We start from the raw sequence: 57,671 nt of genomic DNA, 5'->3' as shown, positions 1-57,671 counted from the left end.
CGGATGCAGTTCAAAATCGTTGCGTTTTTCATCTGGTTTTATCCAGTCGAGCGAAAAGTAACAACTCCCAAAACGGATATAGGTAGTCGAGTCGCGGCTTACCACGTTTACTTCGTTGGAAGCTACTTTCAATGATGGCGCCGGCGGGGCTACCAGCTGCATCGTATCAATCTGCACCGGTCGCACATGTTTAGGCTTGGGGGATTGTTGGCAGGCAGTCAGCAACACCAGGGTGACTGCAAGAAAAAAAAGTGTTTTCATGGTATACGGGATACTGTAACGAACATTGGCGTCAGAAGGTTTTCCCCGTAAATCCGGAAACAGTTACTCTGCGTCTACGGTAGGCGTATCTATCTTCCTGTTAAGGGCTTCCCACAAGATATCCTTTAATTCACTGAGCCCCTGGTTTGTAACAGATGAAATAAATACATGTGGTACATCTTCCGGTAGCTCCGCAGATATGGCGGCTTTCAGCTCATCATCCAACATGTCGCTTTTGCTGATTGCCAGCAGAAACTGTTTGTCCAGTAATTCGGGATTATATTGTTCCAGCTCATTTACCAGTACCTCAAAGTCTTTGCGGTGGTCTGAGCTATCTGCTGGAATAAGGAATAATAATACGGCGTTTCTTTCAATATGTCGTAAAAATCGGTGTCCTAATCCTTTTCCTTCGTGTGCGCCTTCAATAATGCCGGGTAAATCGGCAATACAGAATGATTTGTTGTCGCGGTATTCCACCATGCCCAGCTGGGGAGTGAGGGTAGTGAAGGCGTAGTCGGCCACTTTGGGTTTGGCTGCGGTAATAGTAGACAACAGGGTAGATTTTCCGGCATTGGGGAAGCCTACCAGGCCCACATCTGCCAAAACCTTTAATTCTACTACTTTCCAGCCTTCCGAACCTGGCATACCAGGTTGTGCATATTCCGGTGTTTGGTTGGTGGCAGATTTAAAAAAGGCATTACCTTTTCCTCCTTGTCCGCCCGGAATCCAGATCAGCTCTTGTCCGTCGTGCAGAATTTCTGCTTCCACGCGACCGGTTTCTTCGTCTTTTGCCTGGGTGCCGAGTGGTACTTCAATGATAATATCCTTACCAAAACGACCGGTACAGTTATCGCCGCTGCCGTTTTCGCCGTCTTCTGCGAGCAGGTTTTTGTGCCAGCGAAGGTGCAAAAGGGTCCACAGTTGTGAGTTTCCCCTTAAAATAACATGCCCTCCTCTGCCACCGTCGCCACCATCGGGGCCGGCTTGCGCATTAAATTTGGTACGCATAAAATGCATACTACCTGCACCACCTTTCCCTGATTTACAAAATACACGGATATAATCTACGAAGTTCGCTTTTTCCACAATGCTCTGATTTTAAAGCTGTTGCTTCCATTACAACAGAAAAACAAAACGCAAAGATCGTGAAGTTTAAGCTAATTAGCACCATCAGGTGCTATGAGCCGTCTACTTACAATCTTTGCGTTGTATAATAAGAAGCTGAAATTCTTTTTGGTAGCGGTTTCCCGCTTTAATTATACTCTTTCTCCTACCAGTTCATCCAGTTCTTTGGATAACAGTTCGAAGACTTCCTCTTCGGTGCCATCACCTTTCACTTTCTTGAACTTGCCAAATTTGGCATAGTGATCAGCCACAGGAGCGGTTTTGTTATGATATTCCACAATACGCGCTTTTACCACATCCTCAGATGCATCGTCGCTGCGGCCGGAGGTTAAACCACGGTTCAGCAAACGCTTGATCAGCGCATCTTCCGGTACTTCCAGGGACAGTACCACTGAAATAGATGTTTTCTTCAATGCCAGCAGCTTATCCAGCGCCTCTGCCTGCGCAGTGGTGCGGGGAAAACCGTCGAAAATGAAACCACGTGCTTCGGGATTAGCGTCCAGTTTGGAACTGATCATCCCAATCACTACTTCATCCGGAACCAAATGGCCCTGATCCATGAACTTCTTAGCTTCAAGACCCAGTGGGGTTTTATCACCAATTTCACTGCGAAGTAAATCGCCGGTAGACAGATGAATAAGTCCGTACTTCTGGATAATATTAGCACTTTGTGTACCCTTGCCGCTACCGGGAGGGCCAAATAAAATGAGATTGACCATGTTTTATTTAAATCTACTTTACTCGCAAGGCTGCAAATATATGAAACAGATGAATGTATTGGTAATTAAAATTACGATTGATTAAACTAAATGTAAATATTCTGACAAAATAGTAAACATATTTTAATTTTTTACCAGAATTCCTAAATTATCTTCAACAGGCTATCCTAATTTACCAAAATACTTTCTATCTAACAAAATCATATGATCATTATTAGTAATTATTTGATATTCAGTGTGCCCGCTCTGGATTTACGCCTGAATATTTGTAAGTTTATGAAATGAGGAAACAATTATTGGTTGCAGGACTAACTGGTCTGATGATGACGGGGAGCGCCATTTCTGCGCCCCTGATGTTTAAGGACAAAAAGAAACAAAAGAAAACCACCACAAGGCAAGCAACGCCACAACAGGATAACGCCTCACAGTGGGCAGACAGCGTGTTTCAGTCGCTCACCCAGGAAGAACGAATTGCACAGCTGATCATGATAAGAGCTCATTCCAACCTGGGACAGGATCATATCAACGCCGTTATTAAAGATATACAGGACAACAAAGTAGGAGGAGTGATATTTTTTCAGGGAGGCCCGGTTCGACAAGCAGGGTTAACCAATTACTATCAGTCTATATCCAAGGTACCGCTGCTGGTTGCCATAGACGGCGAGTGGGGGCTGGGTATGCGTCTTGACAGTGTAATATCGCTGCCCCGCAATATGATGATAGGTGCTGTACAAGATACCACCCTGGCTTATGACGCGGGGAAACTCATGGGGGAGCAATGCCGCCGCCTTGGTATTCATATCGATTTCGCGCCGGATATGGACGTAAACAACAACCCTTCCAACCCGGTTATCAACGACCGCTCTTTTGGTGAAAACAAGTACCAGGTAGCCCGCATGGGCGTTGCCACCATCCGGGGAATGCAGGATGTCGGCGTTATGGCCTGCGCCAAACACTTTCCCGGCCACGGCGATACCAATGTGGATTCCCACCTCGATTTGCCCACTATCAACAAAACAAGGGAACAACTGGATTCGCTGGAGCTATATCCCTTCCGGGAAGCCATTGCAGCCGGTGTGGGATCTGTTATGATCGCTCATCTTTATATTCCATCTATCGATAAAAAACCCAATACACCCACCTCCATTTCTTACAATGCAGTTACAAAACTGCTGAAAAATGAGCTGGGTTATAAAGGGCTGATCGTAACCGATGCCCTTGAAATGAAAGGCATCGCAAAATTCTATACGAAAGGACAGGAATCCTTACAGTCGCTGCTCGCAGGGAATGACCTGATGATATTACCTTCTACCTCCGCAGGCAGCGTTGAGGCTATTAAGAAGGCCATCAAAGCTGGCAAGATAAGCCAGGACGAGGTAGATGAACGGGTGAAGAAAGTATTGCGGGCCAAATACAACCTGGGGTTATCGAAGCCGCAGCATGTTGATACTGACAACCTGGCCGCCGACCTTAATGCAAAAACAGATACGCTGCGTAAACGGATTGCTGAAAGCGCCATTACGCTGGTACGTAACGATAAAAAACTGGTGCCGTTTTCTCCCGCTATGGTCCAGCAAAAGCTGGCTGTAATAGCCATCGGAGCCGATGCCGGCAACACCTTTCTGCAAACCGTAAAGGAGTATAAACCTGGTACGGATGCGTTTATTTTTACTTCCCGCCAGTCGGTAGACCAGATCGCGCCTATTGTATCCCGCATTCAGCGAGACTATAAAGCCGTTATCATCAGTTTGCACGACTATAGCCGGCGGCCAGCCAACAACTTTGGCCTTACCATGGCGGAACGCCTGATCATCCGGCAGCTGCAAACGGAAATGCCGTCTGTTACCGTGGCATTTGGTAATCCATATGCCATCCAGTATTTCTGTGATGCCCCGGCCATCATTGCGGCGTATGAAGATGATAGTACCACCCAGAAAGTGGCGGCAGACCTGTTGTTTGGTAAACTGGGCCCTTCGGGGAAGTTACCGGTAACGGTTTGCCCAGCGTTGCCTTCCGGTACAGGCATCACCTACAAAGTGAACCAGTTCACTATTTTGCCCACCGCCACTGCAAAGGAAGCCGGTGTTGATGAACAAACCCTGGCAAAAATAGATGGTTTTGCCAATGATATGATTACCCACAGCGCCGCACCAGGCGCACAGGTACTGGCGATGAAAAATGGAAAGGTGATCTATAACCGCTGCTTTGGTCATTATGAGTATAATAAGCAGGAACCGGTTTCTCCAACATCTATCTACGATCTGGCCTCGGTAACAAAAATTTGCGCTACCACATTAGCCGTAATGCGCCTTTACGACGAAGGGAAACTCAACCTGGATGCCACTCTTGGCGTATATCTTCCCCTGGTGCTGGGTACCGACAAGGCCGGGTTGCGTATCCGGGATGTATTACTGCACCAGGCCGGGCTGGTGGCTTTTATTCCTTTTTATAAAGAGACACTGTATCCGAATGGTCATCCGGACACCGTATTGTATCATAAGGTACCCGATCCTTCCCATACCGTTCGCGTGGCGGAACAGATGTACATGGAAAACAGTTATGTAGATACCATGTGGCGGAGGATCCTGGATAGTAAACTATCGCCGCATCAGGGTTATGTATATAGTGACTGTGACTATATTTTTCTCGGAAAAATTGTAGAGCAGCTCACGGGGAAACGGCTTAACGACTATGTCCGGGAAACATTTTATGTTCCGATGGGATTAGCTACCACGGGCTTTTTGCCGAGGGAGCGATTTGCTTTACCGGAAATTGTACCTACGGAAAGGGAGTACTCTTTCAGAATGCAGCAGCTGCGCGGCGATGTGCATGATCCCGGCGCAGCCATGTTTGGCGGCGTTTCCGGCCATGCCGGATTGTTTTCCACAGCAAATGACCTGGGAGTGATTATGCAGATGCTGTTGAACAAAGGCTCATTCAATGGAGTGCAATATATAAAGCCGGAAACAGTGCAGCTGTTTACCGCCTATAATAGTAACATCAGCCGCCGCGGTTTAGGATTCGACAAACCCGAGAAAGACAATGCTACACGAAGGGAACCTTACCCGGCTAAAAGCGCTTCTGCGGCTACTTTTGGACATACTGGGTACACAGGTACCTGTGTATGGGCAGATCCTTCCTCCGGCCTCGTGTTTATTTTCCTGAGCAACAGGGTATATCCTAACGGTGGCGCCAATACGAAAATATCTGCATTGCGTACCCGGGAAAAAATGTTTGAAGCAGTGTATGAAGCGATAGCAGCAGTTAGCCATTAGCTTTTAGCTGTTAGCAAGCGGAAAGAATATGGCGGAGGTAAAAATTATAAAGCGAATGACCAAAGCAGCGGTTAGCCATTAGCTTTTAGCTATTAGCAAGCGGAAAGAATATGGCGGAGGTAGAAAATATAAAGCGAATGACCGAAGCAGCGGTTAGCCATTAGCTTTTAGCTATTAGCAAGCGGAAAGAATATGGCGGAGGATAAAAATTATAAAGCGAATGACCAAAGTGGATGTAAATTTTCTACATACTTTGGTCATTCGCTTTATATTTTTTGCCTTGGGCCTTTTGCCTACGCCTTATGTCCTTTTCCTTTCGCTATATTCTTTCCGCTTGCTAACAGCTAACAGCTAATAGCTAATAGCTAATAGCTACTTCGTTACCGAAACGCTTCTGTTAACCAGGGTCTGGGTTTTGATAGCAATTGCTTTTTCCGCCAGTTTAGTTTTTCCGCTTCTGATTTCGAAAATGTAGTCGCCGTCTTCCAGGGAGGCGAGGTTATAGCGTGCTTCGAAACGCAGGGTGGCTGGCAAAGTTTCGCGGTGCAGGGTGTTATTGAAGTTGTCTTTTATGTAAAGCGTCAGCCTTTCATTGCCTGGATTATCAACAGACAGTTGAAATAAGAGTTGATCTTTTTGCAGTTGTGTGATATGAACATCAAAAGATTCAACTGGTGCTGGTGTTCCCGGTTTTTCGTGCGCCAGTCTGGATGCGTTATACGCAAATGTTTGAGACTGTGCTGCCGCGTGTAAAATTGGGAACAGGATAGTAACAAATAATAACAATGCTGCTTTGGGTGCTAAGAAAACAAAACGTAAATGTTTCATGACTTTATTTTTTTAATATGTTGTCTTTGTTAATGAGGGCGGTATTAGCTAATACAATGGTGCCGTTTAATTTTTCGATGCAAAGCTCCGACCTGTGGATTAACAGAACATTACGCCTTTGTTAAAATAATGTGAGTATTTAGCACCCTTGTTCGCCATTCATTCCCTATTTTTGCACCGTTTATGGAAGCAGTAACAATAAAAGATAGTCGCCCGGTTGCCATATGGTTATATATAGGCGTGGGCATGTTGATAGTACAGGTTTTGCTGGGCGGAATTACGCGCTTAACCGGTTCCGGCTTATCTATTACTGAGTGGCAGCCACTGCTGGGTGCGTTTCCTCCTATGACCGAAGAGGCATGGCAGCGTGCTTTTGAGGGCTATAAAAAAATAGCCCAGTATCAGTACATCAATAGTCACTTCACCTTGTCTGACTTTAAGTTTATTTACTTCTGGGAGTGGTTGCACCGCGACTGGGCCCGGTTGATGGGGTTGGTGTTTATTGTGCCGTTCATTTATTTTGTTATTAAGAAGAAGATTAATAAAAGTATGATCAATCCCATGGTCATATTATTTGTGCTGGGTGGTTTGCAGGGACTGATCGGGTGGATCATGGTAAAAAGCGGTCTGAACGAAGAGAACCTGTATGTAAACCATATCCGTTTGGCGATTCATTTTATTTCTGCGCTAGTGCTGTTGTGTTATGTATTTTGGTTTGCGCTCAAGCTGAGCGTGCGTTCTACGGAGATATTAGCGGTGCCGGGTTTAAAGAAACTAAATATCTGGTTACTGGTATTGCTGCTGGTGCAGCTGATATATGGCGCTTTTATGGCAGGATTGCATACCGCGCTGGTAGCCAATACATGGCCCGATATCAATGGTACCTGGGTGCCTGGTGGAATGTTTACACAGGGAGGATTTACGGCCGATATAGCACATAATCCCATTACTATCCAGTTTATACATCGCGGGCTCGCTTACCTGATCACCATCCTGATTGCAGTTTGGTGGTGGAAGGCGGCACAAACACCCACTAACAGCCTTTTGCACGCTATCCGCTATCTGCCGTTACTACTGGTATTATTACAGGTGTTACTGGGCGTACTTACCTTGTTAAACAGCCAGGTGAAAATACCCGTTAGCTATGGTATTTTGCACCAGGGCGTTGGAATGCTATTGTTGTTATCGCTGATCTGGACACTTTTTCTTAGCCGGGGCAAGTAAATAAAGCCTTCTGCTTTTCGCTTTAAAATCAATAATTCCGTAAATTTTCCGTAGGTTTATTTGTAATAATCGTCTGATGAAGGTGAAGTTATTACTGATAAAAACTTACTATTCTTTCCCTATACAGTTACTGCTCCTGCATTTCAGGAAGTACCAGGTGTTACTTATTTTTTGGGTGATCCTGTTTAGCACCATTAACGGCGGTTTTGCCAAGGTGTTTGGCGGAGATGCCCTTTACCTGGCGCCAGAGTATCTGGGCAAAGTTAATTTCTACAGCACGACTATTCTGGGATTAGCAACAGGTATGTTTATCATGAGCTGGCAAATTACCACGTTCATCCTGCATACCGGCCGCTTCAAATTCCTGGCTACTACTTCACAGCCTTTTTTCCGTTACTGCCTGAATAATGCTATTATTCCCATGGTGTTTATTCTCAGCATACTTTACCGGGGCTGGGAATATCAGCGGTACGAGCAGTTGAGTACCATACCCGATATTATGTTGCTTGGCGAAGGATATATTTGCGGCGTGCTGTTTATCTTCTTCTTCTGTTTCTTTTATTTTTTTAATGCAGATAAAAATATTGGCCGCCGGCTGGAAAAGCGTTTTGGAAATCCCCGGAACTTCCTGCGTATGATCATGAAGCCCACGCAGGAGCCGGATGAAAATGCGTTACCTGTTCATAACTATTTTTCCACGCCCTGGCGTATCAGAAGGGCCCGGAACGTGGACCACTATAATAAGCATTATCTCGACAGTATTCTTAAGCAACATCACTTTGCGGCCATGATCACCGTTGGGTGCTCCCTGATTTTCCTGGTGATATTGGCATATTTGATGGACTATGATTTTTTCCGGATTCCTGCCGGCGCCAGTGTATTGATATTTTTCGCTTTCCTCATTGGAGTGGCGGGAGCTTATTCGTATATGCTGCAAACCTGGTCTATACCCATTTTACTGGTGATGCTGTTTGGATTAAACTGGATGGTAGAACATAACTGGGTGGATAACCGTAATAAAGCCTATGGGCTTAACTACCGGCAAAAAAAGGAACGGCCGGAATATAGTGTGGCTGCTTTACAGCAGTTTTTTACCAGGGAAAGATATGAGGCAGACAAAAAACAAACCATCGCGGTTTTAGATAACTGGAGAAAGAAATTCCCGGCAGATAGGAAGCCGCCATTGATTGTGATGAATTTTAGCGGTGGCGGCAGCCGGTCGGCTACCTGGAGCGTCAACGTTTTGCAGCGGCTGGATAGCCTGTTACAGGGCCGTTTAATGAAACACACCGTGCTGATGACCGGGGCTTCCGGCGGGATGCTCGGGGCCACTTATTTCCGGGAGCTCTATTACGAGCAACAACAGGGGAAACCGATCAGACTTTCCAATTACGTATATGCGGAAAGGGTATCGCGGGATCTGTTAAATTCTGTATTTACATCTATGGCTGTCAATGATTTTATTACGCCGTGGAGAAGTTTCAGCATGGGGAAAAATCAGTATGCAAAGGATAGGGGCTATGCGTTTGAAATGCAGCTGAATGAGCACACCGACAGCATACTGGATAAATCATTGAAAGACTATCAGCAACCGGAAGCGAATGCGGAAATTCCTATGTTGATCTGGAATGCCACCATCAATGCAGATGGGCGCCGGTTAATGATTTCGCCACAGCCCGTCAGTTACCTGTGTAGTCCACAGTATCTTTACCCAACCCGGCAAGTGCGGGATATAGACGGAGTGGATTTTGCGCAGTATTTCGCCGCCCAGGATGCCATGAATCTGCGGGTAACCAGCGCGATCCGCATGTGTGCCACCTTTCCGTATGTTTTGCCGAATGCGTTTTTGCCGAGCAATCCCATTGTAGACGTGATGGATGCCGGCATTCGGGATAACTTCGGTCAGCAAACAACGCTGCGTTACCTGTATACCTTTAATAAGTGGATCAACGAAAATACAAGCGGAGTGGTGTATATTCAGATCCGTGACACGCGGAAGAACGATATTTCTCCTATCAAGAAAACAAAGGATCTCAGCGATCTGTTGTTTGAGCCATTGTTTACCATGCAGCAGCATTGGAGCGCCATGCAGGATTTTGACCAGGATGATCTGCTGAATTATATGGAAGGATATTTTCCTGATAAATTTCACCGGGTTATTTTCCAGTATGTGCCACAAAAGCAGGACAAGGCAGCAGCTTTATCCTGGCATCTTACTTCCCGCGAAAAACTGGATATAGCCCATGCGCTGGATAACCCCGCCAACCAGAGCGCGTTGGAATATGTGGTGAAGCTGCTGGAGCAAAAGTAGGGGGTTGGTTTCGCTGCTTTGCAGATAAAACTACAAATGTTACTGCTCTTAAAGTTCGTTTTCTACTCCTGCAAAAACTTCAGCAGTGGTGTAATGAATTTCGTATATGCTTCAATGTGGGGAAGATGTCCTACACCTTCAATCGGCACCAACCTAGCATGTGGGATTTTTTGCGCGGCATTTTTCCCCAATTCAGGATAGTTTCCCATGGTTTTACGAATATCTTCCGGTACGCTGGCTTTGCCGAGTGCGGTACGGTCGCGCTGCCCGATAATCAGAAGGGTAGGGGTTTGGATGTTTTCAAGTTCGTATAACACCGGTTGTGTAAAAATCATATCGTAGGTAAGGGCGGAGTTCCATGCTACCTGCGAGTAGTCGGGGCTGCTGATCCAGCTGGCCTGCAGCTGTGCCCATTTATCGTAGGCAGGTGACCATTTGCCGGCATAGTAGCTGTCCATCATATACTGTTTGATCTTGTCATAGCTTTGCTGCAGTTCTGCTTTGTACCATTTATCTACAGATTGATACGGCACTTTTACTTTCCAGTCTTCCAGCCCTATGGGGTTTTCAAGAATCAGTTTTTCGGTGACTTCTGGATACATGAGGGCAAAGCGGGTGGCCAGCATGCCTCCCATAGAATGGCCCAATATGGCGGTTTTGGTTATTTGCAAGCTATCGAGCAGGGTTTTGGTGTTTTGAGCCAGTTGCTGAAACGAGTATTGAAAGTGAGCGGGTTTGGCTGATTTACCAAAACCAACCTGGTCTGGTATAACCACCCGGTATCCATTATTACTTAAATCGGCTGCAGTGCTGTCCCAATAAGCGCCGCAGAAATTTTTGCCATGCAGGAGTACAATGGTTTTGCCATTTGGCTTAGAGGGTTGTATATCCATATAAGTCATTTGCAGTTGCTGTCCTTGTATCTGTAGCTTTAAGAAGTGAACGGGAAAGGGATATTTGTATTTAGAAAGGGTAATATCCTGTGCTGGTATTTGCTGAGCTTGTAAGGGGCAATAAATAGCTATAAAGCAAGCGATTAGGAGCAAGTAACATATCTTCTTCATTGCAATAATTTGAGCCGTGTAAAAAGGGTTGGACGGAACAAAATTGACGCCACAAAACTATTTGATTGCCATATTTGCTTATAATTAATTGTAAATCAATGGTTGTCAGTGTGTTGCAGCATAGATCTGCCACATGACTAAATGATTACATTTATTTAAAACGTGTTTCCTTCATTCTCGCTAGGTTTTCGTACCTTTGCGCCTTCTTTTTGTAGCTATTAGCGTAAATTTTGTTAATGGCTGATGGCTAAAGATTTAAGTATATGAACATTCGTAATATCGCAATTATTGCACACGTAGACCATGGTAAAACTACCTTGGTTGACAAAATCCTTCATCAGGCTAATGTATTCCGGGCTAACCAGGAATCAGGAGAGCTGATCATGGATAGTAACGATCTTGAGAGAGAACGTGGTATCACTATCTTCAGTAAGAACGCTTCTGTTGAGTACAAGGGAACCAAAATCAATGTGATTGATACTCCAGGCCACGCCGACTTTGGTGGTGAAGTGGAAAGGGTATTGAAAATGGCTGATGGTGTTATCTTGCTGGTAGATGCTTTTGAAGGACCTATGCCTCAAACACGTTTTGTGTTGCAGAAAGCCTTACAGCTGAATCTGAAGCCAATTGTTGTTATCAACAAGGTAGATAAAGCTAACTGTCGTCCTGATGAAGTACATGACGCAGTATTTGAATTGTTCTTTAACCTGGACGCTACAGAAGAGCAATTAAACTTCCCGACATTTTATGGCTCTGGTAAAAATGGCTGGTTCAACAGTTCATTAGAACAGTGCGAAGATATTTCTCCGTTGATGGATGGCATCCTGGAATATGTTCCACAGCCAAAAACTCCGGAAGGTAATCTGCAGATGCAGATCACTTCACTGGATTACTCTTCCTTCCTTGGCCGTATCGCTGTAGGAAAGGTTGCCCGTGCTTCCATTGAAGAAGGCCAGTGGGTTACTTTAATGCAAACAGATGGTACCAGCAAAAAGCAGAAAGTGCGTGAGCTGTATATCTTTGAAGCATTGGGTAAGAGGAAAGTAACCCAGGTATTTGCCGGTGATATTTGCGCGGTAGTAGGTATTGAAGGTTTCAACATTGGTGATACTATTGCTGATGCAGAAGAACCGGAAGCATTGCCGATCATCAGTGTGGATGAACCTACCATGAACATGTTGTTTGGTATCAACAACTCTCCGTTCTTTGGTAAGGATGGTAAGTTTGTTACTTCCCGTCACCTGCGTGATCGTTTGATGAAAGAAACTGAAAAGAACCTTGCACTCCGTGTAATGGATTCTGACAGTGCTGATAGCTTCATGGTATATGGTCGTGGTATCCTGCACTTAGGTGTATTGATTGAAACGATGCGTCGTGAAGGTTACGAATTAACTGTTGGTCAGCCACAGGTAATCGTGAAACATGTAGATGGTAAAAAATGCGAACCGTACGAAACCCTGGTGGTAGACGTTCCGCAGGATTTTGCCAGCAAGGTAATTGACCTGGTAACCCGCCGTAAAGGTGAGATGCTGATCATGGAAACCAAGGGTGAAATGCAACACCTGGAATTTGAAATTCCTTCCCGTGGTTTGATTGGTTTGCGTACACAGATGCTGACTGCAACTGCAGGCGAAGCGGTAATGGCGCACAGGTTTAATGACTACAAACCATGGAAAGGTGCTATCCCTGGCCGTAACAACGGTGTGCTGATTGCGAAGGAAGCTGGTACTACTACCGGTTACTCGCTGGATAAGCTGCAGGATAGAGGATCTTTCTTCGTTGATCCGGGAGAAGAAGTGTACAAGGGTATGATCATTGGTGAAACCAATAAACCGGGTGACCTGGTGGTGAATCCAAACGAAGGAAAGAAACTGACCAACATGCGTGCGAGCGGAACCGATGGTGCTGCTAACATTGCGCCTAAAATACTGATGACACTGGAAGAATGTATGGAGTACATCCAGCATGATGAGTGTATTGAGGTAACGCCTAACTTTATCCGTATGCGTAAAACCATCCTGGATGAAGAGGAACGTAAGAGATCAGCAAAGAGCATGAAAGCAGAAGCTTAATTGCTTTTATTAGTAAGATAACTTAGTGAAAAAATAAAAACCCGCTCCGGTAAACGGAGCGGGTTTTTATTTTTCGGGGTTAAGGGTCAAAAAAATCCCCGCCCAGGATAAGGCAGGGATGTGCATACTAACCCAATGCTTACTAAAACTAAAACTAACTTGTATGTATATCTTTAATAGTAAGATCTGATTCAATTTCCGGCAAATTAAAAGTAGCGGCTTTTATTCTTTTCCGGCCGGGCGTTACTTATTCAGCATCCTGTTTTTCCTGAATCTTCACTTTTATTTTTGCTTCGATTTCTGCTGCCAGTTCAGGATTGTCGATCAGCAGTTGTTTTACTGCATCACGGCCCTGACCTAACTTATTGGTGTCATAGCTGAACCAGCTACCGCTTTTCTGTACAACACCGTATTCAACACCCATGTCAATGACCTCACCCATTTTGGACACGCCCTGACCATAAATAATGTCAAACTCGGCCTGGCGGAATGGAGGCGCCACTTTATTTTTCACTACTTTCACTTTCACACGGTTACCAACCGCTTCGTCACCATCTTTAATCTGGCTCATACGGCGTATATCCAGCCTTACCGATGCATAGAATTTCAACGCATTACCACCGGTGGTCGTTTCAGGATTACCAAACATAACACCTATCTTTTCACGTAACTGGTTAATAAATATGCAGCAGCAATTTGTTTTGGCAATGGTAGCCGTTAACTTACGCAGCGCCTGTGACATCAAACGGGCCTGTAATCCCATTTTACTTTCACCCATTTCACCTTCCAGCTCACTTTTTGGTACCAGGGCTGCAACGGAATCTATTACCACTACATCCACTGCTCCGGAAAGGATCAGGCGATCTGCTATTTCCAGCGCCTGCTCACCATGATCCGGTTGTGATATTAACAGGGAATCAACGTCAACTCCCAGCCTTCTTGCATAGCTGCTGTCAAAAGCATGCTCCGCATCTATAATGGCGCAAATGCCGCCTTTTTTCTGTGCTTCCGCAATAGTGTGAATTGCAATGGTTGTTTTACCGGAAGACTCAGGTCCATATATCTCAATGATTCTTCCTTTAGGCAAACCACCAATTCCAAGTGCGATATCAAGACCCAGAGAACCCGTAGAAATTACTTCCATCGGTGCTTCTGCTTTTTCACCCATCATCATCACAGATCCCTTACCGAAATCTTTCTCAATCTTGTCCATTGTGAGGCGCAGGGCCTTCAGTTTTTCTGCATTGGCTGTAGACATATCATTAATGTTTTTACAAATTTAAAAGATAGCTGATCACAATTAGAAAGCATGTAATTGGATTGCTAAGTTATGATCTAATTTTTTATTTTCCTAAATTTTTTAGCATTTTCTTTTCAATGCTAAATAAAGTAGTATTTCTCTGTTTCCTCCGGATTCCTTTCAAACCCGGAGGCTTTTATCTTTAAGGGGTTAACCCGCAATGGCACAACAAAGATGCGAACCCATTACGCATTGAATATGCGTAACAACAAAAGACTAAAAATAATTTTGCGCCGACCTATATGAGAATTCTACTGCATTTTTAAAAAGCGTAGTTATACGCTTGAGTATCAGCGGAGAATGTTTGACTTTTGTACTGTCAAGTTTAGTTGTTGAAGTTAATCCCCCTACTGTTTGTTAAAGTTGTTTGTTAGCCTGCCTTGCGGCCTTGCATCCAATGTGCGTAAGTGATACGGTGAGCGGTCGAGGTTAAACCCCAAAAATTTTTCTTATTCGCCATTCTTTATTCTAATCTCCCTGTTCCCTGCGCGGTGTATCCGACGGGGAAGAGGGAATAGAATGGTGGGTATTGGCTATTTTACCAGTATCCAGCAGGCTGCCAGCTGGGAAATAATGCCGATAAAAAAACCGATATAGATTTCACGGGGGGTATGCGCTTCCAGCACCATGCGTGCAGTAGCTACAATAGCCGCAATAAAAATGGTAATTACCAGGGGAGTGGTTACATTCATATGCATTCCCCACATCAACGAGAACAGGAATCCGATTACGCCTCCCCAGCCCACGGTATGCATGCTGGTTTTAATGAAATTATTCGATACAAATGAAATGGAGATACTCAGGAAAATACCCAGGAAAAAAGCGGTATAGAACTTCGGCGCCGCGCCTTCCTGTTGAAAAGTATAAAACGCCCAGAAGTAATAGGTAATCATGGCCACATAGGGAATGATCCTGTCACGCTGGGTTTTCATATATATAGAAGAAACAAACTTCAGCGTTTTCGCCAGCAGCAGCGTCAGTACCGGGAAACCGATACTGATAATAGCCACCCTGAAATAAAGCATGTCAAAGGCAAAACGTTTGCTCTGCACCTTAAATGCTACCATATATTCAGGAATAGACTCCAGTACCAGGAATGTTACCAGCAGCGGGATGAACAGCGGATGAGTGAGGTAGGAAATAGCCTGGGCCAGTGATCGCATTGCGGGTGAAAATTCCGGCCTGTCGTGAAAGTTTCCGTTCCGGTCTAAAACAGCTTGTTCTTGCATGGTATAGTTTCTTATAATTCTTTACGTAAACGGGCTACCGGAATATTCAGCTGCTCCCTGTATTTGGCCACCGTACGGCGGGCAATATTGTATCCTTTGTCCTGCAGCATCTTCGTCAGATTTTCATCGCTCAGCGGCTTACGCTTGTTCTCCGCTTCAATAAGATCCGATAAAATCTTTTTTACCTCCCTGGTGGATACTTCCTCGCCACTGTCGGTCGACAACGACTCAGAGAAGAAAAATTTCAACTTAAAGGTACCAAACTCCGTTTGCACATATTTACTGTTGGCTACACGGCTTACGGTGGAAATATCCAGTTGCGTACGATCCGCGATATCTTTCAGGATCATCGGCTTCATCGTAGTTTCATCTCCCGTAAGGAAAAATTCACGTTGGTAATCCATGATAGATTCCATGGTGGACAGCAACGTGTGTTGCCGTTGTTTAATGGCATCTATAAACCATTTGGCGGCATCAATCTTTTGCTTAATAAATAAAACAGCCTCTTTCTGGCGTTTATCTTTTTTATCGCCACGGTCATATTCCTTCAGCATTTCGCGGTAACCACCTGAAATACGGAGGTCTGGCGCATTGCGTGAATTGAGGGTCAGCTCCAGTTTGCCGGCATTGTTTAATATGAAGAAGTCGGGCAGTACATAGCTTTCCGCTTTATTCAGCGTAGCAAAATTGCCGCCCGGTTTGGGGGTGAGCTTGATAATTTGCGTGATAGCCTCTTTCAGTCCTTCGTCTGTCAGCCCCAGGGCTTTCTGTATCTTCTCGTAATGCTTCTTGGTAAACTCGTCGAAATAGTTTTCGAGGATCTGGTAGGCATTATGTACGCCGGAATCGTCCTGCGGCTTACGCCTTAACTGTAACAACAAACATTCTTTCAGATCTGTAGCACATACGCCCGCCGGATCGAAGTCCTGGATCTTTTTAATAAGGGAATTGATTTCTTCCTCTGTGGTATCAATATTCTGTGAAAAGGAAAGATCATCCACCATAGAGCTGATTTCCCGCCGCAGATAGCCATCATCGTCGATGCTGCCAATAATATGTTCGGCAATGGCGTTTTGGTGATCGTCCAGCTCCAGCATGCCCAGCTGGCTCAGTAAATGTTCATGGAAAGAAGTTTCTACCCGGATAGGGATGGTCTTATTACTTTCGTCAGGATCGGGATAGTTATCGTCGCGCAGTTTGTAGTCCGCTACCTCGTCATCTCCCTCATTTACATATTCTGAAATATCAATATTGTCGTACTCATTTTCACTACCGTCCGGCTCAAATTCATCTTCTTCTGAAGGCGTTTCAAATTCTTCCTGTTCTTTAAACTCGTCCTCTCCGGCTTCTTCTCCATACTCCAACGCCGGATTTTCTTCCAGTTCCTCTTTGATTCGTTCCTCCAGGTTAACAGTAGGCACCTGCAGCAATTTCATTAACTGAATTTGCTGAGGCGAAAGCTTCTGTAATAATTTTTGCTGTTGTGTCTGCTTTAGCATAATTGTTCCCTATAAGGGCAAAATTAATAAGGATAAGATGAACCAGCTTTTAGCGGTTAGTAAATGCAGCGATGATTTCGATACACTTAGCAAAAGCTAATGGTTACATGTTTTAAAAATCCAACTCCAGTTGCTCCGGCAACAGGCGGAATGTTTTACGGTGGTAAGGCGTATCGCCAAATTCCCGGATTGCATCACGGTGTTGTTTCGTTGGATATCCTTTATTCACATTCCATCCGAAATGAGGATACGCAGTATGTAACTGCTGCATATATTCATCGCGGTAGGTCTTGGCCAGAATGGAAGCCGCTGCAATGGAGGCATATATACCATCGCCCTGTATAATACAGGCGTGTGGAGTATTGCCGTATGCATAAAAACGGTTGCCATCTACCAATATGAACTCGGGCTGCTGATGAAGCTTTTCCAAAGCCAGGTGCATGGCCTTAAAAGAAGCTTTCAATATATTTATCTTGTCTATTTCCACATTATCCACACTCGCCACTGCATAGCAGATCGCTTTTTTCTCAATCACGGTCCTTAACTTGTCCCGGTCTGTCGGCTTCATTTGCTTTGAGTCATTCAACAAAGGGTGTCTGAATTTTTTAGGCAGTATTACTGCCGCCGCAAACACCGGACCCGCCAGGCATCCCCTTCCGGCTTCGTCGCAGCCGGCTTCTGTTAATAAATCCTGATGATAAGAAAGTAGCAAATTTAAATCTGTTAAGCCGGGTAAAATTACAAGATTAATGTTCAAGGAACAAGGATTGCGGAATTTTGAAGTGATACCGCAGTCTGTTTAATCTTTCTTAAACAGATCTTTAAAATCCTGCTTGAAATCTGTCCACTCTTTATCAGATTTTTTCATCAGCTGGTCGGCCGCTGCCCGGGTACTGTCCCAGGTATCGGCACTGCTGCTCTTCACATCTTCCAGTTTCTTATTCATCTGGGCTTTCAGCGCTTCCAGTTTTTTGCGGGCCGTCTCACTTTTTTCGTCCCCGTCTTTCTTTAATTCCTTGGTGGTCTGGTCTATTTCGCTGATGCGTTCCCGGATGGCATCTTCTGCCTGCTTCTTTTGCTCGGATAAATAATCACCGGTACTGCTGGCAGCAGATTTAATATCCTCGGCTGCCTTTTGCAGATCTTCCTTTGCCTGCTCTTTTTTCTCCTCCTGAGTACTACTCTCATTGCAGGCAAAAAAAGCGGCAACGCCTATTATCAAAAATATTTTTTTCATGCTCCTTCAGTTTTTCTCAAGTTATATAAAATATTGGCACGCCTTCCGGCTGTACCCCCTTATCAAAACATATTCCAGTTTTTCTATTTACACGATGTTAATATATAAATAATTATCACATAACAGCGCCACTGGTACCTATACCTGCGCCTGGTAACAAAAAAATAGCTAGGTTTGAGGTCCTTAAAAACAAAACCTGACTTAATATGAGAAAAAAATTACTGGTTTTGCTCTTATTGCTTAGCGTAAGTATCAAGTGGGCTAAAGCAGATGAGGGCATGTGGTTGCCTTATTTATTGGGGCAGCAAACATACAACGACATGGTGAAGAAAGGATTGAAGCTGACCAAGGAACAGTTGTATAGTATTAACAAGGCGTCCCTGAAAGACGCTATCGTTATTTTTGGCGGTGGTTGTACGGGAGAAATTGTAAGCAGCGAAGGCCTCATTTTCACCAACCATCACTGCGGCTATGGCGCCATTGCAGCTGCCAGCTCCGTAGAACACAACTACCTGAAAAACGGATTCTACGCAAAAAATAAGCAACAGGAAATCACCTCCTCCCAATTGTCTGTACAGTTCCTCATTAAAGTGGAAGATGTAACCAAAGAAGTGGAAGAAGCCCTGAAAGGTTTGGACGGCGCCGACAGGGCTAAGAAAGAACAACAGGTATACGGTGATATCATTACCAAAGCTACCGCCAACACCGGCTACGAAGCGAAAGTAGTACCCATGTTCAAAGGCAACCAGTACCTGATGTTTGTATATGAACGCTATAAAGATATCCGCCTGGTAGGAACACCTCCTGAAAGCGTGGGTAAATTTGGCGGAGATACCGATAACTGGGAATGGCCCCGTCATACCGGCGATTTTTCCATTTTCCGCGTATACACCGGTAAAGATGGTAAACCCGCTCCCTATGCTGCAGATAACGTGCCCCTGAAGCCAAAGCATTTCCTGCCGGTATCAATCAAAGGCGTAAAGGAAAACGACTATGCCATGATATTTGGCTACCCCGGCGGTACCAACCGTTATGAAACGTCTTATGGCATCCAGCTGAAAACGGCTATCGAAAACCCTTTCCTGGTTAACCTGAGAGATGTAAGACTGAAAGCGATGTTTGAACAAATGAAGAAAGACCCTGCGGTAAAATTGCAGCTGGCTTCTTCTTATGCGGGTATCGCCAACTACTGGAAATTTTTTGACGGCGAAACAAAACAGCTGGAAAAGCACGGTGTTTTAGCCGATAAACAAAAACAGGAAGCCGCATTTGCCAAATGGGCACAGGGTAAACCTGAATTTGAAAACATCCTGCGTGACTACGAAGCTTCCTATAAAGCATGGACGCCATACGCCAAGCAACGCGTTTACGTGAACGAAGGCATCCTTGGCTCCCCGGTAGCATCATTTGCCGCTTCTTTGATGGGAGTAGAAAGGGCACTGGTTACTCCCGGCGCACCAAAAGATGCTGCTAAACAAGCCGTGGAAGCGGCCGACAAGGCACGCACCGCTTTCCTGGAAGGTGAAAATAAACCCAGCGATCAGAAAATCCTCGCCGCTACCTGTCATATGTTCTATACAGACATCGTGAAAGATCAGCAACCAATAGGTTTTTATGAGGGCCTGAAAGAAAAATTTGGTCCGCTCGATGAAGATAAAACCTACAACATCTGGGCAGCTGCTTTAATGAACAACACCTTTATTTTTGATGACGCTAAATGGAAAGCTTTTGTTGCCAATCCCGACGCAATAACCCTGCAGAATGACCCGGCGTTTGCTTACGCCAGCGCATTTATTAAAAATTACGTAGGTAAATATCTCTCTTTATACAACCAGTTTGTTGCTAAAAATAATGATCTCGGCCGTATTTACCTGAAAGGTGTAATGCAGATGAATCCCAACGCCAACAGGTATCCCGACGCTAACTTCACTATGCGTTTATCTTATGGTCAGGTAAAACCATATGCGCCACGCGATGCGGTGCATTACGATTACGTAACGACCATGAAAGGTGTGATAGAGAAATATGTACCGGGCGATTACGAATTTGATCTGCCTGCCAACTACCTGGATCTCTACAACAAGAAGGATTTCGGTCAGTATAAAGACGCTAAGCACAACGATATCGTAGTAGGTTTTATTACCACCAACGATATCACCGGGGGGAACTCCGGCTCTCCCGTGATCAATGCAAACGGAGAACTGATCGGGCTTGCCTTTGATGGTAATTACGAGGCGCTCAGCCATAAAATCCAGTTCGATTCCCAATACAACCGTACCATCTGCGTAGATGTACGTTACGTATTATGGTGCATCGAAAAACTCGGTGGCGCAAAAAATATTATCGATGAACTGAAACTGGTGAAATAGATAGCCGAAGGCAGAAAGTAAAAAGCCATTGTGCACGAGACAAGCGCGTAATTCGCTTATATCTCGTGCACAATGGCTTTTTGCTTTCTGCCTTCGGCTACTATGAACATTTCTGTAAGCCGTGATGTTATCCGGATAGGCCATCTATCTAAAAATCCTATAACAACCGTGCATGCATAAACGAACTTTACGCTTTGTTATCTTATTAATGCTTTGCAGCATCACCATTAAAACATACGCCTGGCGGCCCGTGGCGGCCGGGAAAGACAGTACTGTAAAAGATTCTTCTTTACATCCTGTTATTGGATTTATAAAGAAGATATCCTTTGGTGGCGTTTTCCAGGCCCGGTATACCGCTTCGCTGATGAAAGAAGTGGATGTAAATGGTACGCATCAAGCCAATGCGGATGAAGTGGTAAGAAACAGCTTCAGCATCAAAAGAGCCCGTTTGCAGGCCAAAGCACAGGTAAGTGACCGCTTTACAGCTGCTGTATTGATTAACCTGGCGGAGTTTTCCGGAGATACCAAAGGCAAAGTGCTTGAAAATGCCTACATCTCTTACCGTTGGAACGATGCGGTTAATTTTACCGTAGGACAATTCCGGCCCTCTTTTGGTTTGGAAGACCTCTACCCGGTAGATATCATCCAGTCCATGGATTTTTCCAACCAGTACTATGCCTTTGGCAGCAATGGCTGGCAAAGCTTCCAGATAGGAGTATCTATGTTTGGCGCATTTAATAAAGACAGTAAAGTGCCTGTGAAATATGCGTTGTCAGTGGTGAACGGGAATAACCGCAACCAGCCATCAGACAATGACAACGGCAAGCTTGGAACAGCAAGACTGGAGTTCGGCGATATGAATAAATTATCTTTCGGTCTCAACGGGGGCTTCGGCGCTGTAAAAAAGCAAAGCGTATATGCGTTAGGGGTAGATGTGAGCGGTGTAATTCCACTAGCGCCCAAATGGGATCTGCAGCTGCAATCGGAGTATAAAAGAGGGAATAACCATCAGCTGTATTACGGTATGGCAGACAGTTTACGGAAAGATCCCATTGGCAAATATATCATGGGCGGGGTATACGTGCTTCCTAATTTCCGCTATAAGATCAACTATCACAAGTTAACATCCATAGAGTTTTCTATGCGGTACGAATATTTTAATGAAGATCAGCGTCATAACGGTAATGTGCGACAGTCGTACATTCCAATGATAAGCCTCGCGTTTCTGAAAGATTATGGCGGTCGTATTCAGTTAGGAATGCAGATCGATCAGTACAATAAAGATATTCCGGGTACCAAAACACATAACAGCAACCTGTTGATTGTACAGGTACAATGCAGATTTTAATAAAGGCCATTAATATGAAAGAAATCAAGTATCCGCAACTGTTAATTACCGTGGCTATTGGGCTGCTGATCTGGTTTATACCGGCGCCGGCGGGCGTAAAACCGGAGGCCTGGCACCTGTTGGCTATTTTCCTGGCCACCATTGTGGGCATCATTATGAAAGCCGCCAGTATGGGCACTATGTCTATGATGGCGATTACACTGGTAGCCGTGTCGGGGGTATTGGCCCCGGGCGACCCGGCAAAATCGATTACGCTGGCCCTTAGCAGCTTTGGCGACAAGGTAATATGGCTGATCGGCATTTCCTTTTTTATTGCCAGGGGATTTATTAAAACCGGGCTGGGGAAGCGGATAGCCTATCTTTTTATCCGGGTATTCGGGCGCAGCTCCCTGGGCCTGGCCTATGGACTTGGCCTGGCAGACCTGGTACTGGCGCCGGCAGTACCCAGCAATACGGCGAGGGGTGGAGGAATCATTTACCCCATCATGAAATCTATGGCAATGAATTTTGGTTCTATGCCTGATGAGCCGGCCACCCATCGTAAACTGGGTGGATACCTTACCCTGAACAGTTACAATATGAACCTGATCACTTCTTCCATGTTTTTAACTGGTACAGCCAGTAATCCCATGTGTCAGAAGTTTGCGAAAAACCTGGGTATAGAAATATCATGGATGTCGTGGTTTACAGCGGCCATACTGCCGGCACTGGTGTCTGTTATCGCCGTGCCCTGGATACTGTATAAGATATATCCGCCGGAGCTGAAGTCTACCGGCGATGCGCCTGCCATGGCTTCGGAAAAGCTGAAGGAAATGGGGCCTGTACACCGGAATGAATGGCTGATGCTACTGGCATTCTTTATCCTGTTGCTGCTGTGGATTACCGGCGATCTCTTTGGGATAGACGCGACCTCTACTGCATTGATAGGCCTGGTATTCCTGCTCATTTCACAGGTATTGACCTGGGAAGACGTGAAATCGGAAAAGGGAGCCTGGGATACGATCGTATGGTTTTCAGCACTGGTAATGATGGCAAGTTTCCTGAATACACTGGGCTTTATTCCCTGGTTCAGCGACCTGATCAAACAACAGGTTGGCGGTATGAAATGGACGGTGGCTTTCCCTATCATTGTACTGGTGTATTTCTACAGTCATTACATTTTTGCCAGCGCCACTGCGCATGTGGCGGCCATGTATTCGGCTTTCCTGGGAGTCGGTATTTCGGTAGGTATACCGGGTACATTACTGGCATTGGTGCTGGGCTTCTGCGGTGGCATTTTTGGCACACTTACACATTACGGGCATGGCCCTGCGCCGGTATTTTTCGGAAGCACTTATGTGGATCTGAAAGATTGGTGGAAATGCGGGTTTATATTGAGTATCGCATTGATCATTATCTGGATGGGTATAGGAGGCGGCTGGTGGAAAGTGCTGGGGATCTGGTAAACTGAAAAAATGGTCCCGCAACTTCATATATCCGTTTACGTAATTCTACGCATTTTAAAAATAAAGTTAGGATACTTGTCTTTTTTTTGAAAGATACGTCGTAAATTTGCGTCCGTTTGAATACCGAATATATACTGTTGCTGATAAGAGTTGCAATTGCAATAGTGTTAACCCCGGTGAATTATTTGTAACAGGGTTTGTGACCCCCCAAAAAGAATGAAATAAGATGACACATTGTAAAATGTTTGTGGTAGCCCTTATGCTGTCGATAGCAGCTATGGTGGCTTGTTCCCCTAACCAGAACGAAAGTAAAGAAGTAGTGGTGACCGTAGCAGGAAATGCCGGTAATTTTCTCATCATTAAAGGCCATGGTTTTAGCGAAGATAAAAGCCTGAATAAGGTTGTTTTCGGAACCGTGCAGGCACAGGTTTTACGGGCAGATAGTAACTATTTGCTGGTACAGGTACCCGTGCAAAAAGCAGCCACCGTTCCGGTGGTAGTAGCAGTAGGAAATAGTACTTCCAATGCTATGTTATTTGAATATCATCCCAACCTGGTAGCAGCCATTTTTCAGGTATCTGCCAGTATCTAAAAGAGTGTGAGTTAAATGTAATGGGTAGAGGTCTTTTAAGATCATCTACCCATTGTATTTTATGTCATATTTTTTGCCTACACTTGTTGTATGTACCGGGAGATAAACCCGCATCCCTTATTGGCTGCTTATGTAGATGCCTACTGGGTTGCTGCGGTTACACAACACAGCCGGCAACGCATTTTGCCGGACACCTGCGCCGATATTATATTTAATATCAGCAGAGATGTTATTGCTGTTGCCGATGGTGAACAGATAGCACCGCATACTGCTTTTGTGGTAGGCACCATGACCGCCTTCCAGGATTCGGAGATGCCCGCTAATACCGCTATGCTCGGCATCCGGTTTCGTGCCGGCGGGTTGAATGCCTTCACCGGGTTGCCATTACAGCTGATTACAGATGGACATTTATCTCTGAAGGAAACGGCCGCCGACTGGCATACAACGCTGGAGCCTTTGCTGGCAAAAGAGATTTCGGTGCGCGGAAAAATTCATTGCATCGAGAATTTTTTGTTACAACGCTTACCCGCAGCGCATAATAATTTCAGGAAAATACAACACAGTATATCGTTAATTCAGCAGGCACAGGGAAAGATACCTGTTGCTGCGCTTGCCGCCGGCGCCTATATGAGCACCCGTAATTTTGAAAGACATTTCCTGCAATCCGTGGGAGTATCTCCTAAAACGTTCACACGCATTGTTCGTTTCCTGGAAATCAGGCGACAGCTGAAAACGGAATCTCATACTCATTTGTTATCATTGGCGCTGGACAATGGATTTTATGATCACGCGCATCTGACCCGTGAATTTAAAGCGTTTTCAGGCGAGAGTCCCAGCGGATACCAGCAACGATGATGGTCGTTTTTTTACAAACGACGATTATTTTCCTGTACTAATTTTGTGTTTATAACAAAAGGAAACGTATGGAACAACGGCTTACATTGATCACACTGGGTGTGCATGATCTTTCACGTTCACTGAAATTTTATGAACAGGGACTGGGTTGGAAACGGTCTGCCGCCAGCCAGGAAGGCATTGCTTTTTTTTCTTTGGGAGGTATCGTTTTATCACTTTATCCCAGGGAAAGTTTAGCAGAAGATGCCCAGGTACCGGCTGCCGGCAGTGGTTTTAGCGGGATTACCCTCGCCTATAATGCCCGGGACCGGGCGGAAGTAGATGCTGTTTTGCAACTCGCAGAAAACGCCGGCGCCGATATTATAAAACAGGCACAGGACGTATTCTGGGGTGGCTATAGTGGCTATTTCCGCGATCCTGACGGACATTTGTTTGAAGTAGCGCATAATCCTTTCTGGGAATTGAATGAAAGGGGAGAAGTAGTGTTGGAATAGTTGTTCTTTTACTTCTCCTGCATCCCGAACATCACTACAATTTTTCCGTCTTTATAGAGGTTCAATGTTTGATCCGCTACATCATAACGATAAGTGTTATCGCTGATTAACTTCAGAAACGCTGCTTCGCGGTGCATCACATCTGCATCAGGGCAGGCCATGCGCGTGCTTATCGCTTGTGTAAATGTGATCTTATCGCCGCTGGTAGTGTAGCCGCCGGAAATGCTGTTGCAGCCGCCTTTTCCATGGAAGCGTTTTTTTGCCGCATCAAATTCCAGCCATATGCCTGAGTTGCTGACAGTGCCTTCGTTGATTTGGGTTAATGCCCATTTTTTTCCGGCAACGGTTTCCTTGCTGCCGGCGGTGTTTTTACCGCCATCTTTATTTTCCAAACGGAATTGTAGTATTGTTTTGCCATCCTTTACGAGGTTCACTAAGGGACCTGCCACTTCATATTTAAAAGTTTGATCGCCTAAGTGTTGTATAAAAGCGCCTTCTCTGCGCATCACATCATTATCCGGACAGGCCATCAGCGTGCCGGCAACTTTGGAAAAAGTAATATTGCTGCCACTGCTGGAATAGCCGCCCATCATGTTATTGCAGCCACTTTTACCATAGATCCGTTTTTTACCTGCGTCGAATTCCATCCATATTTTGCCATCGGTAACATCGGCATCATCCATTTTAACGAGCACCCATTTTTTGCCGGTAACAGCTGCCAGCTGGTTGCTGCTGCTGATTCTTTTTTTCTCCAGCACTTTGGTTAAAGTATATTTAAGAGAAGAGCCATCTGCCGGCGGGTTTTTGATCTGGGTAATTCGCACCCTTAGTTTATAACGATAGCCGGGAGTATATTTAAAGCCATTGATGTTGGTGTATAAGTTAGACCAGTCCGCATCGTTTACGCCTTTTATCTGCAGGCATTCCATGGGTGCTACTCCTGTGCAGGGTTCCTTTGACTCTTTTACATAAATGATCTGTGTTTTTGCGGGTTGTTGCTTGTTCTGTACCGGGGCCATAAAGGTGGTGGCGAAGGTGATTGCTAGTTCCAATAACATAAAATATAGATTTTAATAATTAACAACAAAAAGCGCCATCAGGTTGTGCCTTTTGTTGGAATGGCCCATATTTTGCAAAAACGCTGCCAGTCTCGCTTTTATGGAATCATTACCTGCTTTCGCAGCCATGGAAGCTGGATTGAGGCGTTTTACCCAAGCCTTTTACAATAGATTCATAATAGGCCAGCTTGTCTTTTCCCGGTAAAGCAATAATAGTCACATCGTTAGCTGTGAGCAGATCCAGTTTATATTTAGATGCTGCCACATATTCTTCCGGGATATAGTAATATATTTTGTTGTGCACCGGCACATTTTTGTGATGGAATTTCTGACGGGCCCTGTAGGTCAACAGCCACCACAGGTCTGTTTCCACAAAGTCGAGTGACAGGCCAAAGATGTGTATATCGTCGGTAAAGAAGAGGTCAATCCAGGAATGAAAATATACTTCTTTGGCGTGTATACGTCTTAACAGGGAGGGTTTGGGTACTTCTTTGGATGTATATACCGTACCACTTACCACGTAGTTACGCATCAACTGCAGCTGACCGCCGTAATGCTCAAAGCCGAGATTGATGCTCATCGGGTTCAGACAGTCGCCATGAATATGCCAGTAGTTGGTATCTCCCACTCTATATCGTCTGAATATGCTGTAAAACTTTTCGTTGATCAGGCTGGTATTTTCGAGTGGTGTGCTGCCTTCCAGCGTAAATTCATAATTAGTGGTAAGGATATGCGCCGGTCTCAGGGCCCGGATGGCGCTGTGTATGCTGTTGCCCTGGATTTCAGCAGCTTTGATGGCGATAAATGACTTCAGGTCTCTTTCGCGGATTTTATGGTTTTTGCTGGCAGTTAAAAATATTTCTTCATACAGTAAGGGGAAGGGTTTTTTATCGTCCAGTTGTACACAGTCGCCCGCGTGACAAAAAGTGATAACATCCTGCAGCAAATCCTTCCAGCTTTGTCCGCGGGAAATGTTGTTGATGTCATTTCCGATTAATAAAACGAGGTTTTTCATAAGATATCTTCTTTTTAAGGGTTGATGAATCGGAAGGTGAGGTTAATTCTTCCGGTGGATACTTTTGTTGTTTTCGGCACCTGGTGCTCCCAATATTGCTGTAGTGTGCCTTTCATAATCAACAGGGAGCCATGCTGTAGTGCCAGTTCATACTTCCGGCTGCGATCATCTTTGTAACGCAGCAGGAAGCGACGCGTGGCGCCAAAATTAACCGAGGCAATTACAGGGCGGGCACCCAGCTCCGGTTCATTGTCGGCATGCCAGCCCATGGAGTCGTTGCCGTTACGGTATAGGTTCAGTAATACACTGTTGAATGACTGGCCGCATAGCGGTGTAATACGGTCCCGGATCTGCGCCAGGAGAGGTGTCCAGGGCTGTGGAGTAAACACATTCCCGGAAAATGCATAGGAACTGCCAGCATCGCCGTACCAGGCCATTAAACGGGGAAATAAAACTTCCCGTCCATACATCTTCATCGATTCCTGTTTCCAGGCAATGGTGTCGGTTAACATCCGCATGCAATTATCGCTCTCCGCAGTATCAAAAAACTGCGGATAATAGACCAGCTCTCCATTCAGTAATGAAATCTCAGTAGCTGCATCCCGATCATTGAAGAAACTTCCCTGCGCATTCATATCACAAATGTAGGTAAGCGCTACGCATTGTATATGTGTGTTATTTATCCGGTGTGTTATCTTTCCAGGACCATAAGTAACGACAGGCATGGGTGCGGTAAGGCGCCCATTTATCCGATATTTTGCGGAGCTGATCGCGGAAGGCCTTTTTATCTTCCCGGTCCAGTTTGTATAACTTGATCATGGCCTGCTGTAAGCCCCAGTCATCCATTGCAAATACATCATCCCGGCAAAGGTGAAACATCAGCAGCATTTCCACTGTCCATCTGCCTACACCTTTGATTTGCGTGAGATAAGCAATCACTTCATCATTGCCCATTTTTTTCAGCTTGCTGTCCGTCAGTTTTTCCGCAATCACAAACGCTGCCACGTTATGTACATAGGTCACCTTGGCGTTGGATAAGCCAATGCCCCGCAGCGTAATAGCGGGCGTGTCAAGGATCTGCCTGGCGGTGGGTTCCCGGCGGCCGTAAAGGTCCAGGAAACGGGAATAGATCACATCTGCCACCTTGGTGGATAACTGCTGACTCATAATGGAACCAATGAGCTTCAGGCAGATGTTTTTTCGTATAGTCAGTTCCGTTAAAGGACCATCAATGATCTTCTGCAGCTTTTTATCCCTGCTGAGATGCACCTGGTAATGTACCGGCGTGGCTTCCGGAGTACCTGCTGATCTGGGCATAAACTGTTTTTTAGTTAATACATCACATCATCCTTCACCCCGGAATACCCATTCGCTACTAGTAATTGAACGGTTGCGTATAGATCACCTGCAGCAGCGTTTGACCAACTGCCCGCAGCGTTTTCTTGTCTATCACGTCCATATTGTCGTTCTGTGTATGCCAGTGCGGCGCAAAGTCATTATTCGCCTGTAATGCAATGATATCAAATGTTGGAATATTCGCGATGGTATTTACCGGAATATGATCGTCGGTAATATAAGCGCCGTTGTTTTCATACCGGAACATATCCGAATAGCCCAGTTTATTGGCAACATCCCAGAACATTTTCATCTGCGCAGCAGCATATTGCTTGGAAGATCCCTCCATATAAAACTGTGTGCCACGGCCGCCTACCATATCCAGCAGGATTCCATAGTTTGCTTTATAACCCGGCACATGCGGATTTTTTGCCCAGTACTGGGTACCCAGACAAAAAGAATTTTCATCACTTTTGGAACCGTAATCTTCCACATCTACCAGCAAAATATCTACACCTGCTTCAGGTTTCTGGAGTTTGAACTGCCGGGCTACTTCCATTAGTACGGCTACGCCACTGGCGCCATCATCCGCACCATCCAGCTTCTTCTTTTTGTCAAAGGCATCTTCATCCGCCCAGGGACGCGTATCCCAGTGCGCCAGCAGTAAAATGCGTTGTTTGGCAGCCGGGTTAAAGCTGGCAATGATGTTTATGCAGGGGAGTTTCAGATTGCCGGGCGCGGTAACGGTAGTGCGTTGTACATACACGGTGTCGGCCCATGAGCGCAGACTGCCAATCAGCCAGTCAGCGCATTTTTCCTGTGCCGGTGTATTTGGAATCCTTGGACCGAAACTCACCTGTTTGGCGGTATAGGCATACGCTGAATCTGCCTGGAAAGCAGGTACAGGTACCTCCAGTTTGGCTACCTTGCCTTCACCGGTGCTGTCGTTGTTATTATCTGTTGTCTGGCCATTCTGCTGACAGGCGCCGGTCAGTATGGCCAGCGCTGTCAGCGTAATAAGAGCTTTACGCATTATCTTCCCGAATATTTAGTTTATTGAAGACTGTATGAAACAGAACCATCTTTTTCATCTTTCAGTTGTACGCCAATTGACAATAATTCATTACGGATTTTGTCTGAAGTGGCATAGTCCTTACGGCTTTTGGCTTCTTTACGCATTTCAATCAGCATCTGTAACACGCCATCCAGTTTGTTGTCTTCGCCGCTCACCGTTTCCTGTTGAATCCCCAGGATGTCTACCAGGTAAGTCTTCCAGGTTTGCTGTAACCCATTAAAAGTATCTTCACTGATTTCGTGCATTTTTATCTGCCCGCCTTTCAGGGAATTGATCACCGGTGTAAGTTCAAACAGGTTAGCCAGCACTTTGGCGGTATTGAAGTCGTCGTTCATGAATTCAGGGCATTCCTGGCACCAGGTGCGCACCTGGTTGTCGAGTTCTTCATTGATACCTTCGCCGTTGCTGCTATAGGTCAGCTTCTGCAATGTTTCATAGGCCGCCCATAACCGCTGCAATCCTTTTTCCGCGGCCTGCAGGGCTTCATTGGAAAAGTCCAGTGTGCCACGGTAATGGGTTTGCAATACAAAGAAACGGATGGTCATGGGACTGTACGGCTTTTCCAATTGCGGATTACTGCCGGTAAACATTTCGGTCAGCTTAATGGTGTTGTTGTATGCCTTCCCCATTTTGCGACCATTGATGGTGATCATGTTATTATGCATCCAGTAGCGCGCCATCATTTCTCCGTGGGCGATTTCACTCTGCGCAATTTCGCACTCGTGGTGCGGAAACTGCAGGTCCATCCCTCCACCGTGAATATCGAACTGCCCGCCGAGATATTTGGCGCTCATGGCAGAGCACTCAATATGCCATCCCGGGAAACCTTCTCCCCATGGGCTGGGCCAGCGCATAAGGTGCTCCGGCGGCGCCTTTTTCCAGAGGGCAAAATCAGCCTTGTTATGTTTATCGTCCTGACCTTCCAGTTCCCTGGTGGTTTCCAGCATATCTTCCAGGATACGGCCGCTCAAAATACCATAGTCATAGTTGGCGGCATATTTTTTTACGTCGAAGTACACGCTGCCGTCTACTTCATACGCATAGCCTTTTTCCATGATCGTTTTGATCATTTCTATCTGTTCTATGATATGGCCGGTTGCGGTAGGTTCTATGCTGGGTTCCTGGCAGCCGAATTGCAGCATGGCCCAGTGGTACAGGTTGGTGTACTTCTGTACCAGCTCCATTGGCTCCAGCTTTTCGAGTACGGCAAATTTTGAAATTTTATCTTCCGCTGCACGACCTTCTTCCTCAAAATGGCCGGCATCGGTAATATTGCGTACATAACGCACTTTATAACCCAGGTACTTTAAATAGCGGAATACCACGTCGAAGGTAATGTAAGGGCGGGCATGACCCAGGTGCGATTCGCCTGATACGGTAGGTCCGCATACATACATGCCTACGTGGCCCGGGTGCAGTGGTGTAAATACTTCTTTCTGTCGGTGTAATGAATTGTATATCCTGAGTTCTGACATATGCTGTAAATGACAGATGTCATCCGGCTGTGCCGGGGCCTGACATCTTATTTTTTATTGATGGATGGCAAAGATAAAAATTGTTTTCCGGGTACGATAATCTACCGGAACAACATCGGTCTGCCATACATGTATTATACATTTTCATAATGGTTTTACAGTTATTTATTTACTTCTACTTCCGTTTTTCCGCTGCCTATTAAACTCAGATTGGCAATTACAGGATAATGATCAGACAGGTCTGAAATGATTTTCCGGAAGCTGTTTACCTTAAAATGGTTGCTCACAAAAACGTAATCAATCCGCAATGTGGGCGCCAGCCCCGTAAAAGTACGTCCTATTCCCAAACCTTTTTGCAGAAAAGCGTCCTGGAGGTCGCCTTTAATGGTAAAGTAGGTATAAGAGGCGGGCGTATCGTTAAAATCGCCGCAAACGATAACAGGATAGGGGCTCTGCCGGATAAATCCCCCCACAATGTCGGCCTGTTGACTGCGGCGGATATACGCTTCCCGCATTTTTTGAATGATGCTTTTCGTGGCAATCAGCCCGGTGTCTTCCTGGTTACGGATTTTCCGGATGGCAGAATAATCTTTTTTATCAAACCGGTACGATTCCAGGTGCATATTAATGATCCGGATAGTATCGTTGTCCTTTACAATATCTGCATAAATAAGGCTTTCGCTTCTTGGTCCCATGCTCATTTTCACCTTGTCGGATGCAATAATGGGAAAACGGGAATAAATAATAGACCCCCAGTGCTGCATGCCATCGCGGTTAAAGTCGCTGGAAAAATAGCGATAAGGCAATGACATCTCCCGGGAAATATCCTCCCGGTTGTTAAAGTCATTTTTCTTTTCAGAAGTATAAAAATCCTGGAAGCAGGCAACATCCAGCTCCTGTTTTTTGATCATGGCGAACATCGCCTGCCGGTTGTATTTACTGTCCTTTTCGCGGTATAATCCAAACTGGCTTACGTTGTAGCTCATGATGTTAAGACTGTTCCCACTTTTAACTGCCTTGTTGCCGGAAGGCATGTGAAAGGCTACAAAGGCACTGATGGATTTCCATCCCAGTAACAGGGCGATCAGTGATAATAGGGCATAACGATAACTAAAAAACAGCCACCCGATAAGGAATATTACCAACAATCCCAGCAGGAACGGAAAAGCCAGTGTGATAAAACTGATTGGCCAGAACCATGCCGGTGAAATATAGGGCGCCATACAGGCGGCCAGGAAAAGTAATACCACGGCGAAGTTGATGATCAAAAAAAATCCTTTCGTAAATAGTCTTAAAAATCGCACCGCGTCATACTTTGTTGAAGTACTAAAGTTAGTGTTTTTTCAACGACAGACAGGCCATAACCGGGAAATGCTCGGAGGGATGTATCTGTAAAACCCCGCCGCTGTGGATACTGAAGGATGGCTGTGCCAGCAGGTAGTCGATCCGCAGGGTAGGCGATAGAAAAGACAAGGTTCGCCCCAGTCCATTACCGGTTTCCAGGAAAACATCCTTCATATTATGGCTAACTGTTTTGTAGGTAAAAGATACCGGTGTATCATTAAAATCCCCGCAAACAATAGCCGGGTAGGGACTTTCAGCTACCAACGCCGCCAGCTGAAGCGCCTGTGCAGACCTTTTCTCAAAGGTGGACCGCATTTTATAGATCAGGCTTGAACTACCCGGTGCGCTCATGTTATTGTAGTCCTCACTATTAAACATATACGAAGTAAGGTGTACGGAAAATATACGGATGGTATCTCCATTTATTGCAAGGTCGGCTTGCAGGAAGCTGCTGCCGCTGCCCGCTGAACTCTTCCCGCATGGAATGGAAGATGCTGATAGGATAGGATAACGCGAAAACAGCGAGATGCCGTAGTACCAGGTATTCCAGTGGGTTTTATCACAGGTAAAATAGTGCCAGCCGTAATTACCCGTCCGCATAATACTGTCTATATGGTGCTCCCTGCCGGCCTGGTCGTTGCTGTAAAATTCCTGCATACAAAGAATACCGGGCCTTGCCTTACGGATCATGTCATAGATAGCTGCCACCCTGGCTTCCTCCGTTTTGTAAGCCACCAATCCCATGCTGCTGCTATTATACGTCATCAACGTAAAACTGTTGGCTACAGTACCTTCACCCGCATTTACCGGGTGAAAGCTCCAGGTAACCAGGGCTGCAGGAATAGCACAGCAAAGGGCAATACCACACAGCAACAACGGCATTTTCATTTTATACCACCACAGGAGAGGTAACAATAACAGGCAAACGGGAAATAATATGGGGAAGAAAAAACCGGAAAAACCGGCTACCCAGAATTTACCGGGATTAAGATAAGGAAGCCAGGCGCTCAGTAACAGGCCAGTGGCCAACACGATACTGCTCCAAAGTAAAATCCGGCTTGAAATTTTTTGTAGCATAGGGATACAAGCAATTGCGAATTTCAAATTACGAATTATGGTGATGAATTTATCATCCCTTATTTATCGTAATTCGTAATTCAACGTGCTTTCATTCTGGCCGGCTTGCTCTGAGTAAAGTTTCTCTTTCATCGGGAGAAAGAGACGCCAGGCCGTTTTCATTTATCTTATCAAGAATTTCATTTAATCGTTGTTCCGGTACTTTGCCAACCCGTTTGAAAGGCTGCTGTTCGGGATCAGATGGATTCGCCTTTTTTTTAAAATCATCGGGGTTGACGCGTTGTGAAGCCGGATGGAAAACATGGGTCAGTTTGAAGGTCAGTTTGTTGAAGCCCGAGCCCCAGTCGTTGCCCTTTTTCCATTGGGTCATATAGATCCATCCTGCCAGTCCGCCACCAGCCAGTACCGGGATATAGGTATAACCATAGGGAGATGACAACATCAGCGATCCTATAGAAAGTACGGCAAACAGCACGGTGACGATCCAGAGGGAAATACCTCCGGCCAGCAGAGGAAATATGCGGAAACGGGGTGCAATGGTGGTAACACCAATGGCTATCGCCATAATACTGCCTGCTGCCCCCAGCGCGTATTCACTGCCGGCCACCACGTGAAAAGACAGGATGAGCTGCATGGCAGCTACATAAAACAGATTACCCAGGATGCCTCCAAAAAGATATAAAGGCAATATCCGCTGATAGCCGGCCAGGTGCTGCATAAAAGTGCCAAAGCACCACAGCCACACCATGTTGCTGAATACCTGCCATACGCCAATATGTGTAAACAGGGACGTGACCAGTGTCCATGGACGGGATAAAAACCGGGAGCCGTCTGCCGGAAGCCTGAGCCAGGTCATGATGTCCTGGTGAAACCGCGGTTCTCCCACATCTTCCATCTTGTAAATCACCAGCGTAAACAGCAGGAAAACAAAAATGGTAAGATTAACGACCAATAATTGTGTCACCATATTTCTACCTTCTCCTAAAGAGAGGCGGGGCAATTTCTCCTTTTCCAACGCATGCATGGTACAAATATTTTTCAATACAAAAATACGTCATTAATACAGTTGTATTAATAAAAATCTGTTCGCTTTTTCGACCACCCTCTGAGCAGCAGGTACGCAAAGAGCGCGCCACCCAGGTGGGCAAAATGCGCCACATTATCACCGGCAGAATTCTGGATACCAGACCATAGTTCGGCTACAATCATAAATCCAACAATATATTTCGCCTTGATTGGAAACATAAAGTAGATGTACATATAGGTATTTGGAAACAGGAACCCGAATGCGAACAGGATGCCATAAACAGCTCCGGAAGCACCAATGGTGCCCACATTCCGGTAGTAGTTAACATATTCCTTTACATATGTCTGGGCCATATATATGGCACTCTGATCATTATTGGCAATAGCTGTTTTCAGGCTTTCCATGTTATTGGTGCCGTTCCCAAGGTCAAACTTGTTATCCAGCAGGGTAAAGTTGCTGAAAGTCGGATCATTCAGGAAATTGGTTGCGTACTTCGTCAGGTTGATGTTTTCATAAGTAAGCACACCCATATGGCAAAGTGCGGCGCCTACACCACAGATCATATAAAAAATCAGGAACCGCTTGGAACCCCATAAGTTTTCCAGGGTGGCGCCAAACATCCACAGGGTAAACATATTGAAGAACACATGCGCAGGGTTCTTCGGGTCGTGCAGAAATAAGTGTGTGATGAACTGATGCGGCCTGAAAAGCTCTGAACCCCAGTAATGGAGACCGAATAAACGACTCAAATCATAGTCAAATCTGTTCAGCAGCGTCAGCTGCACCAACCAAATCAAACCATTAATGATCATCAGGTTTTTGATCACCATGGGGAGGTACTGAAATTTTCCGGGCCTGTACTCGTTCATTTTTACTTAGTTATTATCTCTTTTTTTCAACAACACCACATTTTCGATGTGATGTGTGTGTGGAAACATATCTACCGGTTGTACCTTTTCCACTGTATAAAGTGCATCCAGCAATGCCAGGTCCCTGGCTTGTGTAGCCGGATTGCAGCTCACGTATACAATTTTGGGCGCCGCAATTTCAAGCAGCTTGTTAACCAGTTTTTCGTGCATGCCTGCCCGTGGGGGATCGGTGATAACCACATCCGGTTGCCCGTGATGCGCAAAAAATGCATCATCACAAATATCCACCACATCGCCTGCAAAAAACTCTGCATTCGTTACGTTATTACGGGCGGCATTTTCTTTCGCATCGTCTATCGCTTCTTTTATCAGCTCAATACCCACCACCTTACGGGCATTACGGGATACAAAGATCCCTATGCTCCCGGTGCCGCAATACAAATCATATACGATTTCAGATCCCGTTAACCCGGCAAAATCCCTCGTTACCTTGTATAGTACTTCACCCTGGTAGGTATTGGTCTGGAAAAAGGATTTAGGACCTATTTTAAAAACAAAGTCTTCCAGTTTTTCTTCTGCATACCCTTTGCCAAAATATACTTTGGGTTCCAGGTCAAAAATGGTGTCATTGCCTTTTGGGTTAATAGTATAAAGTACGGTTGTAATAGCCGGCACCGTTTTCAGCAAATGATCCAGTAAAGCAATCCTGTTCTCCTTGTCTTCATGACGGATCACCAGGTTCACCATAATTTCGCCGGTGGTACACAACCGGATCACCAGGTTACGTAACCAGCCCTGTTGTGCACGGATATCGTAAAATGTGAGCTCATGCGCTACTGCATATTCACGGATCGTATTACGGATCAGGTTCACCGGTTCCTGCATCAGGTAACAGGTATCTATATTCAGTACTTTGTCGAACAGTTTGGGTACATGAAAGCCCAGCGCGGGTCTTACAGGTATTTCACCGTCATTGGCCTTTATTTCTTCGTTGGTAAGGTAAGCTTTGTTACTGAAGGTAAACTCCAGTTTGTTCCTGTAGTGCTCCGTGTGTACACCGCCCAGGATAGGCGCCATGGGTGGCAATGTCAGCTTGCCTATACGCTGCAGGTGATCTGCTACCTGTTGTTGTTTATATTCCAGTTGCTGGGAGTAAGGCAGCATCTGCCATTTACAACCACCACAGGTACCAAAATGCTGGCAAAAAGGAGTAACCCTTTTGTCAGAATAGCTGTGGAAGTGAACCGCTTTCCCTTCTGCCCAGTCTTTTTTGTTTTTACTGAGGCGAACATCTACTACATCACCGGGCACCACGCCACCTTCAATAAATATAACTTTCCCGTCTTGACGAGCCAGGGCTTTACCCTCTGCCGCATAGGCAGTAACGGGTACATTTTCTAAAACAACATTTTTTTTCCTCACGGCTGCAAAGGTAATTGGAAATGCTGAATCCTACGTCGTAATTCATGTAATTACCACTCAGCACACCGCTTTCCTTTTTTACTTTTTTCCGCTTACATTTACATATTGCTTTCAAATCTTATGCGTAAATTATTTGTAATACTGATAGCCACCCTTTTGGGGCAATTGCACCTGCAGGCGCAGGGATACCAGGTAACGGTAAAGCTGAAAAATTTTACCGGTGGAAAGTTTTTCCTCGCCCACTACATGGGCCGGTCCACCTACCTGGCCGATTCTGCAACGGTAAGCCCTGCCGGCGAAGCGGTCCTTAAAGGTGCAACACCTTTGCTGCCAGGCATCTACCTGCTGGTGTTGCCGGGAAAAGAAAAATATATTGAAGCGCTGATCGATAAACAGCAATTCTTCAGCGTAAGTATCGATACCAGCGATCTTATCAACAAAACCGTCTATAAAGGCAGCCCGGACAACGATTTGTTCCTGTCGTACAATAAATTCCTTTTCCAGCAGGAAACGCTGAGCCGCAGCATTCAGCAACAGTTGCAGGCAGCCCATACCGCCGCCGATACGGCCAGGGTGCTGCCTTTGCAAAAAGAATTAGGACAAAAGATCCAGCACTTCCGGACAGATTTTGTAGCCAAACATCCTGGTAATATCCTCAGCACTATATTCCTGGCCATGAAAGAGCCGGAAGTGCCGCAGCAACCTGCAGGAGAGGACTCCTCCTTTGCATACCGGTATTTTAAAGGTCATTACTGGGATGAGGTAGACCTGCAAAGCGATCGCCTTGTAAGAACACCCATACTCGAAGGAAAACTGAAGAAATATTTCACACAACTGGTACCGGCCTCCCCCGATTCCATTGTTGTGGAATGTGATGCCCTCATTGCCCGCACCCGTAAGAGTAAAGAGGTGTTCAAGTATGTGCTCTGGTGGCTTACCTACAATTATGAAAGCTCTCCCTATATGGGCATGGACGCCGTATTTGTACACCTGGTGGAGAAATATTATGTTCCCGGCGAAGCCTTCTGGCTGAATGATGAACAATTGAATAAGATCGTGGACCGTGCCTATACCATGGCGCCTAATCTTATCGGAAAGCAGGCAGCTCCGCTCGAATTTAAAGATACCGCTTCCCATATGCTGTCTCTCTATAAAACCCAATCAAAATATACCATACTGGTTTTCTGGGACCCCACCTGCGGACACTGTAAAACAGAGCTGCCCCGCCTGGACTCCGCTTTTAAAGCAAGCTGGAAAAACAAAGACGTTGCGATGATTGGCGTAAAAACAGAAGGCACCCGGGAAGAATGGCTGCAGTTTATCAAAGAACATAACCTCAGCGGCTGGGTGCATGGCTCAGATCCTCAATCTGCTACCAATTACCGTCGCTTGTACGATGTATACAGCACCCCTATGATCTACCTGCTCGATGAAAAGAAGAAAATTGTGGCAAAAAGACTCGGAGTAGAACAATTACAGGAGTTCCTGGACCGTGTAAGTGTAAAAAATGACGCGGTAAAAAGGTGATATCGGGTATAACCTGATAACTTTAGATTCATCTTTGATGTTGATAATCAATTTTTTATGCGGTTTTAACAATCCTTTGGCATAGTCTTTGGCAACTGGCTAGCAGACCATAAAACCAAAGATCATGAAGAAGAAGTTTCTATTGTTATCGTTTGCGGCGCTAAGCATATCATTTGCGGCTATGTCGCAGGCCCGCGTCGGGGTTAAGGGTGGTTGGAACCTTTCAAATATTACCACTGATAATGCCGGAAATACAAAGGACAGTCGTGCTTTATCCGGATTTAATGTGGGAGTTATCGCTGATTTACCATTAGTGCCAAAAATATTATCCTTCCAGCCCGGTGTATTTTATACCACAAAGGGTACTAAACTGGAAGTAGGAGACAGGGATAAGGTGACGGTGACTAATCCTTATTCAAAATTTACCTCCAATCCTTCTTACATCGAAGTACCACTGAACTTCGTGGCAAAATTGCCGATAGGACAAAATTCCAGCCTGTTTGCAGGTGCCGGTCCTTACGTTGCGTTTGGAGTAGCGGGAAAGAACAAGTATGAACTCGTTACGCCGGTAGGTACTACCAGCAGCTCTTCCAGCATTAAATGGGATGACGATACACCGTTCAACAATGGTGACCCTAACCAGGGCTATGATAAATTCAAACGTTTTGACTGGGGTGGTAACGTACAGATAGGTGCAGAGCTGAACAATTTCCTGATTTCTGCCCAGTACGGCATTGGTTTTGCTAAAGTTCGCTCCGGCCAGGACAACAGTACGGATGACAAGAGTAAAAATCGTGTTTTCAGCGTATCCGTTGGTTATCTCTTTGGTGGAAAGTAGTTCAATAACAAACAATTAATTAATTCAGTTGTAATAACTGCTAGCAAGCAAAAAAACAGGTTCATTCAGTTGTTGGCAATCAAAAATTACGGAAACGGTACCTGACCTGTGGGTACCGTTTTTGCGATCATTCAAACTACATCAAACATGAAAAAGGTATTATTATCTGCAGCAGCTTTATTGGTAGCAAGTCTCTCTTTCGGACAGGCCAAATGGGGAATCGTTGCAGGACCTCAGTTTTCCAGCATTACTGCAAAAAATGTTGGACTGAACTCCGGAAAGGAAACCAGTAAATTATTAACTGGTATCAGAGCCGGCTTCACAGTGGATATTCCACTGGCGGAAGATTTCTATATCGGATCCGGTTTATTGTACTCCGGTAAAGGTGGCAAGTCTAAAAACTCCGATGCCAAAACGACTTTGTCGTACCTGGAACTCCCCATCCACTTTATGTTTAAGCCGGAAGTAGGTACCGGCAGACTCGTACTTTCTGCAGGGCCTTATGTTGCGTATGGTCTTGGCGGTAAAATCAAGGATACCGGATTGGGTGACCTGGATGTATACGATGATGAAGCTTTATTGTTGAAACAGAAACGTTTCGATGCTGGTGTTGGAATCAATGTTGGCTATGAAATGCCTATGGGGCTTTATTTCGGGCTGAACACCGGTCTCGGATTGGTGAACACCGCCGATAATACAAACAACGACCGCAGTTTCAAAAACACTTCTTTTGGTGTTTCTGTCGGATATAAATTCGGCGGCAAATAAGGCATAGCATACATGAAATTATTATTAACCACCCGTAATTTCGGGTGGTTTTTTATTTTTATCAAAACCTTTGATTATTTTTGAGACGAATAACCGACTGAGCATTAATAGTTAATACTTTTCCCCAAGATATAGTTTATAGTTATAGGATATAAGATAGATAGTTGTCACGTTGCATTTCATAATCCCTTAGTACAGATTTATTGATGAAATTTTCTACATTTCTCTTTGCCGCCATGTTCTTTATTGTTATGACTTCCCGTGCCCAGACGAGTCTGGGATTGAGGGGAGGGTATGTGAATGCCGGATTAGGGTCGGGGAATAATGCTGCCCGGGGAACCGATCGGATAGACTCCTGGCAGGCGGGTTTTTACACAAATACACCTTTGTTTAACCGGGGATACCTGCAGTCCGGTATAAGTTATATTGTAAAAGGAGCAGAACTGGACTACAATGTTCCGCCACCGGCTAATTTGTTTGCCTCTGGCGCTACCCGCCTGAAATTACAATACCTGCAGCTGCCGGTAAATTTCGTATATAAGCAACCGGTAGGTATTGGTAAACTGATTGTTGGTGCGGGTCCTTATGTTGCTTACTGTGTACGGGGCGATTATAACGTGTCGGCCTACAGCGATGGAAAGCTGGTCCAAACCGGTTCCCAGCGGGTAAACTTCGGATCTTCGCCTAATATTTTCGGTACCGGTATGCGTATGCAGCGCTGGGATGCAGGCTTAAACTTCGTTGCGGGTGTGGAGCTGAATTGCTTTCTTACACTTACAGCGCATTATGATTATGGCCTGATGGACGTAGATAAATCACCCGGAAACGAATTGAAAAACAGGTATTGGGGCGTGAGCCTGGGCGTTTTGTTTGACCGGGAAGACTGGTAATCATCTCATTTTATTTGCATCGGAAAAAGTTCTTCCCTGATGGGAAGAACTTTTTTTATTTTTTTTAAATGAGAATAGGGGACAAACCTGTTTACCGCGTCATATAACCGAAAGACATCACCGGAAGGTGATTTCAATCATTGGACAGTTATAATTAAAAGTGTGACAGTTATAGGGATATGCCACTACGTATCTACGTGATGGCATTTTTTTTATATGAAAGACAGCAAAAAAGGGAAAGACTTTTGTCCTTCCCTTCCTTTTTATCGCTAAGTATCCTCATTACATAATTGCCTCTACTGCCTGGCGTACTACCTTAGGTTTACCCAGGGTATAGTAGTGTAATACCGGCACACCAAAAGCTTTCAGTTCTTTTGACTGTGCAATCAGCCACTCTGTACCTACCAGTTCTACGTCTTTATCTGTTTTACATTTCAGGATTTCAGAAGAGAGGTCTGTAGGAATATCCACATGGAAAATGCGTGGCAGCATGGTCATCTGCTTACGGGAGGTAAGCGGTTTCAAGCCTGGAATGATGGGTACGGTGATACCCATTTCACGGCATTTCTTTACAAAGTCGAAGAACTTCTGGTTATCGAAGAACATCTGCGTAACAATATAGTCGGCGCCATTTTCCACTTTGCGTTTCAGATGAGTCAGGTCTGTTTGCATGTTCGGCGCCTCAAAATGCTTCTCCGGGTAACCGGCAACCCCAATACAAAAGTTGGTTTTTACACCGCTTTGCAGGTCATCTTCCAGGTACACGCCATTATTCATGTGTGCTACCTGGTCGAGCAATTCTATGGCATAACTATGGCCATGAGGATCCGGCTCAAAGAAAGTTTCATTTTTAGGGGCGTCGCCACGCAGTACCAATACGTTATCGATGCCCAGGAAGTTCAGGTCTATCAGGGCGTTTTCTGTTTCTTCCCGGCTAAAACCGCCACAGATAAGGTGGGGAACTGCATCTATGGTATAGTGGTTCATGATGGCGGCGCAAATACCCACTGTGCCGGGGCGTTTGCGGATTTCTACCTTTTCAAAGGAGCCGTCCGCCTTTTTCTTGAACATATGCTCGCTGCGGTGATAGGTCACATTAATGAATGCCGGCTTGAATTCCATCAGGGGATCGAGGTGATCGTAGATAGACTCAATGCTCTTGCCTTTCAGCGGAGGAAGGATCTCAAAAGAAATCAGGGTGTCTTTGGCCTGGGCAATATGTTCAGTTACTTTCATAAAGGTTAAGCTTTGAAGAATGCGGCAAAAGCCGGTAATCCTGCTAAAAATACGCGGGCAAAAATAAGATATCCGATTATTATAATCAGATCATTTTTAATCTTATGACAACTATAACTAGGCTAAGTGAATGAATTGCTTATTTTTGCTAAGTTTGATCATATGGCATTAAGAATACATACAGACCAGCTGGTAAAGCGTTACGGCAACAGAACGGTGGTAAACCATGTATCTGTGGAGGTGTCTCAGGGTGAGATAGTGGGGCTGCTGGGGCCCAACGGAGCGGGTAAAACCACCTCGTTCTACATGGTTGTAGGGCTTATTAAGCCAGATGAAGGGAATGTGTACCTGGATGGCCAGAACATTACCAAGCTCCCGATGTACAAAAGAGCCCAGATGGGGATAGGTTACCTGCCACAGGAGGCCTCCGTATTCCGGAAGCTCAGCGTAGAGGATAATATTGCTGCCGTACTGGAGATGACAAAACTCAGGAAAGCAGAACAGCGCGACAAACTGGAAAGCCTCTTATCCGAGTTCCGGCTTACCCATGTCCGGAAAAGCCCCGGTGATGTACTCAGCGGTGGGGAACGCCGCCGTACCGAAATTGCGCGCGCCCTGGCGGTAGATCCGAAGTTTATCTTGCTGGATGAGCCTTTCGCCGGTATCGACCCTATTGCCGTAGAAGATATCCAGGGCATTGTAGCCAAACTCAAATATAAAAATATAGGCATCCTGATCACAGACCACAACGTACAGGAAACGCTTTCCATTACTGACCGGGCTTATTTATTGTTTGAAGGCAAAATCCTTAAATCCGGATCGGCAGAAGAGCTGGCAGAGGATGAACAGGTAAGAAAAGTGTATCTTGGCCAGAATTTCGTTTTGCGCCGGAAAGATTACCTGGACGAAGCAGCTAAACAATAAAAATAATTCTACAGCATCCTATATGAGAATTTTAAGTCCTGCAATATCACAACTGGCAAGATTGCGCATGGGGCGTATCGCGCATTTTATGCAATATCCCGTGCAGGTGCAGCAGCAGGTATTCCAAAACCTTATCAGTGCCGCGCAGTATACCGAATTCGGTAAACAGTACGGCTTTTCGAAGATTTATAAGATAGACGAATATAAGCAGCGCGTTCCTATTCATACATATGATACCATCAAGCCTTATATACAGCGCACGATGGAGGGACAGCAAAATGTACTCTGGAATACACCTATCAAATGGTTTGCTAAATCAAGCGGCACCACCGCCGATAAAAGCAAGTTTATACCCGTTACCGTAGAGAGCCTGGATGAATGCCATTATCGCTCCGGCCGGGATGTTATATCTCTCTATTACAATAATTTCCCTGATTCTGATGTTTTTACCGGGAAATCACTGGTAATCGGCGGCAGCCACCAGGTGAATAAACTCTCGGAAAACAGTGATTCCTATTTTGGAGACCTGAGCGCCGTGATGTTGCAGAATATGCCCTTTTATGGCAATATGATCCGCACGCCGGACCTGGAAATCGCCCTGATGGACGAGTGGGAAGAGAAAATAGAACGTATGGCCAATGCAGTGATCCATGAAAATGTGACCTCTATTGCCGGCGTTCCTACCTGGACAATTGTACTGATCAAACGCATATTTGAGCTCACCGGCACAGATAACCTGGCCGATGTATGGCCCAATGTGGAGTTATATATGCATGGTGGCGTAAGCTTCACGCCCTACCGGGAACAGTTCAAAAAACTGATCCGGAAGCCATTGATGCACTACCAGGAAACCTATAACGCCTCCGAAGGCTTTTTTGCCGCCCAGGATGTAATAGGTGAGGAAGGACTGCTCCTGTTCCTGAATCACGGTATCTTCTATGAGTTTATGCCCATGGAAGAATTAGGAAAAGAAGATCCGCAAACCCTGCAACTGCAGGAAGTGGAACTGGGTAAAAACTATGCCCTGGTAATCAGCACCAACGGCGGCTTATGGCGTTATCTGGTAGGAGATACCATACAGTTTACCTCCCTGATTCCTTACCGGATAAAAGTTAGCGGCAGAACAAAATCCTTTATCAATGCCTTCGGTGAAGAAGTGATCGTGGAAAACTCTGATACGGCCGTTGCCAAAGCCTGTGAGGCCACCGGCGCTGTGGTAAATGATTATACGGCTGCACCGGTTTATTTTAGCGATCACGGTAACGGTGGGCATGAATGGTTGGTGGAGTTTGAGGTGGCACCGGACGATATCAACCGGTTTACCAATATCCTGGATAGCACGTTGAAAGCTATCAACTCTGATTACGAGGCAAAAAGATATAAAGATATAGCTTTACACATGCCCTTGATACACGTATTGCCGCAGGGAACTTTTTGCGAGTTCCTGAAAAGCAAGGGTAAGCTGGGAGGACAGCATAAAGTTCCCCGGCTGAATAACGACCGCAACTACCTGGAAGAGATCCTGAAGTTTGCGGCCAATAATATGAACGCTTAAAACCTATCAACTATAACATGAAATTACTGGAGAACAAAGTAGCGATCGTAACTGGCGCCAGCCGTGGTATCGGAGAAGCAATTGCTTTGAAATTTGCAGCACAGGGAGCTGATGTAGCATTTACATACGTGAGCTCTGATGAGAAAGCCCAGGCACTCGAAGCTAAACTGATAGCTTTAGGTGTAAAAGCAAAGGCGTATAAATCCAATGCCGGCGTTTATGAAGAATGTGAAACACTGGTAGCAGAAGTATTGAAAGAGTTCGGAAAAATTGATATCTGTGTAAACAATGCAGGTATTTCCAAAGATAACCTGCTGCTTCGTATGAGCCCTGAGCAATGGGATGATGTGATGAACATCAACCTGAAGAGCGTATATAATATGACCAAACAGGTGATACGCCCTATGATGAAGGCAAAAAGCGGCAGCATCATTAATATGAGTTCCGTGATCGGTATCATGGGGAATGCAGGCCAGAGCAGCTATGCAGCTTCCAAAGCCGGTATTATCGGGTTTTCCAAATCCATTGCACAGGAACTCGGCAGCCGCAACATCCGTTGCAATGCTGTAGCACCGGGTTTCGTGGAAACAGACATGACCAGCTACCTCAAAGAAGGAGAGGGCGCTGCCAATTATATTCAACAAATTCCGTTGGCCCGTTTCGGTACACCGGAAGATATCGCCAACGTTTGCCTGTTCCTCGCCTCAGATATGAGCGGGTATGTAACCGGTCAAACAATCAGCACTTGCGGCGGTTTGTGCATGTAAAGCGGAAAGCTAAAAATAACAAGCTACTATGGGATATAATTAAGTGTATAGTTTACTCTTAATTATATCCCATGGTGGCTTTTTTATTTTACACTTAGATTATTCTCTTCGTTTTGCGTACATTTATTTTCAACTGGTCCCACAGTAAAACAGCCCTCTGAATATTTCAACCGTTTTGCTATTTAATGTGAACCCGTTGTTTAATAGTTAACCGGTAATAACACAAATGATACTGTAAACAGAAGATCCTTATGGTGTATTACATTTCTGCTCAACCCGACGATTTATTTTTTAAGTGGCAAATAGAAGTTCAGTTATTTAATTTTCAGAAGCATAAAATTCCTGCAGAAAATATTCACGTATTAATTGCCTTCAACCCTCAGATTGGAATTAATCCTGTTTTTATAGCCTTAGCAAGAGAGCAATCTGAAAAAGCATGCTTTTTCTTCTATGAAGATAATAGGAAGGAGAGGAACTATATCTCGGCACTAAGGCCTCATGTTTTAAAGAAGCATTTTGCCGCATATCCAAGTCTGACTGATGAGCACATTTTTTATCATGATTCCGATATAATTTTCAGAGAGCTGCCTGATTTTGAACGCCTTTGTCGTCGGAATGTATGGAGCCTATCTGATACTAACAATTATATAAGCGCCAAAGCAATAAAAAAACACGGACATGTTGTTTTCCAGGAAATGTGTGATCTGCTGGACGTAAGCGAAGCATTGATCGAACAAAATGACGACCATGCCGGCGGCGCCCAATATTTATTAAGCAGCGTCAATTATCAATTTTGGGATAAGGTAGAACAAGATAGTGAAACGCTTTATACTTACCTGGAAAGAAACCAGGAAAGATATATACAGGCATATCGTGAAAACAATTCAGCAGTACCAGCCGATTACCGGGGGATGCAGTACTGGTGTGCGGATATGTGGGCGCTACTATGGAATGCGCTGACTATGGGATATAACGTAACTGTTGATAAAGAGCTTGATTTTTGCTGGCCCACTGATCCTATCGAACGATGGATGCATACAAAAATATTTCACAATGCAGGAATTACTAAAGCCCAAAGCAGCCAGTATTTCTTTAAAAGCGCATTTGACGAAACTCCTCCATACGGTTTGAGTTTCGATCACGTTCTGCATGACCGGTGCTCGATAAAATACGTTGATGCGATAAAGGAATATGAGGCTTCGATTGTTTCCGGGGCGGTATCGTCTTAATAACATCTCTTGAAATAAAATTGATGGATAAAGCATTATTAGATAGCATAGCCGGGATACTGGTGGATAAGAAAGACCTGGTATCCGATCAAGGCAAAGCACAAGGAACAGTAGGTATTGCCCTCTTTTTATTTCACTACTATAAAATGTCCGGAAATGAGGTGTATGGGGAGGCCGTATCAGCCCTTGTAATGGAAATGATTGAAAGGATAACCGCCCGGCAAGAGCTGCTGCAAAGGAATGAATTGCTTGATATTGCCTGGTTTTTGAAATACCTGGTGGATCAGGATTGCCTGGATTTGGAGATGGATGAATTGCTGGTATCAATAGATGATATATATGCAGATGTTGAATACTCCATTGGCTATCCTAATGTGGAGTATTTCCTAAAAGTAATTGATTTTTTTGTCTGGAGAAGAGAAATGATCCCGGACGACCAGTATCGACCGAAGATTGATAAGATTATAACACGTTTTGTTAGAGAAATAGTTCTGTATTACCAGGAGCATCTGAAGTATAGATTGTTGGAACCAGGGGTTATTACCAATATTATTCAAAAGAGACAGTTTCATACGCGTTTCAGAACGATGATAAGTATATTAAGAGCCCTTGATAAAGTTAACAAGCATTTTCTTTTGATTAATCCGCAGTTCCTTAATGAAGTGGTTAACGACCTTAATGAAGTGCAGATAGGGGAAGGCAAACGTGTGCAGGATAATGGCAATCGATGCTTCATGAGCGATGCCACTACTTTTTATATTCACTATACCGCTTCGAGGTGCGGAAATAATAATCAGGACAGTCAGGCATTTGCGACAGGTTATCCGCAAGGAGAAAATTTAATTCCCCTGAAGAAAGTGTCAGATTTGCCAGACCTCTTGTTGGCAACGTCTTGTCTGCATCTACTTGAATCTGAAAAATACCATTACCAGTTACCGGGTACTATAAAAGACAGATACGCCGAAACATTGGATGGTTTGATGGTGCAAATAATTTCCTATAGTGCTTTGAATCGATTACCCAATATGGGTTTGAAAGATGGTATAGCAGGAGCAGGGTTACTACTGTTAATTTTATCGGGGAACCCTGATCCTGATCTGGAAAATATCTTTCCATTTAATTAGCACATAAGATAACTGCTATTATCTTATGTTAGAGAGATGGTAGTAATGTTCTTTTACTGCACATTTATTTAAAAAGGAAGTTATCCTGTCTGAAAAAAAATAGTTTGTAATAAATTATTTAGTAAATTCACTTGACGAAGTTTAAATGCAAATTATTATTTGTATCAGGCTTCTTCTGGATTGTGAACCCATAATTTTTAATTTGTAACCTGTAATTACTATCCATTTAAACAACAACGCTAAATAAGAACGGAAACAATAAATTTTATACCTGTAAACAGCTTGTTACAGTATAAGGAGTAATTCCATCCGCTAAAAATGCCAATGCTATACAGCTATCTCAGTTATGGTGTTGTATGCTTATAATCCGTCTCCGGCGGTTATCGGGCTTCTTCTATCTAAATGTCAGTATATTGGCATAGGTATAAATTTTATTTAATGAGAGAAAAAAGATGTCAGACAATTTCTGCTGATAACAGTAAGGTTAGTAAACTATTCATTACTATTTTTCTTATGAGCATAGGTGTTTGTAGTTTCTTTAGGGGGTACTCCCAGGCTAGTATTACCGGAAAGGTATATAGTAAGGATGGCAAACCACTTGAGTTTGTTACCGTATCTATTCAATCACAACAGTCAGGGGTAAAAACAACAATAACTGACAGCACGGGAGCTTATAGCCTGCAGGCATCGACAGCCGGGATATATACTGTCTATTTTTCCCTGGTTAATTATGAACTGGTTAAGATGGATCTTAGGAATGGCTGTGATACGCTGATAAACATAGTATTACATCAGAAAAGCATCGACTTGAATGGCGTTACTATTTATAGGAAGAAACCCTTGATCGAACGGAGAATTGATCGCCTCATTTTTAATGTTCAAAATAGTATTGTTGCTACCGGAGGAGATGCGTTAGATGCACTGAAATCGTCGCCTGGAATTAGAGTGAACAATGATAATATCAGTATTATAGGCAGAACTGGCGTAAATGTAATGCTGAATGGTAGGCTGATACAGCTGTCTGGCAATGAGCTGGTGAATTATTTGAAATCAATCAGATCAGATGATATTGCCAGTATTGAAGTGATAACGACCCCTCCTGCAAATTATGATGCACAAGGAAACAGCGGGTTGATCAACATCGTTTTGAAAAAGGGTAGCAAGAATAATTTTAGTGGGGATATAAATGCATCGTATGCGCAAACAACTTATGCTGCGGGAAAGATTGGCGCAAGTCTAAATTACCAGAAGGATAAACTATCTTTTTCAATGGGTGTTGTTGGTGGAGATGGCTCCAATGGGCCCCAGCTAAATAATAGCGTGTACTACCGTCTGCAAGCGTGGGAATCGGAGAGTATAAGGAGAAATTATACCAGGTATTTTAACGGAAGAGTTAGCGCAGATTACAAGCTATCCGGTAAGTCTACTGTTGGTATTCAGTATATGGGTGGTGTTGGTGGCTGGGATATTCGTGATAATGAACAAACAACAATTAGAAATAGTAAGGATAATACGATTGACTCCGTTTTAAAAACAAATTCCTATAGTCAAAGCAATAATTTTTCACACGCAATTAATACTAATTACCAGTTAGAGATTGATTCTTCAGGCAAGAGGCTGACATTTGACGCAGATTATTTTTCATATGGAAATAACCAGGATAGGCTTTTTTCCACCAAAGGATTCCCGGGAAATGAGCAACTGGTTGAGCAATCATTTTACTCCCAGGATAATTTAGCAAAACAAAATATACATATATACTCTTCAAAAGTAGACCTGGTATTACCTTATAAGTTTGGAACGTTTGAAATAGGAGGAAAAATTTCTTTTATTAAAAACAACAGTAATGTTACCTTGTTTAATTTGACTGGCGGCAAGCCAATGTACGACTCCGCACAAAGCAATACTTTTGTTTATAAAGAAAATACACAGGCGCTGTATGCCAGCTTTAGTAAAAAATTGTTTCGTAAACTTGAAACTAAAATAGGGCTTCGGCTGGAAGCTACACAAACGAATGGCTTTTCGGGCACCATTGATCAGGAAAACAAAAATACTTATCTGCGGCTTTTCCCTACTGCTTATTTAATGTACGCATTTAATGATAAGCATTTACTATCATTAAATTATGGCAGGAGAATTGGCCGGCCTAACTATAATGCACTGAATCCTTTCAGATGGTACAATAATCCTTATGTATACACAGAGGGGAACCCAATGCTGCAGCCTTCTTATACGGATGTTGCGGAGATAGCTTATACTTTTAAAGAGAACCTGATAAGTAGCCTTTATTTTAACAGAACAAGCGGTGGTTACGGACAAATAACAATGGTTGCTCCTAATACGAATATACAGGTTACCCGTTCTGAAAACTATTTTAATGAGTTTCAGGCCGGCTGGTCCGAATCTTACACCTTTAAGCCATTGCCGTTTTGGGAAAGCTATAACCAATTTTCAATCTACTATAGTCACTCTAAATCGCTTATCCAGTCAATGCTGCCTAAACTGGAAGGGACAGGAGCTTTTGCGGCTACCAATAATTCATTTTCCCTGAACAAAAAGAAAGCGACGACAATAGAATGTAACTATTGGTATCAATTCCCCGAATCTTCCGGATTGTCTAAAACGGAGGGATACTCACAACTTGACCTGGGGGTGAAATTTTCTCTCTGTAATAATAAAATTCAGTCTATTATTAATTTGGTAGACGTATTTGCCACAAGCAGGGCTTTGTCTACAACCTATTATAACAACATCAAGGAAACAGATAAAAACTATTTCGACATACGGATGATAAGGATTAGCCTTAGCTATAAGTTGGGTAATAAAAATGTTAAGTCCCAACAACATAATACAGGGAATGAGGAGGAGAAAAAACGAGCCAACTGATTTACAGCCAATTAAAATATTGAAGATACTTGCAAGTAAGTCCAATAATGAGCTTTACGACTTTATAAAAGATAGCTCCTATTCTTAATTTCGAAATTTTTAAGCTATGAAAATTCAGTTAACCAAAACCCTTAAATTAAGCAAGGATTCCATTGCGAAATTACAGGAAAACCAAATGGCTGCTGTTAAAGGTGGTAACAGCGCAAGCGCATTCAGCTCATCCGGCCCTAATTGCACTTGTAAAAGTGGTGGCACCTGCACTACTAAGCCCCCTGCACAGTAATTTACAGAGGTAATGATGAGTGAATATTTTGATTTCCCAGAGCAGAAGAGTATTCACAACTTGCAAAAGCTGATCGGGAGATAGAAACTGTTTCTCTTTAATATAAAAGTTCGGTCTATTGTTAATCTGGTAAACTACCGGACCTCATCTCCACGTATTGTAACGGCTTCAAAACGTCAGATATAACTATTTTGATGTATGGACAATGACGATTCGCCTTATCTGTAGATAGGGTAGCAGCTGTTCTATGTCCGATAATATGATGCGGGTAATGAAAATATAAAAAGCAGATCGTTTTTATAAAAGATTAAACATACTTGCAAGTAAGTCCAATACTGAGCTTTACGACTTCATTAAAAAGGTAGCTCTATTTTTAATTTGAAATTTTTAAGCTATGAAAATTCAATTAACGAAAACCCTGAAATTGAACAAAGATTCAATTGCAAAATTACAAGAAAGCCAAATGGCATCTGTTAAAGGTGGTAACAGCGCAAATGTATTTAGCTCCTCTGGCCCTAAATGCACTTGCAAAAGTGGAGATACCTGCACTACCAGTTCCACTTCTATAGAATAGGTTATAAGAGGAGTGGCGGATTTTATTCGTCACTCCTTACACTCCCTACTGTAAGAAACCGACTTATATCGGTTATCGATAAACCAGCGCTTTTTTTTATGTGCGATAAAATAGATTTATGCATTCACCAGATTGAACAGTCTATCTCAAGCAACCGGCAATTACTTTCATCAGTAACTATCAAAGATGGAATTATCGGGTTGTCTATATTTTATTTTTACTACGCTCGGTATACCGGTAAAGCAGAACATCTTCAAAAGGTGGCTGACTACTTGGAAACATGTTTTGAGGGATTGGAGCAACATCAGCTGAAGGATTTTGAGCTATGTGATCTGGTAGAACTTGGCAGGTATCTTCTTTTTCTTTTCCGGGAGAACTTACTCGAAGTGGAAACAATAACAGCATATCTTGACGAGATCGATGCCTTTATTAAAGAAGTGCTTCAGCGTGAAATTGATAATAAGAACCTTAATACCGTGTTGGGAGTCATTGGCGCAGGGCACTATTTTGTTGAAGGAAATGGCTTGAAAGATTACTCTACAGAGCTTAATGATATTATACAGCTGATATCAACAGCTGCCCATGTTGATAGTGACGGAAGTATTTTCTGGTATTTCAATTCATCTCACCACGGCAATTTGCAGGTCAGAAGATTTGGTACGACAAACGGTCAGGCCGGGATTATATTTTTTTTACTACGTCTTTACGAGCATGATTTCAAAAGGGAGATCTGTGCAGATATGATTCACAAGGGACTTCAGAACCTGATAAAATATCGGCTGGCAGAGGGATATGTGCGACTATATCCCTTTGGCTCGGCACCGGAATCCCAGGAACCATTACAAAACCTGGCTTATGGTGATGTGGGGATAGGAAATGTTTTCTATCAATGTGGGGAACTATTTGATAACGACTATTATCGCCGGGAAGGGATAAAAATTATTGAAAATGCGGCCCGGTTCAGGGATGACGCGCAGAAATATATTAAGGATGCCCAGCTATTGCATGGTGCAGCTGGCCTGCTTAGCATTTTTAATAGATATAAACAGTTGATTAAAAGCGAGAGTATTTCGGCTTCTTCTGCTCATTGGTTGGAAGAAGTGTTGAATTTCAATAAAAGTACCACCCCATGGGCGGGGTTTGATACTTATTATAATGGCTATAGTGATCACTTTCAGATATCATTTGCCTATGGAATATCCGGTATCGGTATCGCTTTGATAGGCCATAAGTTATCCTTGCCCAGTGATTACTTAATTTTCTTTAATTACTAATTTGTGTTGTAATGAAGGATAGAATTGCTGATATTTTAAATACTGCCAGGGAGTTCATTTTAGATTGTGATCCGGAAAAGATTCAACTTGAAAATATTCTGAATGGAAAATTGGGACTGGCATTATATGCCGTTTATATGTCGAGAGAAGAACCTGATAGCCCATATCTGATGAAAGTGGCAACAGTACTGGAAAGTATTTTTAATGAAATTTCGGAAGGCACATCGGATCTGACCGCTCAGAGCTCGTTTGCAGACGGATTGCCCGGTTTGGGCTATGTTTTGCACCTGGTGATGAAGGAAAAAATACTTGGGGAGGAATACCAGGAACAGCTAGCGGTCATCAATGAGCTGGCTTATGGGAATGCTTTGAAGATGCTTGATGCGCAATCCTTCGATTATTTTTATGGTGCTATAGGGCTATTGTTTTATCTCCACGCAACAGAATCTTACCAGTATTGCGAGGAAATAATAACGAAAGTTCATAGTTATGGAGTAGCAAATAATTTCTTCTTTTATAATAATACCGACGATTCCTATACGATGGGAATAAACTTTGGTTTTGCGCATGGATCGGGAGCTATTATCGCTGTGATGCTGTCTTTATACGAAAGCGGAATTGAACGTGAGAAGACAAGGGATATTATTCTGAATACTTTAGAACAGTTGTTACAATTTAGAAGAAGTGAGATAGATGTGGAAAGGATTAAAGTCCTGGATACCAGGGAAAACTGCTTCCCGTCTATATTTCCCTATAATATTATGACTGAGCGTCCCGACTTGCTCATTACTCCCGAAGATGGAAACAGTACTAACCTGTACCATTATTCAGGGCGGGTGGGCTGGTGCAACAGTGATCTGGGTATGGTTTACCTGTTATATAAAACAGGCACTGATTTATCTGTGGAAAAGTATATCCACATAGCAGAAGAGATGTGTGCTGCTACCATGATGCGGAAAAATTTCGCAGAAACAGATATTCGTGATTACTACATATGTCATGGTACCTCAGGAGTGGCTATGCTATATAAAAAGATTTACGATATAACGAATAACCCAATTCATCAACAGTCCTACCACTTCTGGATTAATGCCACTACTGATTATATGGAGAAAGAAATGAAGATCCTTTCATTCTCTCCGGATAAACTCAATTTGCTCACGGGATGGCTGGGAGCATTGCTGGTATTGTATGGTTACAAGGAAAGTAAAGAGTTAAAAGGATGGGACAAAATATTCCTGGTTTAATTATATAGATATGAATAATCTTTCAATTGGGTTATTGGAATTGGGATATAGAAAGGATACAGTTTCTTTGGCAGCTGTGCAACAGATATTAGATTATGCGTGCCTGGCAGATTCATTGAATTTTTCACGGTTCTGGTTGGCGGAACATCATAATCCTAATGTATCTGCACCATTTACCAATCCGGAAGTCCTCATCTCTCTGGTAGCTGGCATGACTGATAATATCAGGGTAGGATCTGCCGGAACATTGGTGAAAATGTACGCTCCTTATAGCACCGTCACGAACTTTAAGTTACTTAATAACCTGTTTTTCAATCGTATAGATTTAGGGCTATCTAAAAGTGAGCCATCAACGGCATATACGAGAGATATGTTAGTAGAGGTCACAGGTAATAAATTGTTTGAATCAAAAGTTGAACAGATCTATAGTCTCCTGTATGAAGAACAATGGAACTTTGATAAGAAAGAGGTGGTAATTCCTCCCTTCGGTGGGGAGGCTCCTGAAGTTTGGTACCTCTCCAATTCTTATTCAAGGTTTGAGGATGCCATTAAGTATAAGTTGAATTATTGCCGGTCTCTTATGCATGGAGTGGGGTTATTGGATAAAGATTATAATAAAGAGCAGTTAAAGTCTATAAAGGAGAAGTTTTATCATCTGCATGGATATTCCCCTAAAGTAGCGTTGGCTTTGGGAGTGGTTATTGGGGAAACGCTCGAAGAGGCCCGGCATAGGAATGAAGCGCTTACCGGACCGCTGGATACAACCCGGGCTGATAGCCTGGTGGCCATTCCTGTTACAATAGAATACCTGGGAGAACTGGTATATCGCTATCAATGTGCGTATGGAATTGATGAGTTTATTCTTTACGACATGGAGGGGGATAATTTAAGAAAGATGGAGAATATCAAACAAATTAGTCGCCTATTTAACTTAAGTAGATGAGTACCGGGAGTAATATCGAAAGATTTGATACGGTTGTGTTAAGATCACCGTTGTATACTTTAGGGGCATATCAGCGTATCCCTGATAATGCAACGGAAGTAAGCAACTTTGTGAAGGAATTATTTACAGATAAACTATTTGCCGCAGCTGTCTTTTTGGCTTCGCCTGCATTGTATTATGAATGGGAGAGGTCATACAGCGTGGTATTTGCTGACGAAAAGCTGGATAAACTTAATAAAAGCATATTAAAGTATTTTATCAGGGCTTCCACCAATTGCGTTCCGTTTGGCCTGTTTGCTTCTTATTCAGTAATAGACAAAAACAGGGCTGACCTGGCAAATGACAAAAAAGCTCCATTTACTATCATCACCGGCATAGACACCCAGGTGTTAATGCTATTGATAGGGGATTTAAACGCATATGATCCCGTAAAAAGTATGTTGAAGTACTTTAAGAATAACACAACTTACTTGATGGGAGATACCTGCCGTTTTGTAGAAGCGGATATAAGTGGAAGGGCAGAAAGTAGAAACTATACATTGGCTTCAGTAGAGCTTGACCAGGTGCTGGAACTCATATTGAGTGCCGCTGAAGATGGGACCACGATCCATGAATTGACTGCGTTGCTGGTGGATAGCGTGGAAGACCTCAGCAATGAACAAGCAACTGCATATATTGAAGAGCTGATTAACGCGCATATACTGGTTAGTAACCTGGACCTGTGCCTCAATGGCCAGGCTCCGCTGGATCAAATGATATCCTTCTTAAAGCCACACATGAATATGTGGGCCGGAGATGTATATTTAGAAAGAATATTTTCGTTGCTGACTACACTCGCTGAGAAGCTCCGGGGGCTGACATGGGATCAAATTACTGAATCTGGAATAGCAACAATTGAAGACATTATTCAGCATATTAAAGCATTACATGCTGATAGCGATGAAAAGAGTGCGCTGAGCATAAACTTGAAAAATGAGTATCCTGCCGGTGAAATGGATGGTGACGATGATAAAGACCAGATCCTGACAGCAATACGTGTTTTGTCGATGTTCACTACCCGAAACCCACACAAGCACCTCACCTCCTATTATAATATGGATAATTTTAAACGGGCATTCCTGGCAAGATATGGAGAAGGAAAAGAAATCCCCTTGCTGGTGGCATTGGATAGTGAGTGTGGTGTTGGATATATACAAAACAACAAGGATATAGCTACTTTTTCTGATTTGCTTGATGGATTCCCACTGCCAGTAGCCAGCACCCAGTTTACCAGTATTTATTCTGACCGGCAGGCTGATAAATTTTGGATGGAGGTGTTCCTGAAAGCTATACGGGATAACAGTTTTTGCGTGGACTTACAGCAGGAGGATTTAAGCAAGTTCGAAGACAGGAAGTCTTTATTGGCTGGTACTTTTCCTGTTATGTACTCAAAGTCAGGGGATAAGATCTTTATATTTTCTGCCGGTGGCGCCAGCGCAACACATTACATCGGAAGATTTACGAACGGAGACAATGAGTTGGCATCATTTGCAAACAATATTGCAGATGCAGAGCAGGAAATATTTTCAGGAAATATTACGGCTGAAGTCATGCATCTGCCAACAAATAAGGCTGGGAACGTGAGTATTCGTAATATCAACCGCCCATATGAGCTGAACATAATGGGAAGCCATCCGAACAGAGGGAAGATGATCGAACCGGGCGATATTATGATAAGTGTATCTGATGATCGGATACATTTAAGAAGTAAGCAGTTTAATAAGGAAATTATCCCCTTTTTATCATGTGCTCAGAATTTTCATCGGGATACATTACCGTATTATCATTTGATGTGTGACCTTCAAAGCCAGTATAGGCCAAATCTTTTGTCACTCGACTACAGCTCCCTCATTCGGGATACATTCGATTTTATACCACGAATTGTTTATGGCAACAAGTTGATCCTCGCCCATGCAACCTGGAATATCAAAGGAAAGGACTTGAATGACCTTAGAGATGAAAAAGGGGCTTTTATTACAGAGAAGCTCGCATCTTTCCGACAGAAAAATAGTATTCCAAGGTATGTAAATCTGGTTGAAAATGGAAACGTTACCCTGTTATTAGACTTGGATAATGACTACCTCCTGTCTATACTAAGTGATAAAATAAGTCGGGAGAAAATCAATATGATCACAATTAGTGAGTGTTTCTATGATCTTGATCGTGATAAAGCATGTTATGCCAATGAATATATTATGTCATTTACTACCGCTGCAAAGTATCCAACAGGCAGTCTTTTAGATAAATGTACATCGTCATCATCCGTTCGCGAGAAGTTTATTCCCGGCGATGAATGGTTGTATTATAAGATTTACACGGGTATAAATACAGCTGATAAATTATTGGTATCAGGAATTAAGAGAATCGTTGATGAGCTTCTGAGAGAAGAATTAATAGATGAATGGTTTTTTATCAGGTACAACGATCCGGATTTCCACCTAAGAGTAAGGTTTCATTTAGCGGGTAATGCCGCAAAGGACCATGTCATTAATATCGTTATTGAACATATACAGTACTATATTGATAATCATTATGTCTGGAAAATTGAGCTGGCTACATATGAGCGGGAACTGAACCGATACGGCGAAGGCAATATTCCGCTATCAGAAAGCTTATTTTACTA

48 protein-coding genes (2 of these 48 cut by a window edge) are annotated in these 57,671 nt (G+C 44.0%); 26 read left to right on the top strand and 22 right to left on the bottom strand.

Annotated features, from left to right (window positions below; all coding sequences use genetic code 11):
- The 3 genes from KE626_RS00495 to KE626_RS00485 form a co-directional block, all read right to left on the bottom strand.
- Positions 1–261, bottom strand: partial view of a hypothetical protein gene (locus tag KE626_RS00495; RefSeq protein ID WP_211970825.1) — the 5' end (the start) only. The gene continues 447 nt to the left of window position 1, outside the view; 261 of the gene's 708 nt are visible here — the first part of the coding sequence; the start codon lies at positions 259–261; the stop codon falls past the left edge of the window.
- Positions 262–324: 63 nt separating this feature from the next.
- Positions 325–1,347: a GTPase ObgE gene (obgE, locus tag KE626_RS00490; RefSeq protein ID WP_211970823.1), complete on the bottom strand. Its 1,023-nt coding sequence runs from the start codon at positions 1,345–1,347 to the stop codon at positions 325–327.
- A gap of 170 nt (positions 1,348–1,517) precedes the next feature.
- On the bottom strand, positions 1,518–2,105 hold the full coding sequence (locus KE626_RS00485; protein WP_211970821.1) for an adenylate kinase: 588 nt from the start codon (positions 2,103–2,105) through the stop codon (positions 1,518–1,520).
- 281 nt (positions 2,106–2,386) lie between these two features.
- Between KE626_RS00485 and KE626_RS00480 the strand changes: the two genes are divergently transcribed.
- Positions 2,387–5,380, top strand: coding sequence for a serine hydrolase domain-containing protein (locus KE626_RS00480; protein ID WP_211970819.1), 2,994 nt, complete (start codon positions 2,387–2,389; stop codon positions 5,378–5,380).
- Positions 5,381–5,752: 372 nt separating this feature from the next.
- On the opposite strand, the gene KE626_RS00475 is transcribed toward KE626_RS00480, so the two are convergent.
- Entirely contained in the window at positions 5,753–6,208 is a 456-nt protein-coding gene (locus KE626_RS00475) for a hypothetical protein (RefSeq protein ID WP_211970817.1), read from the bottom strand.
- A gap of 183 nt (positions 6,209–6,391) precedes the next feature.
- Between KE626_RS00475 and KE626_RS00470 the strand changes: the two genes are divergently transcribed.
- Together KE626_RS00470 and KE626_RS00465 are read left to right on the top strand one after the other, a co-directional pair.
- Positions 6,392–7,432, top strand: a complete 1,041-nt coding sequence (locus tag KE626_RS00470) for a COX15/CtaA family protein (protein WP_211970815.1) — start codon at positions 6,392–6,394, stop codon at positions 7,430–7,432.
- A gap of 76 nt (positions 7,433–7,508) precedes the next feature.
- A complete protein-coding gene (locus tag KE626_RS00465; protein WP_211970813.1) occupies positions 7,509–9,743 on the top strand; it encodes a patatin-like phospholipase family protein in 2,235 nt (744 codons plus the stop codon).
- 62 nt (positions 9,744–9,805) lie between these two features.
- Here the strand turns inward: KE626_RS00465 and KE626_RS00460 are convergent, their stop codons facing one another.
- Positions 9,806–10,807, bottom strand: a complete 1,002-nt coding sequence (locus tag KE626_RS00460; RefSeq protein ID WP_211970811.1) for an alpha/beta fold hydrolase — start codon at positions 10,805–10,807, stop codon at positions 9,806–9,808.
- A 263-nt stretch (positions 10,808–11,070) separates the two neighbouring features.
- On the opposite strand from KE626_RS00460, the gene typA reads away from it, so the two are divergent.
- The gene (gene typA / locus KE626_RS00455; RefSeq protein WP_211970809.1) at positions 11,071–12,879 is read left to right on the top strand and encodes a translational GTPase TypA; all 1,809 of its coding nucleotides are present in this window, start codon (positions 11,071–11,073) and stop codon (positions 12,877–12,879) included.
- Between the two features lie 247 nt (positions 12,880–13,126).
- On the opposite strand, the gene recA is transcribed toward typA, so the two are convergent.
- From recA to KE626_RS00430, 5 genes are all read right to left on the bottom strand, one after another.
- On the bottom strand, positions 13,127–14,137 hold the full coding sequence (recA, locus tag KE626_RS00450) for a recombinase RecA (protein WP_211970807.1): 1,011 nt from the start codon (positions 14,135–14,137) through the stop codon (positions 13,127–13,129).
- Between the two features lie 575 nt (positions 14,138–14,712).
- Positions 14,713–15,408: a hypothetical protein gene (locus KE626_RS00445; RefSeq protein ID WP_211970806.1), complete on the bottom strand. Its 696-nt coding sequence runs from the start codon at positions 15,406–15,408 to the stop codon at positions 14,713–14,715.
- Positions 15,409–15,419: 11 nt separating this feature from the next.
- Positions 15,420–16,907, bottom strand: coding sequence for an RNA polymerase factor sigma-54 (rpoN, locus tag KE626_RS00440; RefSeq protein ID WP_211970805.1), 1,488 nt, complete (start codon positions 16,905–16,907; stop codon positions 15,420–15,422).
- A 112-nt stretch (positions 16,908–17,019) separates the two neighbouring features.
- Positions 17,020–17,619, bottom strand: a complete 600-nt coding sequence (gene rnhB / locus KE626_RS00435) for a ribonuclease HII (RefSeq protein ID WP_211970804.1) — start codon at positions 17,617–17,619, stop codon at positions 17,020–17,022.
- Positions 17,620–17,706: 87 nt separating this feature from the next.
- Complete coding sequence (locus tag KE626_RS00430) at positions 17,707–18,144, bottom strand: hypothetical protein (RefSeq protein WP_211970803.1); 438 nt, start codon at positions 18,142–18,144, stop codon at positions 17,707–17,709.
- A 206-nt stretch (positions 18,145–18,350) separates the two neighbouring features.
- Here KE626_RS00430 and KE626_RS00425 point away from each other — a divergent pair, with 206 nt between their 5' ends.
- From KE626_RS00425 to KE626_RS00400, 6 genes are all read left to right on the top strand, one after another.
- A complete protein-coding gene (locus KE626_RS00425; RefSeq protein ID WP_211970802.1) occupies positions 18,351–20,513 on the top strand; it encodes a S46 family peptidase in 2,163 nt (720 codons plus the stop codon).
- Positions 20,514–20,685: 172 nt separating this feature from the next.
- Positions 20,686–21,861 carry a porin gene (locus KE626_RS00420; protein WP_211970801.1) on the top strand — a complete coding sequence of 392 codons (1,176 nt, stop codon included), beginning with the start codon at positions 20,686–20,688 and terminating at the stop codon, positions 21,859–21,861.
- Between the two features lie 14 nt (positions 21,862–21,875).
- A complete protein-coding gene (locus tag KE626_RS00415; protein WP_211970799.1) occupies positions 21,876–23,306 on the top strand; it encodes an anion permease in 1,431 nt (476 codons plus the stop codon).
- A gap of 226 nt (positions 23,307–23,532) precedes the next feature.
- Positions 23,533–23,898: an IPT/TIG domain-containing protein gene (locus tag KE626_RS00410; protein ID WP_211970797.1), complete on the top strand. Its 366-nt coding sequence runs from the start codon at positions 23,533–23,535 to the stop codon at positions 23,896–23,898.
- A gap of 90 nt (positions 23,899–23,988) precedes the next feature.
- A complete protein-coding gene (locus tag KE626_RS00405; RefSeq protein WP_211970796.1) occupies positions 23,989–24,753 on the top strand; it encodes an AraC family transcriptional regulator in 765 nt (254 codons plus the stop codon).
- Between the two features lie 68 nt (positions 24,754–24,821).
- A complete protein-coding gene (locus KE626_RS00400; protein WP_211970794.1) occupies positions 24,822–25,247 on the top strand; it encodes a VOC family protein in 426 nt (141 codons plus the stop codon).
- 8 nt (positions 25,248–25,255) lie between these two features.
- On the opposite strand, the gene KE626_RS00395 is transcribed toward KE626_RS00400, so the two are convergent.
- The 11 genes from KE626_RS00395 to rlmD all read right to left on the bottom strand — a co-directional run bounded on the left by KE626_RS00395 (position 25,256) and on the right by rlmD (position 36,944).
- On the bottom strand, positions 25,256–26,305 hold the full coding sequence (locus tag KE626_RS00395; RefSeq protein WP_211970791.1) for an META domain-containing protein: 1,050 nt from the start codon (positions 26,303–26,305) through the stop codon (positions 25,256–25,258).
- Positions 26,306–26,414: 109 nt separating this feature from the next.
- Positions 26,415–27,320, bottom strand: a complete 906-nt coding sequence (locus KE626_RS00390) for an SIR2 family protein (protein ID WP_211970789.1) — start codon at positions 27,318–27,320, stop codon at positions 26,415–26,417.
- 14 nt (positions 27,321–27,334) lie between these two features.
- Positions 27,335–28,045, bottom strand: a complete 711-nt coding sequence (locus tag KE626_RS00385) for an alpha-ketoglutarate-dependent dioxygenase AlkB family protein (RefSeq protein ID WP_249207176.1) — start codon at positions 28,043–28,045, stop codon at positions 27,335–27,337.
- Positions 27,996–28,637: a DNA-3-methyladenine glycosylase family protein gene (locus KE626_RS00380; RefSeq protein ID WP_211970788.1), complete on the bottom strand. Its 642-nt coding sequence runs from the start codon at positions 28,635–28,637 to the stop codon at positions 27,996–27,998. Before KE626_RS00380 ends, KE626_RS00385 begins: the two co-directional genes overlap by 50 nt.
- Before the next feature lie 58 nt (positions 28,638–28,695).
- Entirely contained in the window at positions 28,696–29,688 is a 993-nt protein-coding gene (locus tag KE626_RS00375) for a M28 family peptidase (RefSeq protein ID WP_211970787.1), read from the bottom strand.
- A gap of 20 nt (positions 29,689–29,708) precedes the next feature.
- The gene (gene cysS / locus KE626_RS00370; protein WP_211970786.1) at positions 29,709–31,205 is read right to left on the bottom strand and encodes a cysteine--tRNA ligase; all 1,497 of its coding nucleotides are present in this window, start codon (positions 31,203–31,205) and stop codon (positions 29,709–29,711) included.
- Between the two features lie 161 nt (positions 31,206–31,366).
- Positions 31,367–32,473: an endonuclease/exonuclease/phosphatase family protein gene (locus KE626_RS00365; RefSeq protein WP_211970785.1), complete on the bottom strand. Its 1,107-nt coding sequence runs from the start codon at positions 32,471–32,473 to the stop codon at positions 31,367–31,369.
- 64 nt (positions 32,474–32,537) lie between these two features.
- Positions 32,538–33,626, bottom strand: a complete 1,089-nt coding sequence (locus KE626_RS00360) for an endonuclease/exonuclease/phosphatase family protein (RefSeq protein ID WP_211970784.1) — start codon at positions 33,624–33,626, stop codon at positions 32,538–32,540.
- A gap of 91 nt (positions 33,627–33,717) precedes the next feature.
- Positions 33,718–34,650, bottom strand: a complete 933-nt coding sequence (locus KE626_RS00355; protein WP_211970783.1) for a rhomboid family intramembrane serine protease — start codon at positions 34,648–34,650, stop codon at positions 33,718–33,720.
- 47 nt (positions 34,651–34,697) lie between these two features.
- A complete protein-coding gene (locus KE626_RS00350) occupies positions 34,698–35,522 on the bottom strand; it encodes a rhomboid family intramembrane serine protease (RefSeq protein WP_211970781.1) in 825 nt (274 codons plus the stop codon).
- A 6-nt stretch (positions 35,523–35,528) separates the two neighbouring features.
- Complete coding sequence (gene rlmD / locus KE626_RS00345) at positions 35,529–36,944, bottom strand: 23S rRNA (uracil(1939)-C(5))-methyltransferase RlmD (protein ID WP_211970779.1); 1,416 nt, start codon at positions 36,942–36,944, stop codon at positions 35,529–35,531.
- A gap of 120 nt (positions 36,945–37,064) precedes the next feature.
- On the opposite strand from rlmD, the gene KE626_RS00340 reads away from it, so the two are divergent.
- The 4 genes from KE626_RS00340 (at position 37,065) to KE626_RS00325 (ending at position 40,967) form a co-directional block, all read left to right on the top strand.
- A complete protein-coding gene (locus tag KE626_RS00340) occupies positions 37,065–38,471 on the top strand; it encodes a TlpA family protein disulfide reductase (RefSeq protein WP_211970777.1) in 1,407 nt (468 codons plus the stop codon).
- Between the two features lie 124 nt (positions 38,472–38,595).
- A complete protein-coding gene (locus KE626_RS00335) occupies positions 38,596–39,309 on the top strand; it encodes a porin family protein (protein ID WP_211970775.1) in 714 nt (237 codons plus the stop codon).
- A gap of 147 nt (positions 39,310–39,456) precedes the next feature.
- Positions 39,457–40,077 (top strand): outer membrane beta-barrel protein, encoded by a 621-nt coding sequence (locus tag KE626_RS00330; protein WP_211970773.1) that lies wholly within the window; start codon positions 39,457–39,459, stop codon positions 40,075–40,077.
- 206 nt (positions 40,078–40,283) lie between these two features.
- On the top strand, positions 40,284–40,967 hold the full coding sequence (locus KE626_RS00325; protein WP_211970771.1) for an outer membrane beta-barrel protein: 684 nt from the start codon (positions 40,284–40,286) through the stop codon (positions 40,965–40,967).
- A gap of 282 nt (positions 40,968–41,249) precedes the next feature.
- Here KE626_RS00325 and metF read toward each other — a convergent pair whose 3' ends face one another.
- Positions 41,250–42,203 (bottom strand): methylenetetrahydrofolate reductase [NAD(P)H], encoded by a 954-nt coding sequence (gene metF, locus KE626_RS00320; protein ID WP_211970769.1) that lies wholly within the window; start codon positions 42,201–42,203, stop codon positions 41,250–41,252.
- A gap of 162 nt (positions 42,204–42,365) precedes the next feature.
- Here metF and lptB point away from each other — a divergent pair, with 162 nt between their 5' ends.
- The 12 genes from lptB to KE626_RS00260 form a co-directional block, all read left to right on the top strand.
- The gene (gene lptB, locus KE626_RS00315) at positions 42,366–43,127 is read left to right on the top strand and encodes an LPS export ABC transporter ATP-binding protein (protein WP_211970767.1); all 762 of its coding nucleotides are present in this window, start codon (positions 42,366–42,368) and stop codon (positions 43,125–43,127) included.
- 22 nt (positions 43,128–43,149) lie between these two features.
- Positions 43,150–44,682 carry a GH3 auxin-responsive promoter family protein gene (locus tag KE626_RS00310; protein ID WP_211970765.1) on the top strand — a complete coding sequence of 511 codons (1,533 nt, stop codon included), beginning with the start codon at positions 43,150–43,152 and terminating at the stop codon, positions 44,680–44,682.
- Between the two features lie 17 nt (positions 44,683–44,699).
- Positions 44,700–45,449, top strand: coding sequence for a 3-oxoacyl-[acyl-carrier-protein] reductase (fabG, locus tag KE626_RS00305; RefSeq protein WP_211970763.1), 750 nt, complete (start codon positions 44,700–44,702; stop codon positions 45,447–45,449).
- Between the two features lie 251 nt (positions 45,450–45,700).
- On the top strand, positions 45,701–46,678 hold the full coding sequence (locus KE626_RS00300) for a hypothetical protein (RefSeq protein ID WP_211970761.1): 978 nt from the start codon (positions 45,701–45,703) through the stop codon (positions 46,676–46,678).
- 23 nt (positions 46,679–46,701) lie between these two features.
- A complete protein-coding gene (locus KE626_RS00295) occupies positions 46,702–47,802 on the top strand; it encodes a hypothetical protein (RefSeq protein WP_211970759.1) in 1,101 nt (366 codons plus the stop codon).
- Positions 47,803–48,240: 438 nt separating this feature from the next.
- The gene (locus tag KE626_RS00290) at positions 48,241–50,688 is read left to right on the top strand and encodes a TonB-dependent receptor (protein WP_211970757.1); all 2,448 of its coding nucleotides are present in this window, start codon (positions 48,241–48,243) and stop codon (positions 50,686–50,688) included.
- 106 nt (positions 50,689–50,794) lie between these two features.
- A complete protein-coding gene (locus tag KE626_RS35135; protein ID WP_211970755.1) occupies positions 50,795–50,971 on the top strand; it encodes a class I lanthipeptide in 177 nt (58 codons plus the stop codon).
- Between the two features lie 394 nt (positions 50,972–51,365).
- Complete coding sequence (locus KE626_RS35130; RefSeq protein WP_211970754.1) at positions 51,366–51,545, top strand: class I lanthipeptide; 180 nt, start codon at positions 51,366–51,368, stop codon at positions 51,543–51,545.
- Positions 51,546–51,643: 98 nt separating this feature from the next.
- A complete protein-coding gene (locus KE626_RS00275) occupies positions 51,644–52,819 on the top strand; it encodes a lanthionine synthetase LanC family protein (RefSeq protein WP_211970753.1) in 1,176 nt (391 codons plus the stop codon).
- Positions 52,820–52,830: 11 nt separating this feature from the next.
- Positions 52,831–54,066: a lanthionine synthetase LanC family protein gene (locus KE626_RS00270; protein ID WP_211970752.1), complete on the top strand. Its 1,236-nt coding sequence runs from the start codon at positions 52,831–52,833 to the stop codon at positions 54,064–54,066.
- A 10-nt stretch (positions 54,067–54,076) separates the two neighbouring features.
- The gene (locus KE626_RS00265; RefSeq protein WP_211970751.1) at positions 54,077–55,009 is read left to right on the top strand and encodes an LLM class flavin-dependent oxidoreductase; all 933 of its coding nucleotides are present in this window, start codon (positions 54,077–54,079) and stop codon (positions 55,007–55,009) included.
- Positions 55,006–57,671, top strand: partial view of a lantibiotic dehydratase gene (locus tag KE626_RS00260; protein WP_211970750.1) — the 5' portion only. The gene runs 502 nt beyond the window's last position; only the first 2,666 of its 3,168 coding nucleotides appear in the window; the start codon lies at positions 55,006–55,008; its stop codon lies beyond the right edge, outside the window. The genes KE626_RS00265 and KE626_RS00260 overlap by 4 nt, the downstream gene beginning before the upstream one ends.

This window comes from Chitinophaga hostae (assembly GCF_018224885.1).
Lineage (GTDB): Bacteria > Bacteroidota > Bacteroidia > Chitinophagales > Chitinophagaceae > Chitinophaga > Chitinophaga hostae.
Note: the sequence above shows the minus strand (reverse complement) of the source record. Positions and strands in the feature narration are given on the sequence as shown.

Bases quoted from the DNA above. Each gene is read 5' to 3' on its own strand.
- KE626_RS00485 (WP_211970821.1), bottom strand. From the start codon at position 2,105: ATGGTCAATCTCATTTTATTTGGCCCTCCCGGTAGCGGCAAGGGTACA.
- KE626_RS00480 (WP_211970819.1), top strand. From the start codon at position 2,387: ATGAGGAAACAATTATTGGTTGCAGGACTAACTGGTCTGATGATGACG.
- KE626_RS00475 (WP_211970817.1), bottom strand. From the start codon at position 6,208: ATGAAACATTTACGTTTTGTTTTCTTAGCACCCAAAGCAGCATTGTTA.
- KE626_RS00470 (WP_211970815.1), top strand. From the start codon at position 6,392: ATGGAAGCAGTAACAATAAAAGATAGTCGCCCGGTTGCCATATGGTTA.
- KE626_RS00465 (WP_211970813.1), top strand. From the start codon at position 7,509: ATGAAGGTGAAGTTATTACTGATAAAAACTTACTATTCTTTCCCTATA.
- KE626_RS00460 (WP_211970811.1), bottom strand. From the start codon at position 10,807: ATGAAGAAGATATGTTACTTGCTCCTAATCGCTTGCTTTATAGCTATT.
- typA (WP_211970809.1), top strand. From the start codon at position 11,071: ATGAACATTCGTAATATCGCAATTATTGCACACGTAGACCATGGTAAA.
- recA (WP_211970807.1), bottom strand. From the start codon at position 14,137: ATGTCTACAGCCAATGCAGAAAAACTGAAGGCCCTGCGCCTCACAATG.
- KE626_RS00445 (WP_211970806.1), bottom strand. From the start codon at position 15,408: ATGCAAGAACAAGCTGTTTTAGACCGGAACGGAAACTTTCACGACAGG.
- rpoN (WP_211970805.1), bottom strand. From the start codon at position 16,907: ATGCTAAAGCAGACACAACAGCAAAAATTATTACAGAAGCTTTCGCCT.
- KE626_RS00430 (WP_211970803.1), bottom strand. From the start codon at position 18,144: ATGAAAAAAATATTTTTGATAATAGGCGTTGCCGCTTTTTTTGCCTGC.
- KE626_RS00425 (WP_211970802.1), top strand. From the start codon at position 18,351: ATGAGAAAAAAATTACTGGTTTTGCTCTTATTGCTTAGCGTAAGTATC.
- KE626_RS00420 (WP_211970801.1), top strand. From the start codon at position 20,686: ATGCATAAACGAACTTTACGCTTTGTTATCTTATTAATGCTTTGCAGC.
- KE626_RS00415 (WP_211970799.1), top strand. From the start codon at position 21,876: ATGAAAGAAATCAAGTATCCGCAACTGTTAATTACCGTGGCTATTGGG.
- KE626_RS00410 (WP_211970797.1), top strand. From the start codon at position 23,533: ATGACACATTGTAAAATGTTTGTGGTAGCCCTTATGCTGTCGATAGCA.
- KE626_RS00405 (WP_211970796.1), top strand. From the start codon at position 23,989: ATGTACCGGGAGATAAACCCGCATCCCTTATTGGCTGCTTATGTAGAT.
- KE626_RS00400 (WP_211970794.1), top strand. From the start codon at position 24,822: ATGGAACAACGGCTTACATTGATCACACTGGGTGTGCATGATCTTTCA.
- KE626_RS00395 (WP_211970791.1), bottom strand. From the start codon at position 26,305: ATGTTATTGGAACTAGCAATCACCTTCGCCACCACCTTTATGGCCCCG.
- KE626_RS00390 (WP_211970789.1), bottom strand. From the start codon at position 27,320: ATGAAAAACCTCGTTTTATTAATCGGAAATGACATCAACAACATTTCC.
- KE626_RS00385 (WP_249207176.1), bottom strand. From the start codon at position 28,045: ATGCCTGTCGTTACTTATGGTCCTGGAAAGATAACACACCGGATAAAT.
- KE626_RS00380 (WP_211970788.1), bottom strand. From the start codon at position 28,637: ATGCCCAGATCAGCAGGTACTCCGGAAGCCACGCCGGTACATTACCAG.
- KE626_RS00375 (WP_211970787.1), bottom strand. From the start codon at position 29,688: ATGCGTAAAGCTCTTATTACGCTGACAGCGCTGGCCATACTGACCGGC.
- cysS (WP_211970786.1), bottom strand. From the start codon at position 31,205: ATGTCAGAACTCAGGATATACAATTCATTACACCGACAGAAAGAAGTA.
- KE626_RS00360 (WP_211970784.1), bottom strand. From the start codon at position 33,626: ATGCTACAAAAAATTTCAAGCCGGATTTTACTTTGGAGCAGTATCGTG.
- KE626_RS00355 (WP_211970783.1), bottom strand. From the start codon at position 34,650: ATGCATGCGTTGGAAAAGGAGAAATTGCCCCGCCTCTCTTTAGGAGAA.
- KE626_RS00350 (WP_211970781.1), bottom strand. From the start codon at position 35,522: ATGAACGAGTACAGGCCCGGAAAATTTCAGTACCTCCCCATGGTGATC.
- KE626_RS00340 (WP_211970777.1), top strand. From the start codon at position 37,065: ATGCGTAAATTATTTGTAATACTGATAGCCACCCTTTTGGGGCAATTG.
- KE626_RS00335 (WP_211970775.1), top strand. From the start codon at position 38,596: ATGAAGAAGAAGTTTCTATTGTTATCGTTTGCGGCGCTAAGCATATCA.
- KE626_RS00330 (WP_211970773.1), top strand. From the start codon at position 39,457: ATGAAAAAGGTATTATTATCTGCAGCAGCTTTATTGGTAGCAAGTCTC.
- KE626_RS00325 (WP_211970771.1), top strand. From the start codon at position 40,284: ATGAAATTTTCTACATTTCTCTTTGCCGCCATGTTCTTTATTGTTATG.
- metF (WP_211970769.1), bottom strand. From the start codon at position 42,203: ATGAAAGTAACTGAACATATTGCCCAGGCCAAAGACACCCTGATTTCT.
- lptB (WP_211970767.1), top strand. From the start codon at position 42,366: ATGGCATTAAGAATACATACAGACCAGCTGGTAAAGCGTTACGGCAAC.
- KE626_RS00310 (WP_211970765.1), top strand. From the start codon at position 43,150: ATGAGAATTTTAAGTCCTGCAATATCACAACTGGCAAGATTGCGCATG.
- fabG (WP_211970763.1), top strand. From the start codon at position 44,700: ATGAAATTACTGGAGAACAAAGTAGCGATCGTAACTGGCGCCAGCCGT.
- KE626_RS00300 (WP_211970761.1), top strand. From the start codon at position 45,701: ATGGTGTATTACATTTCTGCTCAACCCGACGATTTATTTTTTAAGTGG.
- KE626_RS00295 (WP_211970759.1), top strand. From the start codon at position 46,702: ATGGATAAAGCATTATTAGATAGCATAGCCGGGATACTGGTGGATAAG.
- KE626_RS00290 (WP_211970757.1), top strand. From the start codon at position 48,241: ATGAGAGAAAAAAGATGTCAGACAATTTCTGCTGATAACAGTAAGGTT.
- KE626_RS35135 (WP_211970755.1), top strand. From the start codon at position 50,795: ATGAAAATTCAGTTAACCAAAACCCTTAAATTAAGCAAGGATTCCATT.
- KE626_RS35130 (WP_211970754.1), top strand. From the start codon at position 51,366: ATGAAAATTCAATTAACGAAAACCCTGAAATTGAACAAAGATTCAATT.
- KE626_RS00275 (WP_211970753.1), top strand. From the start codon at position 51,644: ATGTGCGATAAAATAGATTTATGCATTCACCAGATTGAACAGTCTATC.
- KE626_RS00270 (WP_211970752.1), top strand. From the start codon at position 52,831: ATGAAGGATAGAATTGCTGATATTTTAAATACTGCCAGGGAGTTCATT.
- KE626_RS00265 (WP_211970751.1), top strand. From the start codon at position 54,077: ATGAATAATCTTTCAATTGGGTTATTGGAATTGGGATATAGAAAGGAT.